Here is a 54636-nt window from a genome sequence, read left to right on the forward strand (position 1 = left end):
AACAGACGGAAACCCACAACACAACACAGAACACACCCCCACCCCCACCAACCCCTGGTTGGTGCCGGGGCCTGGGGTTCCGAGACCACCACACCACCCACAACCGGGTCGGTGCTGGTACCAGGGTTTCGGCGGCCATAGCGCGAGGGAAACGCCCGGACACATTCCGAACCCGGAAGCTAAGACTCGCAGCGCCGATGGTACTGCAGGGGCGACCCTGTGGGAGAGTAGGACACCGCCGGACATTCTTTCGAAGAGAGCCGCCCAATGTTGGGCGGCTCTCTTTGGTTTAAGCGCGGCGTAGGGTGTCAATCCCGCGATCATCCTGGGCATCCGCCCGTACGCTGAAAGCATGCCGAACCGCCTGAAGGACGCGCTGAGTCCGTACCTCCGCGCCCACGCGGACAATCCCGTGGACTGGTTCCCCTGGGGGGAGGCGGCGTTCGCGGAGGCCCGCCGACGAGACGTGCCCGTGCTCGTGTCGATCGGCTACGCCACGTGCCACTGGTGCCACGTCATGGCACGTGAGAGCTTCGGCGATCCGGCGATCGCGCGCCTCATGAACGAGCGCTTCGTCGCCGTCAAGGTCGACCGCGAGGAGCACCCTGAGGTGGATGCGAGCTACCTCGCTGCGGCATCCGCGTTCACGCGCGAGCTCGGGTGGCCGCTCACGGTGTTCGCCACGCCCCTTGGCCGCGCGTTCTACGCCGGCACCTACTTCCCGCCCCGTGCCGTCCACGGGATGCCGGCCTTCGCCGAGGTGCTCGCCGCGGTGGACGAGGCGTGGCGAGAGCGGCGCAACGAACTCGACGAGACGGCGAACGCCGTCGCGGCGGCGCTCGACGCGGCATCCGAGGCCGACGCCGCCGGCGACCTGCCCGATCGCGCCCGCCTCGAGTCCGCCGCCGCCGTGCTCGCGGCCGACGAGGACCGACTGCACGGTGGATTCGGTCGCGCGCCCAAGTTCCCGGTCGCACCGGTGCTGGAGTTCCTGGCCGTGTCGGGACCCGACGGGCGGGCCCTCGCGGCCCGGACGCTCAAGCTCATGGGAGCCTCCCCGCTCCGCGATCCCGTCGAGGGCGGCTTCTTCCGGTACGCGACCCGCGCCGACTGGAGCGCGCCGCACTACGAGCGCATGCTCACCGACAACGCGCTGCTCCTCGGCGTCGCGGCGGAGCTCGGTCGCGGCGACGCGGCGCCTGGATTCGTGGGGTCGCTCGCCGCCGGCATCATCGAGTTCCTCACCACTCGTATGCAGCTCGCGTCGGGCGGGTTCGCGAGCGCCCAGGACTCCGAGAGCATCATCGACGGCGAGCGCAGCGAGGGCGGCTACTACCGCCGGGATGCCGCGGGCCGAGCCGGTCTCGAACCACCCGCCCTCGACACGAAGGTCCTGACCGGCTGGAATGGGCTCGCGATCGCCGCGCTCGCCCGCGCGGGCTTCGTGTTCGGCCGTCCCGACGCGCTGGCGGCGGCGCGACGGGCAGCGGACTACCTGCTCGACCACCATCGGCGCGAGGACGGCTCGCTCGTGCGCGCATCGCTCGACGGCACGCTGTCGCCCGCGACCGCGACGCTCGAGGACTCGGGCATGCTCGCGGGCGGCCTGCTCGAGCTGACCGCAGCCACGGGCGACGTCCGGTACGCGAGCGCGGCCCGCGAACTGATCGAACGGGCGGCGGCCGCGGCGCCGGCAGGTGCGGCGGTTCCCTTCGCCGCACCTGCGGGCGGCGACCCGGTGCTCGTCGCACGCGGTCTGGCGCTGCCGCCGGATCCGGCCGAGGGGGCGGCGCCGTCGGGCATCACGGCGTGCGCCGATGCCGCATGGCGGCTGTACGCGCTCGGTGCGGGGGACCGGTACCTCGAGCTCGCCGAGCGCGCGATGCGGTCCGTCGCCGGCACGGCCGTCGAGCGGCCCATCGCGTTCGGCGGGGCGCTCGCCGTCATGGCACGTCTCGCGGCGCCCCTCGTGCAGCTCGTCACCGTCGTTCCCGACGACCGCGCCGAGGAGGGCGTCGAGCCGTCGGAGGCGCTGCTCGACGCGACGCGTCGGCACGAGGCATCCGTCGCCACCATCGTCACCGAGTCGCAGGCGCGGGAACTCGCCGCGGCGGGGTTCGAGTTGTTCCAGGGACGAACCGCGTCGGACCGACGGCCGACCGCCTACCGGTGCCGCGCGTTCGTGTGCGCACTTCCCGTGCACGGCGCCGACGACCTCGCCGAACCGTGAGCTCGCCGCCGATCCGTACGATGGTCGCATGAGCGAACGCCGTGCAAGCGACATGAACGTGATCGTCGGTGCGCTGGTGGTCGACGCCGTGCTCGTCGTCGTGTTCGCGATCGTGGGACGGGCGAGCCATGCCGAGGGGCTGACGCTCGCCGGGGTCTGGGGCACGGCCTGGCCGTTCCTCGCCGGGCTCGCGGCCGGCTGGGTCGCGGCGCGGGCGTGGCGGCATCCACTCTCCGCCTGGCCCACCGGTGTCGTGATCTGGGCGGCCGTGCTCGCGTTCGGGATGCTGCTTCGCCTGCTGAGCGGGCAGGGCACCGCGCTCGCGTTCGTCGTGGTGGCGGCCCTGACGCTCGCGCTGTTCCTCGTCGGCTGGCGGGCCGGGGCGTGGCTCGTGACGCGTCGGCGCGGAACGCCACGTCAGCGCGTCACGACGCCGACGGGATCCGGTCGAGCAACGACCACACCGCCGAGCTGAGGTCGGGATGGTCGAGCGCGATCTCGCGCAGCAGTCCGTACTCGAAGCGCGCGGCGTCGCCACGGCGCGCCGTCGGGTGGTAGGCCCTGGCCCGCGCGATACTCCAGCGCTCGGAGTGCAGGCGCTCCTCGCGGAGGGTGGCGACGACCTGTTCGTCGACCGAGGGCAACTCGGGAAGGAAGACCCACGGGTCCTCACCGAGTCGGCAGCGCAGCTCGATGAGCGCGGCGAGCTCGTCGCGTGCGTCCTGTCGCAGGCGCTCGAGCGTCGGTGCGTCGGCCATCCGCGACCTCCCCTCGCTGTTCCTCGATCCTAAATCAACGCTACGTGGACCGTATGACGACGGGGTTACGCTCCGTGGCGGGAAGTAGACGGAAGATGACGCGCATGTGACGATGCGACGGCCAGTCCGCCGGGACGGAACTGCTTGACTGGACCGAATTCGGCGAGAGGAGCGGATGTGTCGGAAGAGGTGCTCATCCTGCACGGGTGGCAGAACCGCCGGCCGGAGGGCCACTGGCAGCGCTGGCTGGCGGACCGGCTCGAGGCGCAGGGATGGCGGGTGCGCTACCCGCAACTGCCCGAGCCCGATGCCCCGGTGCTCGACGACTGGCTCGCGGCGCTCGACGCCGAACTGTCCGGCACCGAGCCCGCCCGGCTCACGGTCGTCGCCCACAGCCTCGGCAGCATGCTCTGGATGGCGTACGCCGCCCGTCGCGCGGAGGCGGGCGCCGACGGTGTCGTGGCGCGCCGCATCGTGCTGGTCTCACCGGCCGCGCCCGACGTGTTGCGCGGCATCCCCGAGATCGCCGAGTTCGCGCCGGTGCAGGACGGCGACGCGGCACGGCGCGCGCTCACGGCGTCGGCCGTCGAACGTCCCGTGATCGTCGCGAGCGATGCGGACCCGTACTGCCCCGAGGGCACCGACGTTCGCTACGCGATCCCCCTCGGCGTCGACTTCGTGCAGGTGCCGGGCGGCGGTCACCTCACACCCGACGACGGGTACGGCCCGTTCCCGCTCGTGTACGACGTCGTCACGAGGTAGCCGCCGCAGCGGCCGGCGCGACGGTGCGGCCGGCGCCCCTGCGGTTGAATGGTCCGGTGGACGACGTACCAGACCCGGCCGCGGAGCGCCGGCCGAGCCCCGAACTGCTCACGCGCCTGCGCGCCGACCTCGAGGCGGCGCGGTACACGGTCGACGCGCTCGAGGCGCTCTGGGGCGCGGATGCCGCGGCCGCGCTGCATCGCGGCGAACGCGTGCCGGCGCGCCGCGTGCTCGACGCCCGACGCGCGGGCCACGGGACATCCGCGGGCCTGGCGACGCTCGCGGAGCTGTTCGTGCTCGGACTGCCGGTGCCCGTCGAGGACGCCGCGGCCGCGCTGCCGTCGCTCGGCCTCGCGGGTGCGGCCGAACTGGGCCTCGTGGCGGACGATGCGGGCGGACCCTTCGTGCGCGCCGGACTCGACCTGCGGCCGTACGCCTTCGCCGACGCCCACGGCGAGGGGCACTGGTGGATCGTCTCCGACCTCGGCGAACTCGCCCTCGGCGGCCCGCTCGGCGAACAGCACGTGCTCGGCGTCGGGGGCGCGTCGATGACCCTGTCGGGGCTCATGCTGCCGACTCCGGCGGGGCGCGTGCTCGATCTCGGCACGGGCTGCGGCATCCAGGCGATGCACGCGTCGCGCTTCGCGACGCGCGTGGTCGCCACCGACATCTCGGCCCGGGCGCTCGGGCTCGCTCGCGTCAACGTCGGGCTCAACGGCATCGAGGGCGTCGAGTTCCGGCTCGGCAGCCTCTTCGAGCCGGTCGTGGGCGAGCGGTTCGATCGCATCGTGTCGAATCCGCCGTTCGTGATCACGCCGCGCGTGGCGGGCGTGCCCGAGTACGAGTACCGAGACGGCGGCCTCGTCGGCGACGCGATCGTCGAGCAGGTGATGCGCGGTGCCGCCGGTCACCTGACCGGGGGCGGCGTGGCGCAGCTCCTCGGCAACTGGGAGGTCCGCGACGACGGCGACGCGTTCGAGCGGCTGCGCGACTGGGCCGGCGAACTCGAGTACTGGATCGTCGAACGCGAGGTGCAGCGCGTCACCGAGTACGCCGAGACGTGGATCCGCGACGGCGGCACGCGGCCGGGAACCGCCGAGTTCGATCGGCTCTACGACGCCTGGCTCGACGACTTCGAGCGTCGCGGGGTGCGCGAGATCGGGTTCGGGTACGTGCTGCTGCGACGTCCGGATGCCGCGAGCCCGCCTCTGCCGGCGGCCGCCCGCGGTGGCCGCCCCGCACGCCTGGCCCGGATCGAGCGGTTGCACGGGCCGCTCGGCGCGAGCCCCGGCGGCCTCGGCGTGCACCTCGCCGAGTGCCTCGCCGCGCACGACCGGCAGTCGTCGCTCGACGACCGCGCCCTGTCGGACGCCCGGCTCACGGTCGCCGGCGACGTCACCGAGGAACGCCACCACTGGCCGGGCGACGAACATCCGACGGCGATGCTCCTGCGGCAGGGCGGGGGGTTCGGGCGGGTGGTCGAGCTCGACACGGGGCTGGCCGCGTTGGTCGGCGCGTGCGACGGCGAACTCAGCGTGGGCGCCGTCATCGCGGCCATCGCCCAACTCCTCGAGGTCGACGAGACGGCGCTGGCGGCCGACCTGCTTCCCGCGGTGCGCGCCCTCATCGACGACGGGATGCTGCTCCTGCCCGCCGAGTGAGGGACACGCCGACCGCCGAACGGCGGCTCGGGGCATCCGCCGCTCAGACGGTGCCGGCAGGCGGCCAGGCGCCGATGATGAGTGCCATGACCACCGCGGTCACGAGCTCGTGCCCGATGTTCACGATCGTGAGCCCGGCCGGCCGGCCCTCGAACGCGTCGTGCGTGATGAATCGCGCCGCGGTGAAGCCGGCCCACAGCATGACGCCCGTGAGGAGCGCGAGGAGCAGGTAGCTGCCGCCGAACGCCAGCCAAGTCACCTGCGTCGCGAGCGCGAGCACCCACGCCGAGATGAAGCTCACGATGACGGTCGTCACGATCGGCGCCACCGCGCTGCGATCGCCGACGTCGACGCGGGCGACCCGCATCCAATAGTTTCCGAACACCCGCGGCGTGTACCAGATCGATCCGATGATCATGGTCGAGACCGTGGCGATCGCCACGGCCCAGTAGTTCACGTCGATGAGCATGCCGGTGCCTCCCCCTCGCGGACCTGCCGCGCATGCCCGGAGTCTAGCGTCGAGCCCTCCTCGAGGCCGGGAGCGCCACGACTCGGCGATCACCGAGCCTGCGGCGGTAGTCTCGTGGTCGCACACCCCGAAAGCGAGCCCATGCCCGAAAGTCCGCTCTCCGACTCACCGTACGAGGTGCTGGGCGTCCGCGCCGACGCGGATGCCGCAGCGCTCCGCCTCGCGTACCGCCGGGCGCTGCGCAACGCCCACCCCGACACCGGCGGCGATCCGGCCGCATTCCACGCCGTCCAGCGGGCGTGGGAACTCGTCGGCACGCCCGAGGCGAGGGCGGCGTTCGACCGAGGGGCTGCCGGCGCGACCCCATCGCCGACACGGGAGGCCTGGGCCCCGGCGGCACCGCGACGCCCACGCGACTCGCGGCCGCTCGCTCGCTCCTACGGGCATCCGGGCGGGTTGACGCGGCAACTGTACCTCGACCGCATCCGCGAGTGGGTGGGCCGCGGCGTGACCGTGCCCGACCCCTACGATCCCGCGCTCGTGCGCAGCGCGCCCCGCGACATCCGCCACATCCTCGCCGATGCGCTCGCCGAGGAGGCGACCGCGCGGTCGCTCTCGACGCTCGGCATCGCCTACACCGTGTGGCACGACGTGGCGACGGATGTCGCGGGCCCTGGCCTGCCGCCCAAGCTCGACCATCTCGTGCTCGGCCCCACAGGACTGTTCGCCATCCAGTCCGAGGACTGGGGCGCGCCGGTCGCGCTCAAGCGCGGGGAGCTCGTCGGCGATGCGATCGGCGGTGAACGACCGTTCCGCGCCCTCGCCGCGCGGGCCAAGGCCATCGGCCGGGCCGCCCGCGTGAAGCCGACGGCGCTCGTCATCGTCGTGCCCGACGACCACGCGGCCGAGCCGCTCTCGCTCGGCGGCAGCATCCGCGGCGCCGTCGTGGCCCTCGTGCGCAGCTCACGACTTGCGAGCGCCGTGCGTGAGGGGATCCCGGGATCGGCGCACCTCGGCGGGACCGAGGTCATGGAGGTGCGTTCGCGCCTGCAGGCGGTGGTCCGGTTCGCGTAGCCGCGGCATCCGGGTGTTGGATGGAGGGGTGCCTGAGCTGGATCGTGACGCCCATATCGCCGACTTCGCCGACTTCATCCGGGAATCGCCCTCGTCGTACCACGCCGCCGCCACGGTCGCCGCGCGCCTCGAGGCCGACGGGTTCGAGCGGCTCGACGAGCGCGACGAATGGCCGACGACCGGCGGCAGGCGCGTCGTCGTGCGCGACGGCGCCGTCATCGCGTGGGTGCAGCCCGATGCCGCGACCGCCACGACGCCGTTCCGGATCCTCGGCGCGCACACCGACTCGCCGTCGTTCAAGCTGAAGCCCGGACCGTCGCCGACCGCCGAGGGCCTCCTGCAGGCGGGCGTGGAGGTGTACGGGGGGCCGCTCCTGAACTCGTGGCTCGACCGCGAGCTCGAACTCGCGGGGCGTCTCGTCACGCACGACGGCTCGGAGCACCTCGTGCGCTCGGGGCCGTTCCTGCGCATCCCCCAGTTGGCGATCCACCTCGACCGCGACGTGAGCAAGGGGCTCACGCTCGACAAGCAGCGCCACCTGCAGCCCGTGTGGGGTGCGGCGGCCGCGGGCGACCTGCTCGCGCACCTCGCCGGCGTCGCGGGCGTCGAGCTCGGCGACATCGGCGGACACGACCTGCTCGTCGCCGACACGCAGGCCCCCGAGCGGTTCGGACTCGACGACGCGTTCTTCGCCGCGGGCCGCATGGACAACCTCACGTCTGTGTTCGCCGGCCTCGTCGGACTGCTCGCCGCCCCCGCCGACACCGCGCATGTCAGCGTGCTCGCGGCGTTCGACCACGAGGAGCTCGGGTCGGAGTCGCGTTCGGGCGCGAGCGGGCCGTTCCTCGAGGACGTGCTCGTGCGCATCGGCGCGGGCCTGGGCGCCGACGCGACCGCACGCCGCCGCGCGTTCGCCGACTCGTGGCTGCTCTCCTCCGACGCGGGCCACGCGGTGCACCCAAACTATCCCGAGCGGCACGACCCCGGCAACCGCCCGCGGCTCGGCGGCGGACCGCTCCTGAAGCTCAACGCGAACCAGCGCTACGCGAGCGACGCCGTGGGTGCCGCGTTGTGGAGCCGGGTCTGCCGCCAGGCCGGTGTCGAGACGCAGCCGTTCGTGTCGAACAACTCGATCCCGTGCGGGTCGACCATCGGGCCGCTCAGCGCCACTCGACTCGGCATCCGCACGGTCGACGTCGGCACGCCGCTGCTGTCGATGCACTCGGCGCGGGAACTCGCGCACGTCGACGACCTCGTCGCGCTCGCCGCGGCGGTCACGGCGTTCTTCGCACCGGCGGACTGACGGCTCCAGCGCGGGACGCTGGCCGGATCTCGCGGCACGACGGCTCGATTTCACGGGACGCCGTCGACCCCTGGATGCGAGGGTGACCGTATGAGCGACACCATCACGCACGCGGCATCCGACCTCTTCGAATCCGTCGCCACGCAGGCCGACGCCATCGCCCACTTCCGCGGCCGACTCGCCGTCGAGGCCGATGTCTCGGATGTCGCGGCCGCGCTGGCCGAACCCGAGCCGGGTTTCGTGCTGGTCGACACGCGCAGCGACGAGTCGTGGGCGCAGGGCCACGTGCCGGGGGCGATGCACCTTCCCCGACGTCGGATCGCGTCCGAGGCCGCCGAGCGGATTCCGGCCGGCACCCCGGTCGTCGTCTACTGCTGGGGGCCGGGTTGCAACGGCGCCACGCGCGCCGCCCTCGAGTTCGCCCTGCTCGGGTACCCGGTCAAGGAGATGATCGGCGGATTCGAGTACTGGGTGCGCGAGGGCTTCGCGTTCGACGGCGCCGACGGGCTCACGCAGCCGGCACCGGATGCGCTCACGAACGTCGCGCCGAGCGGGCCGGCCGGGGAGGCCGTCGTGAACCACGACATCACCTGCGCCTGCTGAGCCACGGTCTGGGTGGGCGCCGGCTTCGTGTCAGCGCAGCGGACCCCGGCGCTGCTCCAGCCAGAGCGTGTGCTCTCGCAGGCCGTTGCGCACCGCGGCCTTGATGATGAGGTAGCCGATCCACAGGCTGAGTGCGAGGATCGCGATGTACACGACGAAGCCGACGATGAGCCCGATGAGGCCCGCGGTGCCGATGAGGTCGTTGACGACGTTGGGGTCGGGGGTGTCCATCAGCACAGACTGGCAGACGCCGCGGGCGCCGCGCGAGGGTCCCGAACGGGGGACACGGTCGACCCCAGGGCCGACCACGCCGTTCAGCACTCGATGACGTTGACCGCGAGGCCGCCCTCGCTCGTCTCCTTGTACTTCGTCATCATGTCGAGGCCCGTCTGCCGCATGGTCTCGATCACCGTGTCGAGCGAGACGAGGTGCGTGCCGTCGCCATGCAGGGCCAGGCGTGCCGCCGACACCGCGGTCGACGACGCGATGGCATTGCGCTCGATGCACGGCACCTGCACGAGTCCCGCGACGGGGTCGCAGGTGAGGCCCAGGTGGTGCTCCATGGCGATCTCGGCGGCGTTCTCGATCTGCCGCGGCGTGCCACCGAGCACGGCGCACAGCGCACCCGCGGCCATCGCGCAGGCCGACCCGACCTCCGCCTGGCAGCCGCCCTCCGCGCCCGAGATCGAGGCGTTCTTCTTCACGAGGGACGCGATCGCGGCGGCGGTGAGCAGGTACCGGCGGATGCCCTCCCGATCGGCGCCGGGTACGAACCTCAGGTAGTAGTGGCCGACGGCCGGGATGATGCCCGCGGCGCCGTTCGTGGGCGCGGTCACGACGCGCCCGCCCGCCGCGTTCTCCTCGTTGACGGCGAGCGCGAACGCGTGCAGCCACTCGGTCGACGTGTCGCGGAGGCCGGCGGTGTGCGCAGCGTCGCGGTCGTACTCCTCGAGTCGGCGGCGCACCTCGGGTGCGCGACGCTTGACGCCGAGGCCGCCGGGCAGGGTACCCTCCGTCGCGAGACCGTGCTCGACGCATTCGGCCATGGCCGCCCAGATCGCGTCGAGTCCCGCGTCGATGCCCTCCTCGCCGTGCACCGCGACCTCGTTGGAGCGCGCGATGTCGCAGAACGACACGCCGTGCTCCTCGCAGAGGGCGAGCAGTTCGTCGGCGGTGTCGTAGGGGAGCGGATGCCGCAGGGCCTCCGCCTCCTGCGCCGCATCGCCCTCGCGCCGGATGAACCCGCCGCCGACGGAGTAGTAGGTCTCCTCGGCGAGCGGCAGGGCGTCGTCGTCGCCCCACGCCTGCAGGGTCATCGCGTTCGGGTGGCCGGGCAGGCGCGTGCGCGGCTCGAGCGTGAGGTCGGACTGCGTCATGGTGATCGGATGCCGCGCCGCGATGTGCACGGTGCCGCCCTCGGAGCCGAGCCGAGACCACGCGCCGCGCACCTGGTCGGGGTCGCAGTCGTCGGGCTTCAGGCCCGCGAGACCCGCGACCACGGCGTCGGGCGTGCCGTGGCCGAGACCGGTCGCGCCGAGCGAGCCGTACAGTGAGCAGGTGATGCGGGTGACCCGGTCGATGGCGCCCCCGCGTGCGAGTTGCTCGGCGAAGGCGCGAGCGGCCCGCATCGGGCCGACCGTATGGGAACTCGAGGGCCCGATCCCGATCGAGAACAGATCGAGGGCTGAGACGAACGCTGTCACGGGTTCAAGGCTACGCCGGAGCCCGCGCACGGATCCGGCGCTCGGTCGCAGGATCTGTGCGCCATACCCGCCGACGACGCACGGGACGGCAGGAACCGCGGTTCGCCGGGCGTAGGCTGAGAGATCCCATGAACGACGCCGCTCCCTCCTCCGCCCCATCCGCCCGGTCCGCTCCGACCTCGTCCGTGCTGCCCGACCTCGGCCCCGTGCTGTCGCACGAATGGGCCGACGAGGCCGACGTGATCGGCCGTGCCTTCGCGGCCGGCCCCTACGGCCACCTGCCGAAGAGCGCCGAACGACTCGCCTTCGAGCGCGACACCGCCGGGCGGGCGGACTCCGGCGCCGTGCTCGTCGCCCGGCGCGACGACCGCGTCGTCGGCACCGCGAGCGTGTTGCGGGCCGCGACGCCCTACGCGCGGGTGGCGAGGCCCGGCGAGGCGGAGGTCCGGCTCATCGCGGTCGATCCGGCCGTGCAGGGCGCCCGCCTCGGCGAGGCGCTCACGCGCGCGAGCCTCGAGACCGCGCTCGCCTGGGGCGTCGACGCGCTGGTGCTCGACACGGGCGCGCGCAACCTTCGGGCGCAGGCGCTGTACGAGCGCCTCGGATTCGAGCGGGTGCCCGAGCGAGACCACGACGACGACACGCTCGTGTACCGATACCCGGTGCAGTCGCGAGCCGACGTGCGCGTGCGGCTGATGCGCCCCGACGAGGCCGCCGAGGTCTCGGCGCTCGCGGTGGCCGCGTACGCGGGCGACTTCGAGTTGAATCCCGGCTATCGCGCCGAGATCGCCGCCGTGGCCGGGCGCGCACGCGATCACCAGGTCTGGGTGGCGACGGATGCCTCGAGCGGCATGCTTCTCGGAACCGTTTCCACCCCCGTGGCCGGACGTGCCATCTCGCCCCTCGCGCGCGCTGGCGAGCTCGACTTCCGCTTCCTCGGCGTCGCGGCGGCGGCGCGCCGTCGCGGGATCGGCGCCGCCCTCGTGGAGCATGTGCTGCGGCTCGCCCGGATCCGCGGGGTCGCGCGGGTCGTGCTCAACACCGGGCCCGACATGCTCGCCGCGCAGCGGCTGTACGACCGGCTCGGCTTCGCGCGCCTGCACGACCGGGAATACCTGTTCGAGCGGCCCGACGGCACGAGTTTCCTGATGATGGCGTACGGACGCGACATCACCGAGGCGTCGGCCCGCTCGGCAGCCTGACGTTGACGGGCGCCCGCGTTCCCCCGGCGGAGGAGCGTCGGAGGGCGAGTCAATCCTCGGCGGGCAGGAGCCATGCCCGCTCGGGCGCGAACGAGACACCCACGATGGTGCCGACCGGGGCGATCTCGGTGAACGTCGGGTCCGAGACGACGGCGACGATGTTGCCGACCTCGGTCTCGATCTCGTACTCCACGCTCTCGCCGTAGAACACGGCGGAGAGGACTCGTCCGTGGTTCCCGGCGATCCGTTCCTCGGTGTCGCCGAACGGCCGCACGCGTATGGATTCGGGCCGCACGAGCAGCACGCAGTCACTGCCCGCGACCGCCTTCGGGTGTGCGTCGACGGTGATCCGAGTCCCGAGCACCCTGGCGCTGGCGCGGCCCGTCGAGGCATCCGCCCGCACGTCGTCGACATCCAGGAAGTTCGCTCGCCCGATGAAGTCGGCGACGAACACCGATGCGGGGTGGCGGTAGATGGTGTCGGGCGCGCCGACCTGTTCGATCCTTCCACTGCGCATCACGACGATGCGGTCGGACAGGCTCATCGCCTCATCCTGGTCGTGGGTCACGTACACGCTCGAAATGCCGAGACGGCGCTGCAGACGCCGGATCTCCAGCCTCATCTGCGCGCGAAGCTTGGCGTCGAGGTTGCTCAACGGCTCGTCGAAGAGCAGCACCTTCGGCTTGACGACCATGGCGCGGGCGAGCGCGACTCGCTGTTGCTGCCCGCCGGAGAGCTGGTTCGGTGCCCGGTTCGCCAGGTTGGTCAGGCTCATCGAGGCGAGCGCGAACCCGACCTCCTCCTTCAACTGCTTCGCCGGCAGGCCCTTGAGCTTCAGACCGTACGCGACGTTCTCGAACACGGTCATGTGCGGGAAGAGCGCATACGACTGGAAGACCATGCCCATCGGCCGGCGATCCGGAGTCAGGCTGACCATGTCCTCGTCGTCGAGCGAGACGGAGCCGGCGGTCGGCGACTCGAACCCGGCGATCATGCGGAGGGTCGTCGTCTTCCCGCAGCCCGACGGCCCGAGGAACGTCACGAACTCGCCGGGCTCGACGGTGAGGGTGAAGTCGTCCACCGCGACGACCCTGGAGCCCCCACTCCCGAAGGCCTTCTGGATGCCGCTGAGAACGAGTCGGCCCACGGTGTCGCCGACGTCACGGGCGGGCGTGTCATGCATGGTGATCGTCATCGGGGGTCTTCTCTCTGTCGGATGTTGCGTGCTGTCGTGGAAGGCGGCTGCATGGGCTCGCGTCAGGTCGCCATCGCGTCGGCGGGCCGCCCGACCGGCCGCTCGCGAATGAGGAGGTTGAGGATGCCGATCACGCCCATGACGATCACGATGAGGATCGTGCAGTACGCGAAGGCGTTGCCGAACCGCCCGGCGTCGACTTCGGAGAGGATCTGCGACGTCATGATCTTCGTCTGGGGCGTGGTCAGGAAGACGATTGGCGACAGCGTCGTCATCGAGCGCGCGAACGCGTAGGTGAGCCCCGCGAACAGCGCCGGCCGCACGAGCGGGAGCGTGATCTTGCGGAACGTCGTGAGCCCCGAGGCGCCGAGCGAGGCGGATGCCTCGTCGATGGACATGTCGATCTGCTGCAGGGCGGCGACGCCCGCCCGCTGCCCCGACGGACTCGACCTGATCACGTACACCATGACGATCGCGACCGCGCCTCCGAACGCGGCGCCGCCGCCGGCCAACGCGGGGATCAGGACGACGTCGCCGAAGCCGCGCGGCGTGTTGAACGTGAGGGCGTAGCCGATGCCGAGGACCGTGCCCGGCACCGCCAGGCCGAGCATGCCGAGGAAATCCATCAGGGATCGGCCGCGGCGGAGCTTGCGCACGACCAGCCAGGCGACGGCCAGGCCCAGCACGCCGGCGAGCGGAGTGGCGATCAGGGCGAGTGTCGTCGTCGTCACCATCGCGTCCGAGCCGATGCCGCTGAGGACGTAGGCGTAGTGATCGAGCGTCAGCGTGTCGTTCACCCCCAGGATCGAGACGAACCCGCCGACGACGACCGTCGCGTAGATGAGGACGATGAGGCCCGCGAACAGGGCGACCGGTGCGAGCAGCATCGTGCGGGCGACCGGGGACGTGATCAGGTCGGGTCGCCCCGATGGCTTCCCGGTGACCGCGACGACGCTCCGGCGACCCGCCCAGTAGCGCTGGATGAGGAAGACGAGCACCGCGGGCAGCAGCAGCACGACCGAGTAGGCGGCGCCCGCGGCCACGTCGTACTCGCCGGTGATCGCGATGTACGCGCGTGAGGACAGCACGGTGAAGTCGCCGCCGATGACGAGCGGATTCGCGAGATCCGCGATGGTCTCGACGAAGAGCAGGAGGAACGAACTCGCGAAGCCCGGCACGAGCATCGGGATGGTGACGCTCCGGAACACCTGCCACTTGGAGGCGCCCAGTCCCGAGGCCGCCTCATCGAGCGACGGGTCGAGGCTGCGCATCATGCCGAGGAGGTTCATGTACGCCGCCGGGAAGAACGAGAGCGTCAGGACGACGGTCAGACCGGGCAGGCCGTAGATGTTCGGCGTGATGCCGAGCAGGTCGCGCGTGACCAGGCCGCTGCGCCCGAAGAGGGTGATGACCGCCGTGGCCAGCGCGAACGGAGGCGAGACGATCGGAAGCAGGGCGATGAGGTGCAGGATGCGCTTGCCGCGGAACTCCATCCGGACCTGCACATAGGCCAGGAGGAAGCCGATCGCCGTTCCGAGGGCGCCGACGATCGTGCCGAGGATCACCGTGTTCAGGATGATCTGGCGGTTGACGGAGGAACTGAAGATGGAGGCGAAGACGGCGAGGCCTTCGCTCGATGCCGACGTCGAGAGGATGGTCAGCACGGGGATCACGATCAGCAGCGAGAGGATCGCGACGACGACCACGGCGACGACCCTCGTCGCGGTGTCGTGTCGCAGCTCGCGCGGCCTGCTCGTTCTGAGTGGGGGATTCGGCGCCGCCGGCGCCGCCACGGTTTCGATACTCAACGGGGACTCCTTCGTCTCGTCATGCGGGGCCGCGCGGCCCCGCATGACGAAAGCTCGAGCGAATGGGGTCGGCTATTCCTTGGGCGCCGCGGCGATCTCCGCGTCGAAGCGAGCGGTGAGCGCCGGCTTGGCAGCGGATGCCGCGGCGAAGTCGTAGTCCACGAGCTCGACGTCGTCGAGCTCGACCATGCGCGGGTCGACGACGGCGTCGGGGTTTGTCAGGATCTGGAAGGATCCGACCGTCGGCCCGATGTTCTGCGCATCCGCGGTGAGCGCCCAGTCGATGTACGCCTGCGCGGCCGCCGTGTTCTTCGAGCCCGCGACGAGGGCGATCCCGCCCACCTCGTACCCGGTGCCTTCCGAGGGGAATGAGACGACCAGGTCGGTCATCCCCTCCTCCTGGTACTTGACGCAGTCATGGGAGAAGACGAGACCCACCGCCACCTCGCCACGACCCGCGATCTGGCCGGGTGCCGTGCCGCTCTTCGAGTACTGGAGCACGTTGTTGTGCATCTGCTTCATGTAGGCGAGTCCCTGCTCTTCGCCGCCGAGGCGGGTGACCTGCGTCCACAGCGTCGTGAAGGCGGTGCCCGACGTCGACGGGTGGGCGGTCGACACCTGGCCCTTCAGTCGGGGGTCGAGCAGGTCGTCCCAACTCGTCGGCACGTCGACACCGAGCTCGTCGAGGACGGCCTGGTTCGAGCAGAAGCCCAGCGCGCCGACGTACACGCCGGTCCAGTAGCCGTCGGCATCCCGATATTCCGACGGAATGACGTCGGCGTTCGGGGATTCGTACGGCTCGAGGAGGCCGGCGTCCCGGGCAGCTCCGAACCCGTCGACGGGACCGCCGTGCCAGACATCGAACTCGGGCGCGGCCTTGGCGGCGTCCATGCGCGCAACGGCCTCACCCGAGGAGAGTCGCACGAAGTCGGCGTCGACCCCGGTCTCCTCGGTGAAGGCGGCGACCATGGCCTGGCACCAGTCCTCCATCGCACCACAGGCGATCGTGATGCTCCCGCCGAGTGGCGCGTCCTGGTCGACCGCAGCGGCGCCGTCGGAGCTCGGGGTGACGGCGCAGCCGCCGAGCAGGAGCGCAAGTGCCGACAGTGCGGCAGCTGGGGCAGCGATTCTTCCCATGTCGTGATCCTCTGTTTCGTGAAATCGGGGGGGGAACAGCGCCGGACGACATCATCGAGCGCCACTCATCACGGTAGGTCGCGGCGGGAATCGGGTGCGTCACGAATGGGCACGCTCGGTCACAGTCTCGTGACCGAAGTCGGGTGCCGGGTCAGCTTCGCCGGTCGTCGGGGCGCTGCATCATCCGGTATCCCCGGCCGCGAACGGTCGCGATGTAGCTCGCATCCGTCGGAGCATCCTCCAACTTCGCGCGGAGGCGGTAGATCGCGGTCTTCACCATCTCGCGGCCGCCGAGGAGCGAGTCGGTACCCCAGACCGCCTGCAACAGGTACGACCAACCGAGCACTTCGTCGGGGTGGCTGGCGAGCGTGGCGAGGAGCCTGAACTCGCTCTGCGACAGCGGAATCCGTTGGCCGTGGCGCGTCGCCGTCGACGAACGGTGGTCGATGACGAGGTCGCCTACCACGGTCCGCGACCCGTCGCCCCGGTCCCGGTATCTGCGCACGATCCCCTGCGCCCGCAGTGCGAGTTCGCGTGGGTGGAACGGCTTCACGACGTAGTCGTCGGCTCCCGCCTCGAGTCCCGCGACCCGATCGGCCGCCTCTCCTTTCGCGGTCAGCAGGAGGATCGGCACGTCGGAGTCGAGTCGGATCCGGCGGCACAGGGTCAGGCCGCTCGAGCGCGGCAGCATGACGTCGAGGATGACGATGTCGAAGGCATGCTGTCGCGTGAGCTGCCACGCGGTCTCGGCGTCGAGGGCCTGCACCGTGTCGAACCCCTGCGTCTCGAGCGCGAACGACACGATGTCGACCATCTGCCGCTCGTCGTCGACGACGAGCGCCTTAGGGCGCGGCGTTTCGCTGACCATCGTCGTTCACCGGTTCGATCCGTGCGGGCAGCGTCATGATGATCGTGGTGCCGCGGTCGGGCATCGTGTCGACGTAGAGCCGGCCGCCGTGCATCTGCGCGATCTGGCGGGTGATCACGAGCCCGATGCCCGTGCCGTCGCGCAGCGGGTGACCGCTCGCGAATCGCTCGAACAGTTGACTGCGCTCCACGTCGCCCATGCCGGAGCCGTCGTCCGAGACGGAGACGGTCACCTCGCCCGGCCCGTTCACGATCCGCACCGTCACCGTCGACGCCTCGGGGCTCGCCTTCACGGCATTGTTCACGAGGTTGATGATGGCTTGCCTGATGAGTCTGGCGTCGACCCAGGCGCGCGGCGGGGCACCGGGACAGTCGAGGGCGATCGCGACGCGGTGCAGCGTCCGAAGCTCCTCGACCGTGCTCTTCGCCAAGGCGCGCAGATCGACCCGGTTGAGGTGGAGGTCGAACATGCCCGAGTCGATCCGGGCTTGCGTCAACAGGTCCTCGGCCAACTCCACGAGGCTGGCGGAGTTCTCGCCGATCGTCCGCATGAACTTCTCCTGGGTTGCATTGAGTCGTCCGGGAGTGCCTTCGAGCAGCAGGTCGCTCGCACCTTTGATGAGGCTGAGGGGGGTACGGATCTCGTGGCTCAGCACGGCCATCCGCTCACTCGTCTGTCCCGCGACCTCTCCGATCCGGCCGAGGTCGATCCGAAGGCGCCGCCACTCGGAGTACGCAGTGAGCGCCAGTGCCACGGAGACGAGGAACACGAAGACGGCGAGGATCCACGACGCCGCCCACGACCGTGCCAGCAGTGCGAGGAAGAGACCGATCCACCCGGCGAGGCAGGCGACCGCGAGACCGCCGGGGAGGCCGGGGATGCCGGCCAGGCGCCGGACCAGGGCGGAGCGCACGAGCGGCGCCCGCGTCGAGTCGACGTGGCTCGCCATGGTACGCAACTTCCTCGATGCGGTGACTGCGGTCGCCCCCATGATAGATCCTCGACAACCGGCGCGATCGCGATGCGCTGCAGGGCGACGAAGGTCGGTCCGGCGCCGCCGGAGTCAGCGGAGCGTCTTGCGCGAGGTGATCTGGCCCGTGTCGAAGCCGAGCAGGTGCAGGCCGCCGTGGAAGCGCGCGTGCTCGACCTTGATGCACCGGTCCATGACCACCGTGAGGCCCTGCTCCTCGCCGTAGCGCGCGGCCTCCTCGTTCCAGATGCCGAGCTGCACCCAGACGGTCTTCGCACCGATGGCGAGCGCTTCGTCGATCACGCTCGGGATGTCGCTCGCGCGGCGGAACACGTCGACGATGTCGGGCACCTCGGGCAGGTCGGCGAGGCTCTTGTAGGCCGGCTGGCCGAGGATCTCGGTGGCGTTCGGGTTCACGAAGTAGAGCCGGTAGTCGCTCGACTGCTGGAGGTAGGTGCCCACGAAGTAGCTCGACCGCGCCGGGTTCGGCGAGGCGCCCACGATCGCGATCGACTTCGCGGCGTTCAGGATGCGCAGACGCTGCTTGGCGTCGGGTCCGACCCAGGTGCGCTGCGACCTCATGAGCTTCGCGAGCGGGGAGCTCGCCGGCAGCTCGCAGGAGAGGCCGTTGACGAGCCGAACGGTCTCGAGGCTGTCGTCTGCAGCGGATGCCGCGGCATTCGTCGTCACGTCGACCGGAGTGGTCGTGGCATCCGTCGTCGTCATCGTGAGCCTCCTGTCGCGGCCGTGAGGGCCTGGTCGAGATCGTCGATGATGTCTTCAACGTCTTCGATGCCCACGCTAATCCTCACCACGCCCGGCAGGACGCCCGCGTCGACGAGCTGCTGGTCGGTGAGCTGCGCATGGGTGGTCGAGGCCGGGTGGATGATCAGGGTCTTCGCATCGCCGATGTTGGCGAGATGGCTGGCGAGGTTCACCGACTCGATCAGCTTCTGGCCGACCTCGCGGCCGCCCTTCACCTCGAAGCTGAACACCGAGCCGGGACCCTTCGGCAGGTATTTCTGCGCGCGGTCGTGGTGCGGGTGGTTCGCAAGGCCCGCCCACCAGACGTGCTCGATACGCGGGTCGGCCTCGAGCCACTCGGCCACGGCGCGGGCGTTGTCGACGTGCGCCTGGATGCGGTACGGCAGCGTCTCGACGCCCTGCGCGAGGAGGAACGCCGAGTGCGGCGCGAGCGCCGGCCCGATGTCGCGCAACTGCTCGGCGCGCAGGCGGGTGAGGAACGCGTACTCGCCGAAGTTGCCCGACCACTGCAGGCCGCCGTAGCTCGGCACGGGCTGGCTGAACAGGGGGAACTTCTCGGAGTGCCAGTCGAACCGGCCCGACTCCACGACGACGCCGCCGAGCGTGGTGCCGTGTCCGCCGAGGAACTTCGTGGCCGAGTGCGTGACGATGTCGGCGCCCCACTCGATCGGGCGGTTGAGATAGGGAGTGGGAATCGTCGAGTCGACGATGAACGGGATGCCGTGCGCGCGCGCGACGTCGGCGAGGCCCTCGAGATCGGCGATCTCGCCCGACGGGTTCGCGACGGTCTCGACGAAGAGCGCCTTGGTCTTGTCGGTGATCGCGGCGGCGTAGTCGGCGGGATCGGCCGAGCGCACGAACGTGGTCTCGACGCCGAAACGGCGGAGCGTGACATCCAGCTGCGTGATCGAACCGCCGTAGAGGTTCGCCGAGGCGACGATGTGGTCGCCCGTGCCGGCGAGGCTCGCGAACGTGATGTACTGCGCGCTCAGTCCGCTCGCCGTGGCGACCGCGCCGAGGCCGCCCTCGAGGCTCGCCACGCGCTCCTCGAAGCTCGCGACCGTCGGGTTGGCGAGGCGGGAGTAGATGTTGCCGTACTTCTGCAGGGCGAACCGGGCGGCGGCGTCCGCGGTGTCGTCGAAGACGAACGCCGTCGACTGGTAGATGGGCAGCGCCCTTGACCCCGTCACCTGATCGGGGATGTTGCCCGCGTGGATGGCGCGGGTCTTGAAGCCGAATTCGCGGTCTGCCATGCGCTCACGCTACTGCGTGCGGTGGCGGCATCCGCTCGAGGTCGTAACGCGGGGCAACGGATGCCTCGTGGCGGGCGGGCCTCAGGCGCCGACGACGACATCGGTCGTGACGACGCGGGCGAAGCCGCCGCCCTGGAGGTTCACCGCGGTCGCTCGCGCGAGTTCGGCGGCCGTCAGGCGGACGCCGCCGGGGCCTTCGAGGTCGAACGTGTGCGTCGCGTCGATCGGCAGGGTCACGTCGTAGCCGAGGTTTCCCGCCATGCGGGTGGTGGTCTCGACGCACATGTTCGTCTGGATGCCGCAGATCACGAGCTGGCGGATGCCGCGCTCGGTGAGCCACGCGTGCAGGTCGGGCTCGCCGTAGAACGCCGAGTTCACGTGCTTCGTCACGAACAGGTCGTGCGGGGCATCCGCCACCACGTCCTTCAGCGCGTTGCCGGGGGAGCCGGGAGCGAGCGGCGACCCGGCGGAGCGCGAGTCGTGGCGCACGAGCACGATCGGCCGCGAGGCATCCGCCCACGCCTGCACCAGGCGGCCGATGTTCGCCTCGGCGTCGGGGTTGTCCCGCTCGCCCCAGTACGCATCGTCGAAGCCCTGCTGCACGTCGATCACGATGAGGGCGGCGGTGTCGTCGAAGGCGTCGGTCATGACTCCATCGTGCCGCCCTCGGGTGCCGGATGCGCCGGCATCCCGACGATCTGGCGCATTGTGTGCGAAACCCGGCAGGCGTGCCGCGTTTCGGCGCACGGTACGTGCAGGCGCGGGTGCCCGCGGCCGGTACGGTGAGCCGATGATCCTCGAACACGCGATCCTGCCCGTCATCCCCGGCCGCGAGGCCGAATTCGAGGCCGCGTTCGCCGAGGCCGCACCGATCATCTCGTCGATGCCGGGGTTCGTCGACCTGCGCCTCTCGCGGTCGATGGAGACGCCGAACGCGTACCTGCTGCTCGTGCACTGGGAGAGCGTGGAGGCGCACGAGCAGGGGTTCCGGGGCTCGCCGGAGTACGCGCGCTGGCGGGACCTGCTGCACGGGTTCTACGAGCCGTTCCCGGTCGTCGAGCACTTCGGCGACGTCCTCAGCGTGCCTGCCTGACGTGCGCCGGTGGCGCGCCACGCGCTCGACCCTCTGGTCGAGGTGATGCCTTCTGCACCGTTCGCCGCTGCCGGCGGTGCATTCGGCATCGACTCGTAGATGCGACATCCCGAATGTGTAAAGAATGCTTGACATGGTGTCGCGAATGCTTGACACTAAATGTCAAGCATTCTTGACATCCGGGAGGAAACAGTGTCATACGAGGAGAAGGGCACGTGGGTCTTCCTCGTGGTCGCGATCACGGGCTACGGCGTCTACCTCGCCCTCGTGCTGCCGCAACTCGCGGCCGGCACCGCGATCGACGCCGTCGACTACGCCGTGCCGATGCTCTGGACCATCGGCGGCGCGATCGTCGCCGCGATCATCGGGCGCATCGTGCTCGAGATCGTGAGCCCGAGCGAGACCCGGACGCCCGACGTGCGCGACCGGGAGATCGATCGGCTCGGCGAGCGCGTCGGCAATTCGTTCGTCGTGATCGGCGCGCTCGCGGCGCTCGTGCTCGCGATGTTCCAGGTGCACTGGTTCTGGATCGGGAACGCGGTGTACCTCTGCTTCGTGCTCTCGGCGGTCCTGCTCAGCATCACGAAGCTCGTCGCGTACCGGAAGGGCGTGCCGACGTGGTGAAGCCCACGCGCGTCACGAACGACATCCGGTCGCTCCGGTTCCGGCACGGCGAGATGACGCAGGCCGACCTGGCCAAGCGTCTCGGCGTCACTCGCCAGACCGTCATCGCCATCGAGCAGGGCCGCTATTCACCGTCGCTCGAAGTGGCCTTCCAGATCGCGCGGGTGTTCGGGGTCCCGCTCGACGACGTCTTCCAGTACCCCGACCCCACCTCAGACCAGCAGGGAGCAGCATCATGAGAGTCGCCGCCTACGAACGATACGGTCCGCCCGAGGTGGTCGGCGTCGTCGACCGGCCCGTGCCCCAGCCCGGCGCGGGGGAAGTGCGCGTGCGGGTGCACGCCGCCTCGATCGGCGCGGCCGACAGCGCGGCCCGCTCGGGCACGCCGTGGTTCGCACGCCTCGCGTTCGGGCTGCGGGCGCCGAAACGATCGGTGATGGGCTCCGACTTCGCGGGCATCGTCGATGCCATCGGGCCGGGGGTCACGCGGTTCGCCGTCGGCGACCGAATCTTCGGCGCGACCGGCATCGACGCGGGCGGGCATGCCGAGTTGCTCATCACACCCGAGTCGGGGGCGATCGTGTCGCTTCCGACCGCGGTGGACATGACGGATGCCGCGGCCATCTGCGACGGCGGCCTGACCGCGCTGCCCTTCCTCCGCGACGGAGCGCACGTGCGCCCGGGCATGCGCGTGCTCGTCAACGGCGCCTCGGGAAGCGTCGGCGCCGCGGCCGTGCAACTCGCCAAGCACCTGGGCGCCGAGGTCACGGCCGTCTGCGGTCCGAGCCACGTCGAGCTCGTGCGCGCACTGGGCGCCGACCGGGGGATCGACTACACCCGGGAGGACTTCACGGCCGCACGCGACGCCTACGACGTGATCTTCGACGCCGTGGGCAAGAGCTCGTTCCGACGCAGTCGGCGCGCGCTCTCGTCGGGAGGCACCTACCTCACGACGGTGCCGTCGTGGGCGATCATGCTCCAGCAGCTCACCTCGAGGGTGGGCAGCCGCAGGGCGGTCATCATGTTCACGGGCCTCCGCAAGGACGCCGACAAGGTCCCCGACCTCGAGGAGCTCGCCGCGCTCGCGGCATCCGGAGCGTTCCGGCCGCCGATCGATCGCGAGGTGCCGCTCGACGACATCGCCGAAGGGCACCGCATCGTCGACACCGGTCACAAGGCCGGCAGTGTGGTCGTGCGGCCCGTCGCCGCCGACGCGCGGAAGGCGGCGTCATGAGGTCGATCGTGCAGCACCGCTACGGCGGGCCCGAGGTGCTCGCGCTCGCCGAGGTGGAGGCGCCGGTGCCGGCCGGCGACGAGGTGCTCATCCGGGTGCGCGCCGTCGGCGTGAGCGCGGGCGACGCCCTGATCATGCGGGGCGAGCCCCGCGCCGTCCGCCTCGCGTTCGGGCTCCGGCGACCGAAGCAACCGACCATCGGGCGGGATGTCGCGGGCGAGGTCGCCGCCGTCGGGGAGAGGGTGACCCGGTTCCGCGTCGGCGACCCCGTGTACGCCGAGTCCGACCAGGGCGGGTACGCCGAGCTCGTCGCCGTGCACGAGGACTTCGTGGCGGTGCGACCCGCCACCGTCGATGCCGTGCACGCGGCGGCCGTGCCGGTGTCGGGAACCACGGCACTGCAGGGCCTGCGGTCGGCCGGGGTGACGCCGGGGCAGCGCGTGCTCGTGAACGGCGCCTCGGGCGGCGTCGGCGGGTTCGCCGTGCAGCTCGCGAAGGCCATGGGTGCCGAGGTCACAGGCGTCTGCCGCGGCTCGAAGGCCGAGCACGTGCGTGCCATCGGCGCCGACCACGTGATCGACCACACGGCTGAGGACTTCACGGCGGGCGGGCCGCGTTACGACGTGATCTTCGACCTCGTCGCCGATCACCCGCTCGGCCGGCTGCGCCGGGCGCTGACGCCGCGCGGCACGCTCGTGCTGTCGTCGGGGAGGGGTGGCAAGGTGCTCGGCCCGATCGGGCGCATGATCCGCGCCGCGGCGATCTCCCCGTTCGTGTCGCAGCGACTCATCGCTCTCGCGGCGAAGCGCAACGGCAACGACCTCGCCGAGCTCGCGCGCCGCATCGACGCGGGCGAGGTGCGCCCCGTCGTCGACGAGGCGTTCCCGCTCGAGCGCGCCGCCGACGCGCTCGCCCGGTTCGAGTCGGGCATCGTGCGCGGCAAGCTCGTGCTCGAGGTGTGGGATCGGGGGGCTCGGCGCCGTGCATCAGGATGAGGCGCCGGGCTTCAGGATGATCTGCGCCGCTGGTAGATTGCGCCCATGTCGCTGAATCTCATTCAGGACGTGCTCGCCGCAACACCCGACAAGCCTGCGCTCGTCTTCGACGGGACATCCACCTCGTATCGCGAACTGGCGGAGGCGGTCGACGGGTCGGCGCGCAGGCTGCTGTCGCTCGGCGTGTCGCCCGGTGATCGGGTGGCGATCTTCATGCGCAACCGCCCGGAAGTGGTGGAGCTCTACCTCGCGTGCTTCCGCATCGGTGCGATCGCCGTGCCCCTGAATCACCGGTTCCAGACCGATGAGGTCGTCTTCGCGGTCGACCACTGCACGGCGAAGCTGCTGATCGTCGACGGCCCGTTGCTGCCGGTCGTGCAGGGTGTCGACCAGGTGTCGCCGAGCCTCGCCGGCGTCTGCGTGTACGGCGGCGCACCCGCGGGCGCAGCGAACAGCTGGGCCGACGTCGACGACGCGACCACGTCGACCGACTCCACCGACTCCACCGACTCCACCGTCTGGCCGTCGGTCGACGACGACGCCCCCGCGATGATCCTCTACACGTCGGGAAGCACCGGCAAGCCGAAGGGCGTCACCCACACCCACCGATCGATCCTCGCCGGGGCGACGAGCCGGGTGGCGACCCAACGGCTGACTGCCGACGACGTCTCGCTCGCCGCCACCGCGGTCTGCCACGTCGGCGCCGCATTCGGCGTCGTCTTCCCGAACCTGCTGGTCGGCGGCACGGTCGTGATCCTCGCCGAGAGCGAACCCGACCTGTTCCTCGACGCGTTGCAGGCACACCGCCCGACCCGCGCCGTGCTGCTTCCGACCCAGTTGCTCGACGCGGTCGTGGACCCTCGTGCGAAGGATGTCGATTTCGGATGCCTCCGCGAGATCCAGTGCGGCGGCGACCAGATCTCACCCGACCTGTACGCCGAGTTCGCGAAGGTCGCCGAGCTCGAGTTGAACCAGATCTACGGCATGACCGAGTGCGAGGGGTGCTGCATGAACCCGCCCTTCGGACTGATCAAGCGCGGGTCGGTCGGCCTGCCGCGCGAGGGCGTGGAGCTGCGGATCGTCGTCGCGGGCGAGCAGGCCACCGGCGCGGATGTCGCCGCGGGCGAGACCGGCGAGATCTGGGTTCGCGGGGACTCGGTGATGACCGGGTACTGGGATGATCCCGAGCACACCGACGCGACCTTCGTCGACGGCTGGCTGCGCACGGGCGACCTCGGGCGCCGCGACCCCGACGACTACCTGTTCTTCCAGGGGCGCATCAAGGAGATCATCATCAAGGGCGGCTCGAATATCGCGCCCGGCGAGGTCGAGGACGTGCTGGACGCGCATCCCGATGTCGAACTCAGCGGCGTCGTCGGCACGCCCGACGCGCGGCTCGGCGCGCTCGTGCACGCCTTCGTGGAACTCAGGCACGGGCTCGCCGCGCCGCCGACCGCGCAGGATCTCCAGGCGTTCGCCGCTCAGCGGCTGGCGGCGTACAAGGTGCCCGATCGGTGGACGTTCGTGACCGACCTGCCGAGGAACCAGGTCGGCAAGATCGACCGGCATGCGCTGCACGTGCGGGCGATCGAACTCGACACCGCGTCGTCGGGGTCTCAGGCGAGCAGCACGGCGCCATAGGCGAGCGCCGCGACGAGGGCCCACGACGTGAGGCCGACCACGAGCGCGCGCCACCCGGTGCGTGCGAGCTCGGCGAACCGGATCGAGGCGCCGAGCGCGAACAGCGCGGTCGCGAGCAGCGCCGTCTGCGCGAGGTCGGCGCCCAGCAGTACCGGCTCGGGCAGGGGCACGAACGTGTTCAGCAGCACGGCCGCGAGGAATCCCGCGACGAAGAGCGGCACGATCGCGGGGCGCGGCCCGGTCGGCTCGATCGCCCGACGGCGCTCGACCGCGGCCGTGATCGCCACCATCGGTGCCAGCATGAGCACACGGGTGAGCTTCACCACGACCGCGACCGCGAGCGCCGCCGAGCCCGCGAGTTGCGCGGTCGCCACGACCTGTCCCACATCGTGCACGCCCGCACCGACCCAGTGCCCGAATCCCGTCGCCGAGAGGTCGAGCGGATGCCACAGCGCGGGCAGCACGGCGATGGCGAGCGTGCCGCACAGCGTCACGAGCGCGACGGGCACCGCCTGCTCCTCGTCGCGGGCCCGCACGGTGGCCGCCATCGCGCCGATCGCGGAGGCGCCGCAGATCGAGAACCCGCTCGCGACGAGCACGGGCTGGTGTCCGGGAAGCCCGAGCGCCCGCCCGAGCCCGATCGTGCCCACGAACGTCAGCACCACCACCGCGATCGTGGCGAGGATCGACACCCAGCCGAGCGCGGCGATGTCGACCAGGCTGAGCTTCAGGCCGAGCAGCACGATGCCGACGCGCAGCAGTCGCCGCGCCGCGACGCGGAGCCCGGGCGCGAGCCCACCCGAGAGCGCCGGCCGCAGCGCGGGCACCTGCCCCACCACGATGCCGAGCGCGACCGCCGCCGTGAGGATGGGCACCGCCGGCACGGCCAGGTGCACGAGCCACGCGACGAGTGCGGCGGATGCCGCGACCACGAGTCCCGGCATCCATTCGCGCACCACCTCACGCTAGCCGACGGCTGCCACGCCCCCGCGCGGCCGTGGGCTCACGCGTCGGCGGGCGCGGCGTGGCGGTCGATGAACGCGAGCACCGCGGTATCCGCCGGATGGATGAGGTGACCGCCAGGGACCTGCACGGTCTCGGACGTCGGCAAGAGATCGGCGAGCAGCGCGGCGGATCTGCGCAGCGGGTCGGGCGAGTCGGTCGCCGCGACCACGAGGATCGGCATGGCGAGGGCCGCGAGTTCGGCCGCACCGAACTCCCGTGGTCGGGCGCTCAGGTCCAGGCCCTCGCCGTGGAGCTCGGCGCGCGTGCCGTCGTTCGTTCCGGCGAAGGTCTCGCGCAGCGCGGCCGGCAGCGCGTCCCACGTCGCGTCGCCGAGCGCGTCGCGGATGATGAACTCCGCGACCGTCGAGGGGTCGCGCGACTCGGCATCCAGCACCCGGCGGCGCAGGCCGTCGGCCCAGGTGCGGCTCGCCTCGTCGAGCGTGAACACGGCGGGTTCGAGCAGCACGAGCGCCCGCACCGAGCGGGGCGATCGCAGGGCGAGCTCGAGCGCGATGAGGCCGCCGGTGCTGCGGCCGATGACGATCGCGGGCACGGCATCGAGCGCGTCGAGCAGGGCGAGGGCGTCGTCGACGTGGTCGTCGAGGCCGACGGGCGCGACCGAACCGTCGAGCCGGCTGCGGAGGAAGCCGCGCCGGTCGTAGGTGATGCAGCGGCCGTGGCGGGCGAGTTCCGTCGCCGCGTCCGCCCACATGGCGGCGGAGCTCGGTGTGCCGTGGAGACCGAGGATGGGAATCCCCTCGCCCCCGACCTCGACGTGCAGCTCGACCCCGTTCACGGTGACGTGAGGCACGTGGTCAGGATACGCCCGGTCGGGCGGTCACGTCACCCAGCTCGGCGTCCAGAAGTGCAGCTGCCGGAACTCGGGAGTCACGGGGATCGCCGTCCAGATCGGGTAGTAGAACGCGGAGACGAGCAGCACGAAGCCGAGGAAGATCGCAACGACGGCGATGCCGCGCAGCCGTCGCCACCTCGGGTCGTCGCGCCGGCCGAGGATGAGCACGATGACCGCGGTCAGCGCGAGCATCGTGTACGGCTGGAAGGCGATCGAGTAGAACTGGAACACCGTGCGATCCAGGTACAGGAGCCACGGCAGGTAACCGGCGGCGAGGCCGAGCAGGATCGCCCCCGTCTGCCATTCCCGGTAGCGCACCAGCCGGTACACGAGGTAGAGGGATGCCGCGGCCGCCGCCCACCAGATGAGCGGGTTGCCGATGCCGATGATCGATGCCCAGCACGTGTCGGCGCCGCATCCGCCCGATCCGTCCTCGGTCGCCGCGAAGTACATGTTCGTCGGCTTGAACATGATGAGCCACCAGAGCGGGCTCGACTGCGACGGGTGCTCGCCGTGCACGCCGACGTGGTAGGTGTACGCCGACTCGTGGTAGTGCCAGAGGCTCTGCAGTGCGAGCGGCACCCAGGAGAACCATCCGGTCGCCGCGTTGCCCGGCTCGTCGGCCCAGTGCCGGTAGTAGCCGCCGTCGGTGACGAGCCAGCCGGTCCACGAGGCGAGGTAGACGTACAACGCGACAGGCACGAGCAGCAGGAACGTCACGGGGCCCTGCTTGAGCACGGCGGCCGTGAGCCAGAACGGCACACCGGCCCGGCGCCTCGCGAGGGCGTCGACGACCACGAGGTAGAGGCCGAACGCCGCGACGAACCAGACGCCCGACCACTTCACGGCGCAGGCCGCACCGAACGCGATGCCGGCGGCGATGACCCACGGACGGGTCCAGATGGCGGGCCCGTAGTGCGGATCGCGGCCGGCCGCGCGGGCATCGCCGAGCCGCTCCTCGAGCAGTCGCTTCGCGTGCGCCCGATCGAGGAGCACGAACCAGAACCCGAGCAGCGCGAAGAACATGAGCCAGTTGTCGAGGAGCGCGACGCGCGACATCACGATGGCGTTGCCGTCGATCGCGAACAGGAACGCGGCGATCACCGCGACGATCGTCGACGGCCAGAGCCGCCGGGCGACCATGGCGAGCACGAACACGGCGACGGTGCCGGCGAGCGCCGTGGACGCGCGCCACCAGAACGCGCTGTCGGCGCCGAACGCCGCCATACCGAGCGCGATCATCCACTTGCCGAGCGGCGGATGCACCACATACGCGGGGTCGTCGCTGAAGAGGTCGGTGTCGCCGCGCGCGAAGTCCTCGTCGGCGCCGTCGGGCCAGTCGGACTCGTACCCGTTGTGCAGGAGCGTCCATGCGTCCTTGACGTAGTACGTCTCGTCGAAGACGATCGCCTGCGGGTGGCCGAGGTTCCAGAAGCGCAGCACCGCGGCGAACAGGGTGACGAGGATCGGCCCGCCCCAGTACCAGAGCGCGCGACGGCGCGGGGTGGCGAGCACCCGCCCCCACCAGTCGTCGAGACGCGTGCCGCGGCGTTCGAGGGCCTGAGGGGCGTGGTCGCCGGGTCCGGTGGTCTCGTCGCCGGGTTCGGTGGCGTCGTCGTCGATGGATGCCGCGGCCTCACGCGATGCGCGCACGTCGGCGGCCCCGGTCTCAGCACCCATGCGCCCCAGCGTAATCGGGCGAGCCGGTCGTGATGACGGTGGGGGCGCGGTACGTTCGGCACCATGACCACGATCGAGCTCACGAGATTCCGCGTGCAACCCCAGCAAGAAGATGCGCTCATCGCCGCGAGGCCCGGAATGCTCTCCGACTTCGCCGCCGACCGCGAGGGCTTCGTCGACGCGCGGCTGGTGCGGCTGCCCGACGGCGAGTGGCTCGACGTGGTCACGTGGGAGCGGCCCGAGCACCTCGCCGCCTCCCGCGAGAAGGGCGCGAACCTGCCGGGAATCGCCGCGTTCTTCGCCGCCATCGACGTGCTCGTCGCGGCCGAGGAGGGAACGCTCGCCGACTCGCCCTGAGCCGCGCGCCTGCGACACTGGGGGCATGATCATCCTCGCGGCCACGCCCATCGGCAACCTCGGCGACGCGTCGGCCCGGCTGCGGGAGGCGCTCGAGCAGGCGTCGGTCGTGGCATCCGAGGACACCCGCGTGACGCAGCGCCTGCTCGCCGGGCTCGGCATCGCGAACCGCCCCCGGCTCATCGCCCTGCACGAGCACAACGAGCGGCAGAAGGCAGCCGAACTCGTCGAGCTCGCGCGCGACCGCGACCTGCTCGTGCTGAGCGACGCGGGCATGCCGACCGTGTCGGATCCGGGCTTCCCGCTCGTCCAGGCAGCCGTGGCGGCGGGCGTCGAGGTCACGGCCATTCCAGGCCCCTCGGCGGTGGTGACGGCGCTGGCGGTGTCGGGGCTGCCCACCGACCGGTTCGCGTTCGAGGGCTTCCTCCCGCGCAAGGCGGGGGAGCGTACGCGACGGCTCGCCGAACTCGCCGGCGACCGGCGCACGCTCGTGTTCTTCGAGAGTCCGTCGCGGCTCGCGGCGAGCCTCACGGCCCTCGCCGAGGCGTTCGGGTCCGAGCGGCCGGCGGCGGTGTGCCGGGAACTCACGAAGCTCCACGAGGAGGTGCGCCGCGGCGGCCTCGCCGAGCTCGCCGCCTGGGCGGAGGGCGGCGTGCGCGGTGAGATCTGCGTCGTCGTGGGTGGGGCGCCGGAGCAGCAGGCGGATGCCGCGTCTTCGCTCGAGCGCGTGCTCGAGCTCGCGGCATCCGGAACCCGCCTGAAGGACGCGGTCGCGCTGGTGGCCGCCGAGAGCGGTCTCGGCAAGCGGGAACTCTACGAGGCCGCGCTCGCCGCCCGGCGGTCAGGCTGACGTGCGACTCGGGTCGATCTATGGGGCGGGCGGGTTCACCCCCGCCCACTCCCCGAGCGCAGGACCACCCCAGCGAACTCATCGACGGTATACTCAGAGTATGACTACGACCATCAAGGTGAGCGACGAGCTCCGCGACCGCCTCAAGGAGCAGGCGGCCCGCGACGGGCTCACTCTCGGCGCGCACCTTGCTCACCTCGCGGACGCCGAAGATCGCAGGTGGCGGCTGAGTCTGTTGAAGGCAGCGATCGCCGAATCCACGCCCGCGGATGCCGAATCGCATGCGGCGGAGTCCGCCGAGTGGGAGCGAACCGAACTGACTGACGCCGACTCGTGACGGGGCCAGGACTCGCTCCTGGCGTGATTGCCTGGGCTGCACTCGAGCCGGTGCGCGGTCGGGAGCAGGGCGGCCATCGCCCGGTTCTGGTCATCGCATCCGCCGGATACTTGGACGCCGTCACCACCCTCGTCATCGCGTTGCCGATCACGACGACCGACCGCGGATGGCCCAACCACATCCGCGTCGACGGGCCCAGCGGACTCGACCGGCCGTCCTGGATCATGACCGAGCAGCCGCGTACTCTCTCCCGCGACCGCCTCACGCGGGTGACCGGTCAGGTATCGACGGATTGTCTGGCGTCGGTCCGATCGTGGCTTGGTGACTTCCTCGACCTCTGACCGCGGCTCGGGCGGCGAGTCGCGCTCAGCCATGACGCTGCATGCGTCGTGCCGGAACTCCGGGCGGACCGCTTCGGGGATTGACCTCGCTCAACGTTCGGGGATGGCAGGGAACGGAGCATCCCGTGTCCGCGGTGCGTGCGACGATCCGCATGACGGGCGATCGGCGGGAGGACGGATGCGCGGCGAGGCGACCGTGTTGCACGCGGATCTCGACGCGTTCTACGCCTCAGTCGAGCAGCGTGACGCGCCCGAGCTGCGCGGCCGACCGGTCATCGTCGGTGGCGGTGTCGTGCTGGCAGCGAGCTACGAGGCGAAGGCCCGCGGGGTGCGGACCGCGATGGGCGGCCGGCAGGCGCGCGACCTGTGCCCCGATGCCGTGGTGGTCCCACCGCGGATGGAGGCGTATTCGGCGGCCAGTCGAGCCGTGTTCGCGATCTTCCGCGAAACCACGCCGCTCGTGGAGGGGCTCTCGATCGACGAGGCCTTTCTGGAGGTCGGGGGTCTCCGGCGCATCGCGGGCACGCCCGAGCAGATCGCGGTGCGATTGCGGGAGCGGGTTCGTGCGGAGGTCGGGTTGGCCATCTCGGTCGGGATCGCGCGGACCAAGTTCCTCGCCAAGGTCGCGAGCGCGGTCAGCAAGCCCGATGGGCTGCTGGTGGTCGAGCCCGAGTGGGAGGAGGCGTTCCTGCTGCCGCTGCCGGTGGAACGCTTGTGGGGGGTCGGGACCGTGACCGCCGAGAAGCTGCACCGGCTCGGCATCCGCACCGTCGGGCAACTCGCCGAGCTCGAGGCCGATGCCACCGAGCGGCTGCTGGGCAGGGCGACCGGCGCGCACCTGCACGCGCTGGCCCGGTTACGGGACCCGCGCCCGGTCGACACCACGCGCCGCCGCGGCTCCATCGGGTCGCAGCGCGCGCTCGGCAGCCGCCCGCGCGCGGCCGACGAACTCGACCTCATCCTCACCCAGATCGTCGATCGGCTCGCCCGCCGCCTCCGCGATGGCGATCGGGTGTGCCGCACGGTCGTGCTGCGTCTTCGCTACGGCGACTTCGCGAAGGCCACCCGATCGCGGACCCTCCGCTCCGCGTCCGACCGCACCGCCGTGCTCCTCGCCGTCGCGCGAGGGCTGCTCGCCGGCGCGCAGTCCGAGATCGCCGAGCGCGGCATCACCCTGATCGGCGTCTCGCTGTCGCAGCTGGCGCGCGTCGACAGCCTCCAGCCGGAGCTGCCGATCGACTGGGACGACGGGGTGCGGCTCGACACGGTGCTCGACGCGGTACGCGATCGTTTCGGCGCGACGTCGGTCGCGCGAGCTGCGCAACTCGGTCGCGATCCGGGGTGGACGCCGCCGCTGCTGCCCGAACACGAGTGAACCCGGACGAACGGCGGCGTCGTCAGCGCAGCGGCTCCGCCGCGCACTGACATGCGTCTCGCAATGCGCCCGCAAATCGGTCTGAATCGCCCTGGGTCTGATGGAGACTCGCGTGCAGCAGCCCCTTCGTTCTCCTCCTGCTTGTCGCGAGTCGGCTGCGTCGCGTGCGGGCCGATTCAGCCGCCAACGGAAGAGGGGGGTCCGGCGCTCGACATCTACCGCCAGTTCCGCGGCCTCATCGTCTCAGGTCAACTCGGCGCCGGCGAACGACTGCCGACCGTGCGGCAGACCGCGAGCGACGTCGGCGTGGCACCCGGCACCGCGGCGAAGGCATACAAGATGCTCGAGCGAGACAAGCTCGTCGTCACCCGCACCGCCGCCGGCACCCGGGTCGCCGAGTCGGCGGCGGTACTCCCTCGGTCGGTCGTACGGCGCATCCGCGAACTCGTCGCCGAGGCAGAGTCGGCCGGCGCTGACACAAACGACGTCATCGACGTGCTGCGAGTCGTCTAACAAGGCGGGCTCGGTACACGCGCCCAGCCGGAACTCGAGTGACCGAGCCAACCACCAAAGAATCTTCCGGCGTCCGCGACACACGACCACGTGGGCTCAGATGGAACGTCGATGGGACTCCACCACTCGCGCGGTGGCTACCGTCTCAGACTGCGGCAACTCTCCGCGCCCGTTACTGATGCCAGAGTCGAGCCACCACTGGCCCGAAAGCCGGTCCGTCGCCGGGTCCGCAAGCCGATCCCTCAGCGAATCAGCGCCGGGAGAGTGATGCCTACGATGTTCCCCCGCCAAGGCCGCCGTTGCGTATGGTGATCCGCGCGTTGAAGGTGGTCTCAATCGGGACCTTCCCAGCCCGGACATTTCCCCCGGCCTGTCCAGCGTCGGAATCCGGGATCGTGTGGTGCGTCTCGTCGAAGCCGAGCGCGCGCAGGCGGTCACGCACGGTGTGCTCGATGAGGACCGCGATGTAGTCGCGGACCCGGCTGCCCTCCAGCTGGGATCGCTCCTCTTCCACCAGTGTTCGGATCTTATCTGCAGACGCGGTGGGGAAGCGCCCAAGGAGGCGGTCGACCAGCGCCGCAAGCTGCTGTGATTCGGAGACGCTCATGGAGCAAAGAATGCCTCCGTCGAGTGGACAGGGAGCGAACACCCTCTCGCGGACGAACAATCCCTCATCGGGATCGCATTCTGATTCGACTTCAGGGGAGTAGATCGAGCATCTGCGGCCTCGCTTTCATTGCGTGGATCACCAGTTCGTTCCCGCTGTCGAAGACCAGCACGACCGTCTCGAGCAACCCACCTCGGGTGTCGAATCCGAGTCGAAGTTGGCGACCGGGCGAGTCGTCGTCGAGGTCTTCGATCCAGATCGGCCATGAGGCCGCCTGCGTCGCGTCCTCGGGGCTGATGCCGTGCTTGAGTGCTGAATCGTGGACGTTCACGCGGCGTACGCGGCCAGTGCGTCCCGGATGAGCTCCGACCGCGTCTTGTGCTCGCGTGCGGCTCGCGCATCCAGCGCCGCGAGTTCGTCGCTGGTCAAACGCAGCGCAACGACCTGGGACGGCTCAGCACCACGCCCTGGCCGGCCACGTCCGCGCTTCTTCAGCGCGTCGATGTCATAGCCGGCCTCGGCTTCCGCAACCCATTCGGAGATCTGCTCCTCGGTGACCTGCACACCTTTGATCGTTTCGCGCTTGCTCATGGCAATAGTGTAATACGTAAATGTCTGCGCCAACAGCGGCCGATCGCCCAGTGAGGGATCGGCCAGTGACAAGAACGGACCCGTCCGGATTTGGACGGGTCCGTGCGAGCGTTCGCGAGCGGGACTATGCCCATTCCACCGGTACTTTCACGCTCGTCCCGCGGAAGGGTACGAACGCAATGACAATGTCTTCGAACTCGACCCGATCCATGACGATGATCGCGCCGGCAGCAAGTTCGGCGGAGCGATATGGTTCGCCGAACTCTCCCTCGGCCCAGGGCAGTGAGAATACGACGTCCCGCACCGCCTTCTGAGCGTTTCGATACTCGGTGAGTAGTCCTCGTGGGCCTGTCGCGAGGTCGACTTCAATTCGCGCAGCATCGCGCTTCTTGAAGACCTCGGGCACGGTGCTGAGCATGTTCCTCATGCCCTCGTCCCACTCGCTTTGAGCGAGGTTCGCGAGAGACCTCAAAAAGGCTTCAACTTCCGGTGTTCTTATCCCGTACGGCACGGCGCAATTGTAATGACCGTCCCACGCAGCCCCAGGTGCCACGGTTTGTTCGATTGACGATCCCACGAGGGACGCGCCAAGGCATCCCGCCTCTCTGTTGGCCAGGGCCCGCCGCCGAATCTTCCATAGCCGCAGTCTGCCGCACGCAACAGGCATATGCGGCCATGTTGACAGGTGCCGGCTGTCCCGCAGGGATCCGCCTTCGCGGCGCCGGTCAATGCACCCTGAACGCTAGCTGGGCCACCCGTGATCCCGCCGCAGGCGGTGGAGGAGATCGGCCTCATCGCTGCTTACGTCGAGTTCCTCCATCTCGACGACAGATCCGTCGGTACCGAAGGTGTGGCGGAGGACACGAATTCCGTACTCGTACTGCGATGTTTCGGCGAGAGCACCGTCAGGGCGAAACTCCCTGACGGTCCCGTGTAGCGCGCCCTGAATGAACTGCGACTCACCCTTGAGGACCCCTGACGGATACCAGTCGCGAGCCGGTCCTTCCTGGAGGCCGTCCTTAAAGGTGATTTCAGATTTCCCGAGGACTGACTCTTCGACTGCTGTGCCAGTGAACGGCACGCCGTCCAGCGTGCACACCAGGTCAGAGTCGTAGTCCAGCTCTGAGTCCTTGACGGGACCGCTTTCGTTCACGGGATCAACGGTAGTGCGCGACCGACCTGAGAGACCGCCTGAGTCGCCGCATCCTCAGCCCGAGAGCCAGGCCCTCACGGGAGATCTCGAACAGGATGCTGGCTCACGCCGCGCATGTCGGGTCTCGGTTCAAGCAGATTTCGTATGACCCGCCCGCAGAATTGCCCGGTGAAGGGACCTTGATCGCTCCGGTCCGAACCGCGCCGCCGCGACGGCCGCCTCTGTCGTTTCTCCACAGAGAGGGGGACAATGGGCAGAAATGACGGTGGGGGAGGCGCGACATGGCGCACGCAGTGAGGTACTCCGCATTCGGTGGCCCCGACGTGCTGGAGGTCGTCGAGGTGCCGACGCCCGAGCCGGGCGAGGGCGAAGTGCTCGTCGAGGTGTTCGCGACGGGGCTGAACCCGGTCGAGAGCTCGATCCGGCGGGGGGAACATCCCGAGCGATGGCCCGTGGAGCTGCCGGCCGCGCAGGGACGCGACCTCGCCGGCGTGGTCATCGCGACCGGACCGGGCGCGTCGCGGTTCGGCCGGGGCGACGAGGTCATGGGCTTCGTCGACCACGGCGCGCAGGCGACGCACGTTGTCGTGCCCGAGGCGAACCTCATGCCCCGCCCGCCTGCCCTCTCGTGGGAGGTGGCGGGGTCGCTGTACACCGCGGGCACCATGGCGTGGGACGCCGTCGAGGGTCTCGGGCTGGGCCCCAACGACACGGTGGTCATCACTGCGGCCGCAGGCGGGGTCGGATGCCTCGCCGCGCAGTTCGCCCGGCTGCGGGGTGCCACCGTCATCGGCACGAGCGCCGAGCCACGGTTCGACTTCCTGCGCCAGTTCGGCGTGATCCCGACAGGTTACGGCCCGGGGCTCGCGGATCGCGTGCGCGCGATCACGTCGGAGCCGGTCAGCGCATTCATCGACTTCCTCGGCGGTCAGGCAGGCGAGGCGAAGGCTCTCGGGGTGCCCGCGTCACGGATCCTCACGGTGCTCGACTGGGACGCTGTCCACGAGCACGGCATCGTGCGCATCGCCCCCGGCGACGTGGTGGCACTCGGCCGCGTCGCAGCGCTCGCGGCCGCGCGGCGCATCCGCCTGCCGATCGCCGACATCTTCTCGCTCGACTCGGTCGCCGACGCGTACCGGGCGCTCGACAAGCGGGAGGCGCCGGGCAAGATCGTGCTCGGCCTGCGCGTGGTCGAATATCCGGGGCAGCGGGTGCGTGAACCCGAGCTCAAGGAGCAGGACGTCACGCTGGGCGTGCTCACCCCGCACGCGCACATGGACGTCGAGGAGGCGATCCCGCCGGCCATCGCCGACGGCAGCGTGCGGCGGCGCCACCGTGAAGAGCACGAGCGCGAGGAGCACGAGCGCGAGGAGCACGAGCGCGAGGAGCACGAGCGCGGAGTAACGCGGCGGTAGCGGCATCCGTGCGCCCATAGGATTGAGCGCATGGCCGACGCCTCCTCGTTCTACATCACCACGCCCATTTTCTACGTGAACGACGTGCCCCACATCGGGCACGCGTACACGGAGGTGGCCGCCGACGTGCTCGCGCGCTGGCACCGCCAGGCGGGCCAGGACACGTGGATGCTGACCGGCACCGACGAGCACGGGCAGAAGATCCTGCGCACGGCGACTGCGAACGGAGTGACGCCGCAGGAATGGGCCGACAAGCTCGTCGCCGACGCGTGGCAGCCGCTGCTCGCGACGATCGACGTGGCGAACGACGACTTCATCCGCACGACGGAGGAGCGCCACGAACGCAACGTGCAGCGATTCCTGCAGAAGCTGTACGACGACGGCCACATCTACACCGGCGAGTACGAGGGCTACTACTGCGTCGGCTGCGAGGAGTACAAGCAGCAGTCCGAACTCGTCGAGGGCACGGGGGAATACGAGGGGCAGCTCGTCTGCGCGATCCACTCCAAGCCCGTGGAACTGCTGCAGGAGAAGAACTACTTCTTCCGCATGTCCGCCTTCGCCGAGCAGTTGCTCGCCCTCTATGAGGAGCGCCCCGACTTCGTGCAGCCCGAGTCGGCGCGCAACGAGGTCGCGTCGTTCGTGCGGCAGGGACTCGCCGACCTCTCGATCTCGCGGTCGACGTTCGACTGGGGCGTGAAGGTGCCGTGGGACGAGTCGCACGTCGTGTACGTGTGGTTCGACGCGCTGCTCAACTACATCACCGCGGTCGGCTACGGGCAGGACGACGAGGAGTTCGCCCGCCGTTGGCCTGCGCAGCACATCGTCGGCAAGGACATCCTGCGGTTCCACGCCGTCATCTGGCCCGCCATGCTGATGGCGGCCGGCCTCGAGGTGCCGCGGGGCGTGTTCGGCCACGGATGGCTCCTCGTCGGCGGCGAGAAGATGTCGAAGTCGAAGCTCACGGGCATCGCCCCCGAGCAGATCACCGAGACGTTCGGCTCCGACGCGTTCCGCTACTACTTCCTCTCGGCGATCCACTTCGGGCAGGACGGCTCGTTCTCGTGGGAGGACCTCTCGGCGCGCTACCAGGCCGAACTCGCGAACGGCTTCGGCAACCTCGCATCGCGCGTCATCGCCATGATCAACCGCTACTGCGACGGCGTCGTGCCGGCCGCCGCCGAACTCTCGGCCGCCGACCACGAGATCGCTGCCATCGAGCAGCGGGCGACGGATGCCGCGTGGTCGGCCGTCGGGCGGCTGGCGATCCACGAGGCCATCTCGTCGACGTGGGAGCTCGTCGACGCGCTCAACGGGTACCTCACGGTCGAGGAGCCGTGGACGCTCGCGAAGGACCCGCACCAGCGCGCCCGCCTCGAGACCGTGCTCGCCACCGCGTACCACGGCCTCGGCACGCTCGCGGTGCTGCTCTCGCCGGTGCTGCCCAAGGCGACCGCGAAACTCTGGACGGCGCTCGGTGCGCCCGGCACCGTGCAGGAGCAGCGCATCGACCGTGCGAACGAGTGGAGCGTCGGCGAGCGGGTGTCCGCGCTCGAGGCGCTCTTCCCGCGCGTCGAGGTCGCGGAGTGACGGCTGCCTCGCCCGAACACCTGCGCACGCGCGGCGATGCCGGGCGTGCCGCCGAGTACCCGCCGCTGCCCGAGCCGCTCGCCGTCGGCGTGTACGACAACCACACGCACCTCGAGATCGCCGACGGCGCCCTGCCGATCGACGTGCACGAGCACCTCGAGCGGGCGGCATCCGTCGGCGTCCTCGGTGCGGTGCAGGTAGGCACGGATGTCGCGACGAGCCGCTGGTCGGCCGACGTCGCCGAACGCGAGCCGCGGCTGCTCGCCGCCGTGGCGCTGCATCCCAACGAGGCGCCCGAGCTCGAGGCATCCGGGACCCTCGACGATGCCCTCGCCGTGATCGACGAACTCGCCGCGAGGCCGCGCGTGCGCGCCATCGGCGAGACCGGACTCGACTTCTATCGCACGGCCGACGAGGGGCGCGGCGCCCAGTTCCGCTCGTTCGAGGCGCACCTCGACATCGCGAAGCGACACGGGCTGGCGCTGCAGATCCACGACCGCGACGCGCACGACGAGGTCGTCGAGACGTTGCGGCGCGTGGGCGCGCCCGAGCGCACGGTGTTCCACTGCTTCTCGGGCGGCGAGGAACTCGCTCGGCTCGCGACCTCCGAGGGCTGGTACCTCTCGTTCGCCGGCAACGTCACGTTCAAGAACGCCGAGAACCTGCGCGACGCCCTCAGGGTCGCGCCGCGCGACCGCATCCTCGTCGAGACGGATGCCCCGTACCTCACGCCCGTGCCGCTGCGCGGGCGCCCGAACGCGCCATACCTGGTGCCGCACACCGTGCGATTCATGGCCGGGGTGCTCGGCGCCGACCTCGACGAGTTCTGCGAACAGGTCGCGTCGAACACCGTCGCCGTGTACGGGCCGTGGCATGATGACCCCGTGCGGGGGGCAGCGGGGTGAATGCGCATCGGCATGCGGCCGACGGCGTCGACAGCGCGCCGCGCCTGCTCGGACCCGCCGAGATCCGCGATCTCGCCGAGCTCCTGGGCGTCACGCCGACGAAGAAGCTCGGGCAGAACTTCGTGCACGACGCCAACACGGTGCGGCGCATCGTGCAGGCCGCGGGCGTGCGGGCCGGCGAGACCGTGCTCGAGATCGGCCCCGGGCTGGGGTCGCTGACCCTCGGGCTGCTCGAGGCCGGGGCATCCGTCATCGCCGTCGAGATCGACCGACGGCTCGCCGAGCAGCTGCCGCATACCGTGCGCATCATGCAGCCCGGCACGCAGCTCACGGTCGTGCACGCCGACGCGCTACGGGTCACGGAACTGCCGGGCGAGCCGTCGCGGCTCGTCGCGAACCTGCCGTACAACGTCTCGGTGCCCGTGCTGCTGCACCTGCTCGAGCACTTCCCGTCGCTGACCTCGGGCATCGTCATGGTGCAGGCCGAGGTCGGACACCGGCTCGCCGCCGAGCCCGGCTCGAAGGTGTACGGCGCGCCGAGCGTGAAGGCCGCCTGGTACGGCACGTGGCGCACCGCCGGACAGGTCTCCCGCATGGTGTTCTGGCCGGTGCCGAACGTCGACTCGGTGCTCGTCGGGTTCGAGCGCGGCGTCGAGCCCGGCACCGAGGCCGAACGGCGCGCGACGTTCGCGATCGTCGACGCAGCCTTCCAGCAGCGCCGCAAGATGCTGCGCCAGTCGCTGTCGGCCGTGCTCGGCGGATCGGCTGCCGCGGCGTCGGCGGTGCTCGAGCGGGCCGGCGTCGATCCGCAGTCGCGCGGCGAACAGCTGAAGGTGCGCGACTTCCTCGCGATCGCGCGGGCGGCCGGCGCCCCCGTCGACGCCTGAGCGCGCCGCCGCGGGCACCCTTCCGCGTCGCGGACGCGCACACTACCGTGGTCGCATGGGCACACCGGTGGGGGGCAGCGCCGACGGCGTCGGCGACGAGACCGTGGTCGGAGCGACCGGACGCGAGCGGTCCGAGTGGTTCGCACTCCTCGACGACGCCGGCGCGGTCGACTGGCGGCACAAGGACATCGCCGCGTGGCTCTCGGGCGAGCAGGGCGTCGACGCGTGGTGGGCGCAGCACCTCACCGTCGCCTACGAGCAGGCCCGCGGCATCCGCGAGCCCGGCCAGCGGCAGGACGGCACGTTCGAGGCCAGCGTCAGCCGCACGGTGGCGCTCGACCCGGCCGACGCGTTGCAGTCGCTGGCCGCGGTCGTCACGGCCGAGCTCGAGGTCGAGCCGCTCGCCCTCAACCTCACGGCGAAGCATCCGACCGCCCGCTTCCCGCTCGACAGCGGCGAGTTCGTGCTCGCGAGTGCGAGCCCGCTCGGCGATGGGCGCTCGTCGATCGGGTTGACGTGGGGCAAGATGACCGACGGAACGCGACTGGCCGACGTCAAGACCGAGCTGCGTGCGTGGCTGCAGGCGGTCGGCGGCCCCTGAGCTTGTCGAAGGGTACCCGGGGGCGCCGGGTGTCGTGGGATAGCGTGGCAGCATGACGATCGCGGCGACCGACGAGGCAGTGCACGTCCGGGCGCCCGGCAAGATCAACCTCTTCATGCGGGTCGGCGACGTGCAGTCCGACGGGTACCACGACGTCGCCACGGCCTACCAGGCGGTGTCGCTCTACGAGGAGGTGCGCGCGTGGCCCGACGACGAGTTCAGCGTCGGCTTCTCGGGCAGCGTCGACACCTCCGGACTGCCGACGGATGCCTCGAACCTCGCGATCCGCGCGGCGAAGCTGCTCGCCCGCACGGTGGGCGTGCCCGGTGGGGTGCGCCTCGAGATCGAGAAGCACGTTCCGATCGCGGGCGGCATGGGCGGGGGCTCCGCGGATGCCGCGGCCACCCTCGTCGCGTGCGACGCGATGTGGGGAACGGTGCTCTCGAAGGAGGAGCTCCACGCGCTCGCGGCCAAGCTCGGCGCCGACGTGCCGTTCGCGCTCTCGGGCGGGACCGCCATCGGCACCGGCCGCGGCGACCGGCTGAGCCCGGCGCTCGCGACCGGATCGTTCCACTGGGTGCTCGCGCTCGCCGAGTTCGGGCTGTCGACGCCCGCGGTGTACGGCGAGCTCGACCGGCAGCGCGCCGAGAACACGCGACCGATCGCCGTCGACGCGCCGCCCGTGGTCGCGGCCTCGGTGTTGCAGGCGCTCCGGGCGGGGGATCCGCGCCGCCTCGCCGATGCGCTGCACAACGACCTGCAGCCCGCCGCGATCGCCCTCGCGCCCGGGCTCGGCGGCATCCTCGAGCTCGGCGAGGCGCACGGCGCGCTCGCCGGGATCGTCTCGGGCTCGGGACCCACGGTGGCGTTCCTCGCCGAGGACGCGAGTTCGGCGATCGACCTGCAGGTGGCGCTGTCGGCGGCGCGACTCAACGCCGTTCACGTGCACGGTCCGGTGCACGGCGCCCGGATCACGTACGCCTGAGGGGGCTGTGCGCTGCGCGCCGCGCGCCTGCGCGGTCCTCGCGTGTTCGCGAAGCCGGCGCGCCTGCGCGGTCTTCGGATGTTCTCGGGCCGCCCCGCCGTCCGCCTGATCCACGAGTTGATGGGAAATGCACCGCGGGGCGAGGCATCCGGTGCACATGGCCTCAACTCGCGAACGGCCGGCCGCGCCCTGTGGAGAGCCTGACGCACGTCCGCCCCCGTCCGATGCACCCTGATCCGGTGTCCAGATCGCACGAGCTGCCGTGGAGCCTCCGCACCGTGAAGTCGTTCACCCGCCGCGAGGCGAACAAGCGCGGGGTGCGTTGGCGACGGCTCGCGGCCGACGACCTCGAGCATCCGTTCCACGGCATCCTTCGCCCCGCCGGATCCGATCCATCCGTGCGCGCGCTCGCGGAGGCGTACGCCAAGCGGATGCCGCAGCGTCAGGTGTTCAGCCACGAGACGGCGGCCGCCATCTGGGGTGTGCCGTTGCCGGCATCCGCGGAGACGACCTCGATTCCGCCCGCTCCGGCGGCCGACGATTCGTCGGCGGTCGAGCCGGGAGAGTCGGGCTCGGCGCTGCCGACCACCGAGCCGCCGTCCTCCGGCGAGGCCGTCGCGTCCGCGCCGCCGCTCCACGTCTCTGTGCCGCGGGGCTCGGCACCACCGGCGGCTCGCGGAGTCGTGGGCCACGTGCTGAATTTCGAGCGCCTCACGGTGAACGTGCACACCGGGTTGCGGGTCGTCGATCCCGCGAGCGCGTGGGTGCAGTGCGCGACCCGGCTGTCGCTCGACGACCTCGTCGCCGCCGCCGATTTCCTCCTCACCGGCACGCAGCCCTTCGACGGACGCGCGCCGCGCTGCACGCGCGATGATCTCGTGGCGGCCATCGAGCGGCACGCCGGATGCCGCGGGGCCGGCCGGTTGCGTCAGGCGCTCGAGCTGGCGAGATCGGGTCCGCTGTCGCGGCGGGAGTCGCTGCTGCGGCTCGACCTGCTGCGCGGCGGCCTTCCGGAGCCCGAGTGCAACCACCGGGTGCTTGGCGCCGACGGATCGCTCGTCGCGATGATCGATCTGGCGTATCCCGAGTTCCGGGTGGGGCTGGAGTACCAGAGCGACCTGCATCGCCCCGCGGCGGCGTTCCGCCGAGACATCGGTCGCCTCGAGCGCCTCGCCGACGTGGACTGGATGATCGTCCAGGTGACGTCGGACGATGTGAGTGCCGATGGAGCGGTGCGCAACTCGGAGGCGCTGCGCGAGCGTGTGGCGGCTCGCCTTCGTGCTCGCGGCTGGCGGCCGGAACACGAGTTGATGGCATCCGCACCGGATGAGGCGGCGGGCGGTGCAGATGGCATCGACTCGAGCAGACGGCCGGCTTCGCACAGCTGACGCGGCTCTGCGCGGCTTCGAGCGGTCGGCCGGCCATGCCCGGCAGCCGGGCACAGCGGCTCGCGGCTCGCGGGGCTGGCGGCCGGAACACGAGTTGATGGCATCCGCACCGGATGAGGCGGCGGGCGGTGCAGATGGCATCGACTCGAGCGACGGGGTGGAGCGGAGAAGGGGCGGGGCCACGCCGAACGCCGCGCGCGGGCGCGGCCGGGTGGCTGCTCCGGCATGAGACGCGCGCTCCGCAGCGTCGGCGCGCAGGCGCGGCGGCTAGGCTCGGTGGGACATGGCACACCTCCTCGGCGCCGAGCGCCTGCACCTCGAGTTCCCGACGCGCACCGTCTTCGACGAGGTCACCCTCGGCATCGACGAGGGCGACCGCATCGGCGTCGTCGGCCGCAACGGCGACGGCAAGTCCACGCTGCTGAAGCTTCTGGCGGGCCGACTCGAGCCCGACGGCGGGCGGGTCACGCGCCGTCGCGGCATCCGGATCGGCATGCTCGACCAGGCCGACGTCGTCGATCCCGGCAAGACGGTCGCCGAGTCGGTCGTCGGCGGCATCGAGGAGCACGTGTGGGCGGGCGATGCGAAGGTGCGCGACGTCATCGCCGGGCTGCTCGCGGATGTCCCGTGGCACGGGCAGATCGCCAGCCTCTCGGGCGGGCAGCGCCGCCGGGTGGGGCTCGCGGCGCTCCTCGTGGGCGACTGGGACGTGGTGTTCCTCGACGAGCCCACCAACCACCTCGACATCGAGGGCATCGCCTGGCTCGCCCGGCACCTGACGTCGCGGTGGACCGCGGATGCCGGTGCGCTCGTCGTCGTGACGCACGACCGGTGGTTCCTCGACGAGGTCTGCACCGACACGTGGGAGGTCCACGACGGCATCGTCGAGCCGTTCGAGGGCGGCTACGCGGCGTACGTGCTGCAGCGGGTCGAACGCGACCGCATGGCGGCGGCATCCGAGGCGAAACGCCAGAACCTCATGCGCAAGGAGCTCGCGTGGCTCCGCCGCGGGGCCCCTGCACGCACCAGCAAGCCGAAGTTCCGCATCGAGGCGGCGAACCAGCTCATCGAGAACGAGCCGCCCCTGCGCAATCCCGTCGAGCTCAACCGGCTCGCGGTATCGCGGCTCGGCAAGGACGTCGTCGACCTGCTCGACGTCTCGGTGACGTACCCGGTGGCGGATGCCGCTCCCGGCGCCCCGGCCGAGCGCACGGTGCTCCACGACATCGAGTGGCGCATCGCGCCGGGGGAGCGCACCGGCATCCTGGGCGTGAACGGCGCCGGCAAGTCGACGCTGCTGAAGCTCGTGACGGGCGAGGTGGCGCCGACGACCGGGCGGGTCAAGCGCGGCAAGACCGTCAAGATCGCGGTCCTCAGCCAGGAGCTCGCCGAGCTCGCCGAGTGGGCCGACGAGCGCGTGAGCGCGGTCGTCGCCGAGCAGCGCACCGCCTACAGGGTCGGGGAGGGTTCGAAGGCGGTCGAGCTCACGCCCGGCCAGTTGCTCGAGCGGCTGGGATTCACGAACGCCCAGCTCTCGACTCCCGTGAAGAACCTCTCGGGCGGGCAGAAGCGGCGGCTGCAGCTCCTGCTCATCCTGCTGCAGGAGCCCAACGTGCTCATCCTCGACGAGCCCACCAACGACCTCGACACCGACATGCTCGCCGCGATCGAGGACCTCCTCGACTCGTGGCCCGGCACCCTGCTCGTGGTGAGCCACGACCGGTACCTCATCGAACGTGTCACCGATCGGCAGTTCGCGATCCTCGACGGCCACCTGCGCGACCTGCCTCGCGGCGTCGACCAGTACCTCGAGCTGCGTCGGCAGGCGTTCGCCGAGCCGGTCGAAGCGCCCGGCTCAGTGGCGTCGAGTCTCCCTTCGACAGGCTCAGGGAGCGCGGCGTCGGCGGCGCTCACCGGCGCCGAGCGTCGCGCCGCCGAGAAGGAGCTCTCGTCGATCGACCGGCGGCTCGAGAAGCTCGCCGCCGAGATCGCGCGCCTGCACGAACGGCTCGCCGTGCACGACCAGGGCGACTACGTGGGGCTCGGCGTGCTGGGCGACGAGCTGCAGCAGCTCGAGGCATCCGTCGCCGATCTCGAGACCCGGTGGCTCGAGGTCTCCGAGGCGATCGAAGGCTAGACGCCGGCGGGGATGCGGGGGAATACCACGCGCCTGCTCCGGCACTCGTCCTCAACACGCCGCGTGCGAGCCGGGCGGTCCACATGCCAGGGTGGACGGATGTCGTGCCCGACGCCGCGCCGCCATGATGCACTCTATGACCCGACTCCGTGCCGACGAAGCTGCGCACCTGCCGATCACGACCGACCGCGAAGTGGAGGAGCGCGTCGCCCTCCTGCTCCGGAATGCCATTCGCCGTCAGTGGTGGACCCTCTACCTCGATGACGACGACGTGCAACTACCGCTCCTCATGCCCATGGCCGGGTATCCGGAGCGCCCCGACCTCCCGAGTGGCGAAGGCGGCACGGCGGCTCAACTGATCGCCGACCGCCTCTCGGGCATCATGCGCCAGGTCGGCGCGGCGAAGGTCGTCTTCGTGTGGGAGCGTCCCGGCGGCCCCGAGACGACACCTTACGATCGCGAGTGGGCGCGCGCGCTGGCCGAGGCATGCCGCACCGAAGGCGTCGTCGTGCGGGCGCGGCTCATCCTCCACGACGGCGGCGTGCGCTGGTTCGCGCCCGACGATTACGCCTGACCCGAGGATCGCCCGGCTGCCCGCAGCGCCCGTCCGATCGAGAAGTCGCGGATGCACAGTTCGACTCGCCATCCGCACCTTCTCGGCGTACCGCACCAGTCGGCTCGAGCCGCTCGAGTGCGTCAGTCGAACCCGAGGCTGAGCTTGCGCAGCAGTCCCGCCAGCCGCTGCTGATCCGCGGCGGGCAGTTCCGCGAGGAGCTCCGCCTCGGCGTCGACGAGCCGCGTGATCGCGGCATCCACGCGCGTGAGGCCGGCCGGCGTCATCTCGACGAGGATGCCGCGGCCGTCGTGCGGGTCGGTCTGCCGAGTGACCAGACCTCGTTCGACGAGGCGGTCGATGCGGTTCGTCATCGTGCCGCTCGAGACGAGGGTCTGCTGCAGCAGTTGCTTCGGCGACAGCCGATACGGTGCACCGGCGCGGCGCAGTGCGGAGAGCACGTCGAACTCGCTCGACTCGAGCTCCGAACGCGTGAACGCCTGCCGCCGCGCGCGATCGAGGTGCTTCGACAGGCGGGCGACCCGCGACAGCACCTGCAGGGGAGCGAAGTCGAGGTCGGGTCGCTCGCGCTCCCAGTCGCGCACGATCCGGTCGACCTCGTCAGCTTCCGTCATTCCGCCATTATCCCGGCCGGGGCGGGCGATCGCGGCCTCCGCGAGGTCGCGCCCCCTCACGGTGACGTCGCGAGCGATTCGCCCGTCTCGAGCAGCGTCTTCATCGAGCTCAGCACGTACATCCAGCCGGTGCCGGCGACACCCTCGGCGGTCCTCGGCGACTCCTCGAGCCGGTCGTGGGTCAGCGTCACCAGGCAGGTCCCGTCGTCGCGGGGCGAGATCTCCCAGGTGACCCGGCTCGCCGGCTCCGCGGCGAGCTCCTCGTCGTAGCCCGACCGCCATTCGTGCACCAATCGCCGTGGCGGGTCGAACTCGAGCACGGCCTCGGTGCCCCAGTCGGAGCCGTCGGGCCCGCGATTGACGCGCTCATGCGCCGTGGTGTCGATGCGGGCTCCGTAGAAGTACCTCGCGGTGTGCTCGGGGCGCGTGATGGCCTCCCAGACCTCCTCCGCGCTCGCGCGGATGAACACGTGGTAGACCTGCGTCGTCGTCATCTCGGATCCTCCAGTTCTCGTTTGAGGTCGGCGAGCGCCGAGGCGGGTCCGACCCGGTACTTGTCGATCCATCGGTCGTGGATGAGCCGGATGGGCATGACGTTCAGGTAGTGCAGCTTCTCCCGGCCCGATCGGCGCGTGCTGATCAGCCCGGCATCTTCGAGCACCCGCAGATGCTTCATCACTCCGAACCGTGTCATGTCGGCAAGACCCTCGAGGTCGGCCAGTCGGGCGCCGTCGTGCTCGAACAGGTGGTCGAGCAGGCGGCGCCTGGTGGGATCGGCCAGCGCCTTGAACACGTCATCGTCGTCATCCATCTCGACCCAGAATAGGTGACCAAAAGGTCACATGACAAGCGGCGGATGCCACGGGCACCCCCGCGCGCCATGGCAGACTGGTTGGCGCGCAGGGCGCCCGCCCGCGCGGTCCGCCATGGTGTAACGGCAGCACGACAGCCTTTGGAGCTGTGAGGACCAGGTTCGAATCCTGGTGGCGGAGCATGGACCAGCAACTCGCGATCATCGTCCTCGCCGCAGGCCAGGGCACCCGCATGAAATCCGCCACCCCCAAGCTCCTGCACCCCCTCGCCGGGTCGCCGATCGTCTCGCACGTGCTCCGCACGGCGCAGGCGCTCGACGCCGCGCACGTGATCGCGGTCGTCCGCCACGAGCGCGACCGGGTCGCCGCCGAGGTCGAGGCCACGCTCCCCGGCTGCGTCGTCGTCGACCAGGACGAGATCCCCGGCACCGGCCGGGCGGTCGAGCAGGCGCTCGCCGCGCTCCCCGCCGACTTCGAGGGCGAGGTGCTCGTGCTGAACGGCGACGTGCCGCTCCTCGATGCCGGAACGCTCGCCGCCTTCCTCGAGCAGCACCGCGGCCACGCCGCGCAGGCATCCGTGCTCTCGGCCGTCTACGACGACCCGAGCGGCTACGGGCGCATCGTGCGCGACGAGCGCGGCGCGTTCCACCGCATCGTCGAGCAGAAGGACGCGACCGACGACGAGCGCGGCATCGCCGAGATCAACGCGGGCATCTACGCCTTCGGCGCCGGTGCGCTGCGCGACCAGCTCGCCAACCTCACGACCGACAACGCGCAGGGCGAGAAGTACCTGACCGACGTCATCCAGCACCTGCGCGAGGCGGGCAGCGAGGTCGAGGCGGTGCCCGTGTCGCAGCCGTGGCTGGTGGCGGGCATCAACGACCGCGCACAGCTGTCGGAGACCGCCGCGCGACTCAATGCGCTCATCGTGCGCGGCTGGCAGCTGAACGGCGTCACCATCGAGGACCCGGCGACCACCTGGATCGACCTCGACGTGAAGATCGATCCCGACGTGACCATCAGGCCGGGCACGCAGCTGAAGGGCGCCACGGTCATCGCGACCGGCGCCGTCGTCGGCCCCGACACGACCCTCGTCGACTGCGAGGTCGGCGAGAACGCCGAGGTGAAGCGAACGGATGCCACGTTGTCGGTCGTCGGGGCCGGGGCATCCGTCGGTCCCTTCGCCTACCTGCGGCCGGGCACCGTGCTCGGCGCCGACGGCAAGATCGGCACCTTCGTCGAGACGAAGAACGCGAAGATCGGCGCGGGCAGCAAGGTCCCGCACCTCACCTACGTCGGCGACGCGACGATCGGGGAGCACTCGAACATCGGCGCCGGGTCGATCTTCGCGAACTACGACGGCGTGCGGAAGCACCACTCCGACGTCGGCTCGCACGTGAAGACGGGCGCGCACGGGGTATTCGTCGCGCCCGTTAGGATTGGGGACGGGGCCTACACGGGCGCCGGCACCGTCGTCCGCAACGACATCCCCGCGGGCGCGCTCGGCGTGAACGTGGCCCCTCAACGCAACATCGAGGGATGGGTCCGGAAGCACCGGCCCGGCACCGCGGCGGCCCAGGCCGCCGAGGCCGCCGAAGCGGCAACCGGCCCCGTCGAAGACTGACGCACCGGTCGAGGCTGGTGGAGAGGACAGGCCGCCAGATGGCTGGAATCGAGACCACCGGATCGAAGCGCCTCGTGCTCGTGAGCGGTCGGGCCCACCCCGAGCTCGCCGAGCAGATCGCGGTGGAACTCGGCACCGAGCTGATGCCCACCGACGCGCGAACGTTCGCGAACGGCGAACTCTACGCCCGCTACGACGAGAGCGTGCGTGGCACCGACGCGTTCGTGATCCAGTCGCATGCCGCCCCCATCAACGAGTGGCTCATGGAGCAGCTCATCATGGTCGATGCGCTGAAGCGTGCGTCCGCGAAGCGCATCACCGTGGTCTCGCCGTTCTACCCGTACGCCCGCCAGGACAAGAAGGGTCGTGGCCGCGAGCCGATCTCGGCGCGCCTCGTCGCCGACCTCTACAAGGCCGCAGGCGCCGACCGCATCATGTCGATCGACCTGCATGCCGCACAGATCCAGGGCTTCTTCGACGGTCCCGTCGACCACCTGTTCGCCATGCCCGTGCTGCTCGAGCACTTCCGGAAGCTCCTCGACCCGCAGACCCTCACCGTGGTCTCGCCCGACATGGGGCGGGTGCGCGTCGCTGACATCTGGAGCGACAAGCTCGGCGCGCCGCTCGCGATCATCCACAAGCGTCGCGACCCGCTGGTGCCGAACCAGGTGTCGGTGCACGAGATCGTCGGCACGGTCGAGGGGCGCGTCTGCCTCCTGGTCGACGACCTCATCGACACCGGCCGCACGATCGTGAGGGCCGCCGAGGCGCTCAAGGCCAACGGAGCGATCGGCGTCGTCGTCGCGGCCACCCATGCGGTCTTCTCCACCCCGGCGGTCGACATCCTGCAGGACGAGTCGATCGACCGCGTCGTCGTCACCGACACCCTGCCCGTCCCCGAGTCCAAGCGCTGGGATCGCCTCACCGTGCTGCCCATCGCCCCGCTCCTCGCGCGCGCGATCCGCGAGGTCTTCGAGGACGGCTCGGTCACGAGCATGTTCGACGGCGCGGCCTGAGGCGAACCATGTCGATCACGACACCGCGTCCCTGGCTCTCGAGCTACGCCGAGGGCGTTCCGCACGACATCGAACCCGCGCAGGGCTCGCTCTACGACCTCCTGCGCGGCTCCGTCGAGCAGTACGGCCAGAACCCCGCGCTCGAGTTCTTCGGCGCCACCACCACCTACGCCGAGCTCGGCGCCCAGGTCGACCGTGCCGCCGAGGGGCTTCGCCTCCTCGGCGTGCAGAAGGGCGACCCCGTCGCCATCGTGCTGCCGAACTGCCCGCAGCACGTCGTCGCGTTCTACGCGGTGCTGCGGCTCGGCGCGATCGTCGTCGAGCACAACCCGCTCTACACCCCACGCGAGTTGCGCCACCAGTTCGAGGATCACGGCGCCCGCGTCGTGATCGCGTGGGACAAGGTGGTCGAGTCGATCCAGGCCTTCCCGGCCGACATCGCGGTCCGGCACATCGTGTCGGTCGACCTGACCCGGGCCATGCCGCTCGTCACGCGTGCCCTGCTCCGGCTTCCCGTGGCGAAGGCGCGCGAGTCGAGGACCGCGCTCACCACGAAGGTGCGCGGCGCCATGCCGTGGCAGCGGCTCGTGGCATCCGACCCCATCGACGCCCACATCGTGGCACCCACGCCCGACGACATCGCCGTCATCCAGTACACGAGCGGCACCACCGGCAGCCCCAAGGGCGCCGTGCTGACGCACGCCAACCTCGGCGTGAACGCCGCGCAGGCGCGCGCCTGGGTACCCCAGGTCGAGCGCGGGACCTCGGTCGTCTACGCCGTGCTGCCGATGTTCCACGCCTACGGGCTGACGCTCTGCCTCACGTTCGCGATGAGCATGGGATCGCGGCTCGTGCTCTTCCCGAAGTTCGATCCCGACCTCGTGCTGAAGGCCGTCAAGCAGCACCCGCCGACGTTCCTGCCGGCGGTGCCGCCCATCTACGACCGGCTCACGAAGTCCGCCGCCGCGGCCGGAGTCTCGCTGCGCGGCATCGAGATCGCCATCTCGGGCGCCATGCCCCTCTCGGCCGACGTGGTCGATCCCTGGGAGGCGGCGACGGGCGGCTACCTCGTCGAGGGCTACGGGCTCTCGGAGTGCTCCCCGGTGCTGATGGCCAATCCGGTGGCGCCCAACCGCAAGGCCGGAACCGTGGGCCTGCCGCTGCCGTCGACCGAGGCACGCGTCGTCGACCCCGATGAGCCGACCGTCGACCGCGAACCCGGCGCCGAGGGCGAACTCGTGGTGCGGGGCCCGCAGGTGTTCTCCGGGTACTGGCGCAAGCCCGAGGAGACGGACGCCGTGTTCGTCGACGATCCGGCGGGCGGCGCGCCGTGGTTCCGCACGGGCGACATCGTCTCGATCGACGACGAGGGCTTCGTGCGGGTCGTCGACCGCATCAAGGAACTCATCATCACGGGCGGGTTCAACGTCGCACCGAGCGAGGTCGAAGAGGCGATTCGCCACCATCCAGACGTGGAGGACTGCGCCGTCGTGGGCCTGCCCGACGAGCGGTCGGGTGAGGAGGTCGTCGCCGTCGTCGTGCTGCGGCAGGGCGCGACCCTCGACGAGGCGTCGATCCGCGAACTCGCCCGCAACGAACTGACGCCCTACAAGGTGCCCCGTCGCATCGTGCAGGCCGACGACCTCCCGCGTTCGCTGATCGGCAAGGTGCTGCGCCGCCAGGTGCGCAACGACCTCCTCGCCGGGTGACCGGGAGCGCCGTGTCGTTCCTCTCCGCCGACTCCACGCGAGCGCTCGAGCACCTCGCCGCGCTCGAGGCCGGCGGGCCGGGTGGGGCGGATGTCGCGCCGCTGGAGCGGCTCCGGGGCATCCGCTCGCTCGTGGTCGCCCTCGAGGCCGACCCGGCCGCGCTGCGGGCCGTGCGCGAGGCGCTCGACGCGGGCGCGACGTGGGACGAGGTGGCGGATGCCGCGGGCCTCAGCCCATCGGCCGCGAAGTACCGCTGGGCGGGCGACGACGAGGCCATCGCGGGCCGCCAGGAGGCGAGCCGGAAGCGCAAGCGCGATCGCCCGTCGACCGTGCCCACCGACCTGCCGGGCCTGTCGGTCTCGGAGGCGGCGAAACGCCTCGGCGTCACGCCGCAGGCGATCTACCAGCGCGTCACCCGCGGCATCCTGCGGGCCGAGACCGTGCGACTGCCCGACGGGCGCACGTACAAGCGCGTGTTCCCCGACGAGGGCCCGGCGGTCGACGAGGGCTGAGGCTCGGTGCGCGCCTCGGCGCCACGACCCGACGAGGCGCGGCCCGATCAGGCGTCGCGCTCGTCGTCGCCGATGAAGCGCGGCGCACCGGGCAGGAGCCCGAGCTCGGCGATGAGCGTCTCGCCGCCGTTCTCGGCGACCGCGAAGCACTGCCACCCCGGGCCGCCCCGGCCGAACAGGTCGAACGCGACGCGCGCCCCCGCGGCATCCGTGTCGAAGGCGGCGACCGACACCGCGCACGCGCGCTGCGCCGCCGACCGCGCCACCCCGTACATCGAGAGCACGAGCGGAAGCACGAGCGCCCCGAGCGCGACGAGCACGGTGATGCGAAGAGCCCGGCGGCGGCGATCGCCGAACACCGGTCCGTCGTCGCGAGGCTCGCCGTCGAGCTCTGGCGGCCTGTCGCTCATGACGCCGCCTCCACGAACACGGAGGCGATGCCGCCGACGCTCGCGGCGAGCGTCGCCACCGTGACGCCCACGAGGGCACCCACCGGCGGCGTGATCACGAGCCGCTCACCCGACAGCTGTCGCCGGCGGACGGTGCCGATCGCGACGGCCGCACCGGATGCCGCGAACAGCAGCACCCCGACGGCCACGAGCCACGGCTCGCCGGCCACGAACCCCGCGCGGATCGACAGCAGCGCGTTCACCGCGATCGCGAGCGCCGTGCGCGTCCACGCGAGCGCAGTTCGCTCGGGCTGGAGACCCGGATCACCCGTGGCCGGGATCACATGGGGTCGCACGATGCCCGCCCTGGATCCACCCGATGCCGGGTCATGCGACGAGGAGCAGCACCACGAGCACCGCGCTGGTCAGGAGGCTCACGGCCGCGAGGCCCGGCAGCACCCAGCTGAACGGGAGCGGCCTGCCCTGCCGGATGGCGATCTCGTTGGCGCGCCATCTCGTGTAGGAGACGACGCTCAACACCCCGGCGACCACGCCGAGTCCGACCGAGAGCACCGTGACGACGAGCCTCGGGTCGAGCTCGGTCGCGAACTGGTGCAGCAGCACGCCGCCCGCGAGGAGCGCGAGCGCCGTGCGGATCCACGCGAGGAACGTGCGCTCGTTCGCAAGGGTGAAGCGGTAGTCGGGCTCGGTACCCTCGTTGCGCCACGCCGGTTCCGGCATCCGTCCGCCCCTTCCTCGTTCGCTGTCGCTCGTGCAGGTCCGCCCGTCAGTGCGACGAGGGCGTCGTCTCGATCTCGCTGCGGTCGCCCGACCAGAGCGTGTGGAAGACGCCCTCGCGGTCGACGCGCCGGTACGTGTGCGCCCCGAAGTAGTCGCGCTGGCCCTGGATGAGGGCGGCCGGGAGCCGCTCGGCGCGGAGTCCGTCGTAGTAGGCGAGCGACGACGAGAACGCGGGCGTCGGGATGCCGGCCTGCGCGGCGATCGCGACCACGCGGCGCCAGCTCTCCTGCGCGCCCGCGACGGCGTCGCGGAAGTACGGGGCGACGACGAGCGCGACGAGGGCGGGGTCGGCGGCGTACGCCTCGGCGATCCGGTTGAGGAAGCGCGCGCGGATGATGCATCCGGCCCGCCAGATCTTCGCGACGTCGCCCTTGTGCACGTTCCAGCCGAACTGCTCGGCGCCGGCCACGATCTCGTCGAAGCCCTGCGAGTAGGCGATGATCTTCGAGGCGTAGAGCGCCCGGCGCACGTCCTCGATGAACGCGTCGGGGTCGTCGACCGTCCACTCGCCCGAGGGGCCCGGCAGGTCGGCCGCCGCCACGCGCTGCCCGCGCTTGGACGAGAGGCTCCTGGCGAAGACCGCCTCGGCGATGCCCGAGGTCGGAACGCCGAGGTCGAGGGCGTTCTGCACCGTCCAGGCGCCCGTGCCCTTGGCGCCCGCCTCGTCGAGGATGACGTCGACGAGCGGACGGCCGGTCGCGGCATCCGTCTGGCGCAGCACCTCGGCGGTGATCTCGATGAGGTAGCTCTCGAGTTCGCCCGTGTTCCATTCGGCGAAGACGTCGGCGATCTCGGCCGGGCTCTTGCCGGTGCCCTGGCGGATGAGGTCGTACGCCTCGGCGATCAGCTGCATGTCGGCGTACTCGATGCCGTTGTGCACCATCTTCACGAAGTGGCCGGCGCCATCGGTGCCGACGTGCGTCACGCACGGCTCGCCGTCGGGGGCGACCGCCGCGATGGTCTGCAGGATGGGGCCGAGCGTGTCGTACGACTCGGCGGTGCCGCCCGGCATCAGCGAGGGCCCGTTGAGCGCGCCCTCCTCGCCGCCCGACACGCCCATGCCGACGAAGTGGATGCCCGTGGGCTTGATCTCGGCCTCACGGCGGATGGTGTCGTGGAAGTTCGCGTTGCCGCCGTCGACGATGATGTCGCCCGGCTCGAAGCGCGAGACCAGCTCGGAGATGACCGCGTCGGTTCCCTTCCCGGCCTGCACCATGATGATCGCCGTGCGCGGCTTCGCGAGCGACGCGACGAACGCGTCGTAATCCTCAGACGCCACGAAACCGGCTTCGGGGTGCTCGGACACGAGGGTCTGCGTGCGCTCGGGCGAGCGGTTGAACACGGCCACGGTGTTGCCCTCGCGGCTCGCGAGGTTGCGGGCGAGGTTCGAGCCCATGACCGCGAGTCCGACGACGCCGATGTTTGCAGTTCCGTTTTCAGGCACGAAAGCTCTCCTCGTGAGTTCTGGGGGTCGCACCAAGCGTACTGTGAGCGCGACTCACCGTTGCCTCCCGTTGCAGTGAGGGACCGCCGGCTCGGTGCGGCCACGTCGGTTGGACTAGCCTGCAACGCATGACCGCTGCCGCCGAACCGCCCCGCATCGTCGTCATGGGCCCGAGCGGCGCAGGGAAGTCGGTCGTGGGCGTCGCGCTCGCCGAGCGGCTCTC

At 71.0% G+C, this 54636-nt stretch carries 61 protein-coding genes, 1 tRNA gene and 1 rRNA gene (1 of these 63 only partly in view); 36 read left to right on the top strand and 27 right to left on the bottom strand.

Annotation, left to right across the window (positions count from 1 at the left end; genetic code table 11):
• Nucleotides 1–127 precede the first annotated feature (127 nt).
• From rrf to EZM51_RS08070, 3 genes are all read left to right on the top strand, one after another.
• Nucleotides 128–244 (top strand): 5S ribosomal RNA (gene rrf, locus EZM51_RS08060).
• Between the two features lie 108 nt (nucleotides 245–352).
• A complete protein-coding gene (locus tag EZM51_RS08065) occupies nucleotides 353–2230 on the top strand; it encodes a DUF255 domain-containing protein (RefSeq protein ID WP_136707763.1) in 1878 nt (625 codons plus the stop codon).
• Between the two features lie 28 nt (nucleotides 2231–2258).
• Nucleotides 2259–2705, top strand: a complete 447-nt coding sequence (locus EZM51_RS08070) for a DUF3054 domain-containing protein (protein WP_136707764.1) — start codon at nucleotides 2259–2261, stop codon at nucleotides 2703–2705.
• Here the strand turns inward: EZM51_RS08070 and EZM51_RS08075 are convergent.
• The gene (locus EZM51_RS08075) at nucleotides 2656–2988 is read right to left on the bottom strand and encodes a hypothetical protein (protein WP_136707765.1); all 333 of its coding nucleotides are present in this window, start codon (nucleotides 2986–2988) and stop codon (nucleotides 2656–2658) included. The two genes, EZM51_RS08070 and EZM51_RS08075, sit on opposite strands and share 50 nt — an antisense overlap.
• 177 nt (nucleotides 2989–3165) lie before the next feature.
• Here EZM51_RS08075 and EZM51_RS08080 point away from each other — a divergent pair, with 177 nt between their 5' ends.
• Nucleotides 3166–3750 (top strand): alpha/beta hydrolase, encoded by a 585-nt coding sequence (locus tag EZM51_RS08080; RefSeq protein WP_136707766.1) that lies wholly within the window; start codon nucleotides 3166–3168, stop codon nucleotides 3748–3750.
• A gap of 56 nt (nucleotides 3751–3806) precedes the next feature.
• Nucleotides 3807–5411, top strand: a complete 1605-nt coding sequence (locus EZM51_RS08085) for a methyltransferase (RefSeq protein ID WP_136707767.1) — start codon at nucleotides 3807–3809, stop codon at nucleotides 5409–5411.
• A gap of 43 nt (nucleotides 5412–5454) precedes the next feature.
• On the opposite strand, the gene EZM51_RS08090 is transcribed toward EZM51_RS08085, so the two are convergent.
• On the bottom strand, nucleotides 5455–5880 hold the full coding sequence (locus EZM51_RS08090; protein ID WP_136707768.1) for a DUF1761 domain-containing protein: 426 nt from the start codon (nucleotides 5878–5880) through the stop codon (nucleotides 5455–5457).
• A gap of 141 nt (nucleotides 5881–6021) precedes the next feature.
• Here EZM51_RS08090 and EZM51_RS08095 point away from each other — a divergent pair, with 141 nt between their 5' ends.
• The 3 genes from EZM51_RS08095 (at nucleotide 6022) to EZM51_RS08105 (ending at nucleotide 8860) form a co-directional block, all read left to right on the top strand.
• Entirely contained in the window at nucleotides 6022–6954 is a 933-nt protein-coding gene (locus EZM51_RS08095) for a DnaJ domain-containing protein (protein WP_136707769.1), read from the top strand.
• Nucleotides 6955–6991: 37 nt separating this feature from the next.
• Nucleotides 6992–8257: a M18 family aminopeptidase gene (locus EZM51_RS08100; protein ID WP_136708068.1), complete on the top strand. Its 1266-nt coding sequence runs from the start codon at nucleotides 6992–6994 to the stop codon at nucleotides 8255–8257.
• A 90-nt stretch (nucleotides 8258–8347) separates the two neighbouring features.
• Nucleotides 8348–8860 (top strand): rhodanese-like domain-containing protein, encoded by a 513-nt coding sequence (locus EZM51_RS08105; RefSeq protein ID WP_136707770.1) that lies wholly within the window; start codon nucleotides 8348–8350, stop codon nucleotides 8858–8860.
• Nucleotides 8861–8890: 30 nt separating this feature from the next.
• On the opposite strand, the gene EZM51_RS08110 is transcribed toward EZM51_RS08105, so the two are convergent.
• A complete protein-coding gene (locus EZM51_RS08110; RefSeq protein ID WP_136707771.1) occupies nucleotides 8891–9091 on the bottom strand; it encodes a hypothetical protein in 201 nt (66 codons plus the stop codon).
• 83 nt (nucleotides 9092–9174) lie between these two features.
• Entirely contained in the window at nucleotides 9175–10563 is a 1389-nt protein-coding gene (locus EZM51_RS08115; protein WP_136707772.1) for an L-serine ammonia-lyase, read from the bottom strand.
• A 128-nt stretch (nucleotides 10564–10691) separates the two neighbouring features.
• On the opposite strand from EZM51_RS08115, the gene EZM51_RS08120 reads away from it, so the two are divergent.
• Nucleotides 10692–11765: a GNAT family N-acetyltransferase gene (locus tag EZM51_RS08120; RefSeq protein WP_136707773.1), complete on the top strand. Its 1074-nt coding sequence runs from the start codon at nucleotides 10692–10694 to the stop codon at nucleotides 11763–11765.
• Between the two features lie 49 nt (nucleotides 11766–11814).
• On the opposite strand, the gene EZM51_RS08125 is transcribed toward EZM51_RS08120, so the two are convergent.
• The 8 genes from EZM51_RS08125 to EZM51_RS08160 all read right to left on the bottom strand — a co-directional run bounded on the left by EZM51_RS08125 (nucleotide 11815) and on the right by EZM51_RS08160 (nucleotide 20409).
• Complete coding sequence (locus tag EZM51_RS08125; RefSeq protein WP_211195857.1) at nucleotides 11815–12960, bottom strand: ABC transporter ATP-binding protein; 1146 nt, start codon at nucleotides 12958–12960, stop codon at nucleotides 11815–11817.
• A 62-nt stretch (nucleotides 12961–13022) separates the two neighbouring features.
• Complete coding sequence (locus tag EZM51_RS08130; protein ID WP_248305535.1) at nucleotides 13023–14768, bottom strand: iron ABC transporter permease; 1746 nt, start codon at nucleotides 14766–14768, stop codon at nucleotides 13023–13025.
• A 72-nt stretch (nucleotides 14769–14840) separates the two neighbouring features.
• Nucleotides 14841–15905 carry an ABC transporter substrate-binding protein gene (locus EZM51_RS08135; protein ID WP_136707775.1) on the bottom strand — a complete coding sequence of 355 codons (1065 nt, stop codon included), beginning with the start codon at nucleotides 15903–15905 and terminating at the stop codon, nucleotides 14841–14843.
• Nucleotides 15906–16056: 151 nt separating this feature from the next.
• Complete coding sequence (locus EZM51_RS08140) at nucleotides 16057–16773, bottom strand: response regulator transcription factor (RefSeq protein ID WP_136707776.1); 717 nt, start codon at nucleotides 16771–16773, stop codon at nucleotides 16057–16059.
• A complete protein-coding gene (locus EZM51_RS08145; protein ID WP_169053838.1) occupies nucleotides 16748–17722 on the bottom strand; it encodes a HAMP domain-containing sensor histidine kinase in 975 nt (324 codons plus the stop codon). The genes EZM51_RS08140 and EZM51_RS08145 overlap by 26 nt, the downstream gene beginning before the upstream one ends.
• 114 nt (nucleotides 17723–17836) lie before the next feature.
• Nucleotides 17837–18325, bottom strand: coding sequence for a CoA-binding protein (locus tag EZM51_RS08150; protein WP_248305565.1), 489 nt, complete (start codon nucleotides 18323–18325; stop codon nucleotides 17837–17839).
• A 140-nt stretch (nucleotides 18326–18465) separates the two neighbouring features.
• On the bottom strand, nucleotides 18466–19761 hold the full coding sequence (locus tag EZM51_RS08155) for an O-acetylhomoserine aminocarboxypropyltransferase/cysteine synthase family protein (RefSeq protein ID WP_136707779.1): 1296 nt from the start codon (nucleotides 19759–19761) through the stop codon (nucleotides 18466–18468).
• A gap of 81 nt (nucleotides 19762–19842) precedes the next feature.
• Nucleotides 19843–20409: a cysteine hydrolase family protein gene (locus EZM51_RS08160; RefSeq protein WP_136707780.1), complete on the bottom strand. Its 567-nt coding sequence runs from the start codon at nucleotides 20407–20409 to the stop codon at nucleotides 19843–19845.
• Nucleotides 20410–20551: 142 nt separating this feature from the next.
• Between EZM51_RS08160 and EZM51_RS08165 the strand changes: the two genes are divergently transcribed.
• From EZM51_RS08165 to EZM51_RS08190, 6 genes are all read left to right on the top strand, one after another.
• Nucleotides 20552–20854 (top strand): antibiotic biosynthesis monooxygenase, encoded by a 303-nt coding sequence (locus EZM51_RS08165; protein WP_136707781.1) that lies wholly within the window; start codon nucleotides 20552–20554, stop codon nucleotides 20852–20854.
• 159 nt (nucleotides 20855–21013) lie between these two features.
• Nucleotides 21014–21478, top strand: a complete 465-nt coding sequence (locus tag EZM51_RS08170; protein WP_248305536.1) for a hypothetical protein — start codon at nucleotides 21014–21016, stop codon at nucleotides 21476–21478.
• Nucleotides 21472–21717 (top strand): helix-turn-helix transcriptional regulator, encoded by a 246-nt coding sequence (locus EZM51_RS08175; RefSeq protein WP_136707782.1) that lies wholly within the window; start codon nucleotides 21472–21474, stop codon nucleotides 21715–21717. Before EZM51_RS08170 ends, EZM51_RS08175 begins: the two co-directional genes overlap by 7 nt.
• Complete coding sequence (locus EZM51_RS08180) at nucleotides 21714–22712, top strand: NAD(P)-dependent alcohol dehydrogenase (RefSeq protein ID WP_136707783.1); 999 nt, start codon at nucleotides 21714–21716, stop codon at nucleotides 22710–22712. Before EZM51_RS08175 ends, EZM51_RS08180 begins: the two co-directional genes overlap by 4 nt.
• A complete protein-coding gene (locus tag EZM51_RS08185; protein WP_136707784.1) occupies nucleotides 22709–23707 on the top strand; it encodes an NAD(P)-dependent alcohol dehydrogenase in 999 nt (332 codons plus the stop codon). Before EZM51_RS08180 ends, EZM51_RS08185 begins: the two co-directional genes overlap by 4 nt.
• Before the next feature lie 45 nt (nucleotides 23708–23752).
• Nucleotides 23753–25348, top strand: coding sequence for an AMP-binding protein (locus EZM51_RS08190; RefSeq protein ID WP_136707785.1), 1596 nt, complete (start codon nucleotides 23753–23755; stop codon nucleotides 25346–25348).
• On the opposite strand, the gene EZM51_RS08195 is transcribed toward EZM51_RS08190, so the two are convergent.
• Genes EZM51_RS08195 through EZM51_RS08205 form a run of 3 tightly spaced genes read right to left on the bottom strand, consistent with a single transcriptional unit; the run spans nucleotide 25324 to nucleotide 28886 of the window.
• Entirely contained in the window at nucleotides 25324–26292 is a 969-nt protein-coding gene (locus EZM51_RS08195) for a putative sulfate exporter family transporter (protein WP_136708071.1), read from the bottom strand. The genes EZM51_RS08190 and EZM51_RS08195 overlap by 25 nt on opposite strands.
• Nucleotides 26293–26351: 59 nt before the next feature.
• On the bottom strand, nucleotides 26352–27164 hold the full coding sequence (locus EZM51_RS08200) for an alpha/beta hydrolase (RefSeq protein WP_136707786.1): 813 nt from the start codon (nucleotides 27162–27164) through the stop codon (nucleotides 26352–26354).
• Nucleotides 27165–27191: 27 nt separating this feature from the next.
• The gene (locus EZM51_RS08205) at nucleotides 27192–28886 is read right to left on the bottom strand and encodes a phospholipid carrier-dependent glycosyltransferase (protein ID WP_136707787.1); all 1695 of its coding nucleotides are present in this window, start codon (nucleotides 28884–28886) and stop codon (nucleotides 27192–27194) included.
• A 63-nt stretch (nucleotides 28887–28949) separates the two neighbouring features.
• On the opposite strand from EZM51_RS08205, the gene EZM51_RS08210 reads away from it, so the two are divergent.
• The 6 genes from EZM51_RS08210 to EZM51_RS08235 all read left to right on the top strand — a co-directional run bounded on the left by EZM51_RS08210 (nucleotide 28950) and on the right by EZM51_RS08235 (nucleotide 32659).
• A complete protein-coding gene (locus tag EZM51_RS08210) occupies nucleotides 28950–29243 on the top strand; it encodes an antibiotic biosynthesis monooxygenase (protein ID WP_136707788.1) in 294 nt (97 codons plus the stop codon).
• 25 nt (nucleotides 29244–29268) lie between these two features.
• Nucleotides 29269–30093 (top strand): 16S rRNA (cytidine(1402)-2'-O)-methyltransferase, encoded by an 825-nt coding sequence (gene rsmI / locus EZM51_RS08215; RefSeq protein ID WP_136707789.1) that lies wholly within the window; start codon nucleotides 29269–29271, stop codon nucleotides 30091–30093.
• A gap of 100 nt (nucleotides 30094–30193) precedes the next feature.
• Nucleotides 30194–30430 carry a hypothetical protein gene (locus EZM51_RS08220; RefSeq protein ID WP_136707790.1) on the top strand — a complete coding sequence of 79 codons (237 nt, stop codon included), beginning with the start codon at nucleotides 30194–30196 and terminating at the stop codon, nucleotides 30428–30430.
• Between the two features lie 23 nt (nucleotides 30431–30453).
• The gene (locus tag EZM51_RS08225) at nucleotides 30454–30771 is read left to right on the top strand and encodes a type II toxin-antitoxin system PemK/MazF family toxin (protein WP_248305537.1); all 318 of its coding nucleotides are present in this window, start codon (nucleotides 30454–30456) and stop codon (nucleotides 30769–30771) included.
• Nucleotides 30772–30949: 178 nt separating this feature from the next.
• Entirely contained in the window at nucleotides 30950–32146 is a 1197-nt protein-coding gene (gene dinB, locus EZM51_RS08230) for a DNA polymerase IV (protein WP_136707792.1), read from the top strand.
• Between the two features lie 141 nt (nucleotides 32147–32287).
• Nucleotides 32288–32659, top strand: coding sequence for a GntR family transcriptional regulator (locus tag EZM51_RS08235; protein ID WP_248305538.1), 372 nt, complete (start codon nucleotides 32288–32290; stop codon nucleotides 32657–32659).
• Between the two features lie 271 nt (nucleotides 32660–32930).
• On the opposite strand, the gene EZM51_RS20830 is transcribed toward EZM51_RS08235, so the two are convergent.
• From EZM51_RS20830 to EZM51_RS08260, 5 genes are all read right to left on the bottom strand, one after another.
• On the bottom strand, nucleotides 32931–33266 hold the full coding sequence (locus tag EZM51_RS20830; RefSeq protein WP_211195858.1) for a hypothetical protein: 336 nt from the start codon (nucleotides 33264–33266) through the stop codon (nucleotides 32931–32933).
• Nucleotides 33267–33357: 91 nt separating this feature from the next.
• The gene (locus EZM51_RS08245; protein WP_136707794.1) at nucleotides 33358–33597 is read right to left on the bottom strand and encodes a toxin; all 240 of its coding nucleotides are present in this window, start codon (nucleotides 33595–33597) and stop codon (nucleotides 33358–33360) included.
• Entirely contained in the window at nucleotides 33594–33857 is a 264-nt protein-coding gene (locus tag EZM51_RS08250; RefSeq protein ID WP_136707795.1) for a ribbon-helix-helix protein, CopG family, read from the bottom strand. The genes EZM51_RS08245 and EZM51_RS08250 overlap by 4 nt, the downstream gene beginning before the upstream one ends.
• 124 nt (nucleotides 33858–33981) lie before the next feature.
• Entirely contained in the window at nucleotides 33982–34368 is a 387-nt protein-coding gene (locus EZM51_RS08255) for a hypothetical protein (protein ID WP_136707796.1), read from the bottom strand.
• Between the two features lie 231 nt (nucleotides 34369–34599).
• The gene (locus EZM51_RS08260; RefSeq protein ID WP_136707797.1) at nucleotides 34600–35010 is read right to left on the bottom strand and encodes a hypothetical protein; all 411 of its coding nucleotides are present in this window, start codon (nucleotides 35008–35010) and stop codon (nucleotides 34600–34602) included.
• Nucleotides 35011–35291: 281 nt separating this feature from the next.
• Here EZM51_RS08260 and EZM51_RS08265 point away from each other — a divergent pair, with 281 nt between their 5' ends.
• The 9 genes from EZM51_RS08265 to EZM51_RS08305 all read left to right on the top strand — a co-directional run bounded on the left by EZM51_RS08265 (nucleotide 35292) and on the right by EZM51_RS08305 (nucleotide 45492).
• Nucleotides 35292–36425: an NADP-dependent oxidoreductase gene (locus tag EZM51_RS08265; RefSeq protein ID WP_211195859.1), complete on the top strand. Its 1134-nt coding sequence runs from the start codon at nucleotides 35292–35294 to the stop codon at nucleotides 36423–36425.
• 30 nt (nucleotides 36426–36455) lie between these two features.
• On the top strand, nucleotides 36456–38015 hold the full coding sequence (gene metG, locus EZM51_RS08270) for a methionine--tRNA ligase (RefSeq protein ID WP_136707798.1): 1560 nt from the start codon (nucleotides 36456–36458) through the stop codon (nucleotides 38013–38015).
• Complete coding sequence (locus tag EZM51_RS08275; protein ID WP_136707799.1) at nucleotides 38012–38920, top strand: TatD family hydrolase; 909 nt, start codon at nucleotides 38012–38014, stop codon at nucleotides 38918–38920. Before metG ends, EZM51_RS08275 begins: the two co-directional genes overlap by 4 nt.
• Nucleotides 38917–39807, top strand: a complete 891-nt coding sequence (rsmA, locus tag EZM51_RS08280; protein ID WP_136707800.1) for a 16S rRNA (adenine(1518)-N(6)/adenine(1519)-N(6))-dimethyltransferase RsmA — start codon at nucleotides 38917–38919, stop codon at nucleotides 39805–39807. The genes EZM51_RS08275 and rsmA overlap by 4 nt, the downstream gene beginning before the upstream one ends.
• A gap of 55 nt (nucleotides 39808–39862) precedes the next feature.
• A complete protein-coding gene (locus EZM51_RS08285) occupies nucleotides 39863–40408 on the top strand; it encodes a hypothetical protein (RefSeq protein ID WP_136707801.1) in 546 nt (181 codons plus the stop codon).
• 52 nt (nucleotides 40409–40460) lie between these two features.
• Nucleotides 40461–41393 carry a 4-(cytidine 5'-diphospho)-2-C-methyl-D-erythritol kinase gene (locus tag EZM51_RS08290; protein ID WP_136707802.1) on the top strand — a complete coding sequence of 311 codons (933 nt, stop codon included), beginning with the start codon at nucleotides 40461–40463 and terminating at the stop codon, nucleotides 41391–41393.
• 239 nt (nucleotides 41394–41632) lie between these two features.
• Nucleotides 41633–42781: a hypothetical protein gene (locus EZM51_RS08295; protein WP_136707803.1), complete on the top strand. Its 1149-nt coding sequence runs from the start codon at nucleotides 41633–41635 to the stop codon at nucleotides 42779–42781.
• 283 nt (nucleotides 42782–43064) lie between these two features.
• A complete protein-coding gene (locus EZM51_RS08300; protein WP_136707804.1) occupies nucleotides 43065–44918 on the top strand; it encodes an ABC-F family ATP-binding cassette domain-containing protein in 1854 nt (617 codons plus the stop codon).
• A gap of 136 nt (nucleotides 44919–45054) precedes the next feature.
• The gene (locus tag EZM51_RS08305) at nucleotides 45055–45492 is read left to right on the top strand and encodes a hypothetical protein (protein ID WP_136707805.1); all 438 of its coding nucleotides are present in this window, start codon (nucleotides 45055–45057) and stop codon (nucleotides 45490–45492) included.
• A gap of 122 nt (nucleotides 45493–45614) precedes the next feature.
• On the opposite strand, the gene EZM51_RS08310 is transcribed toward EZM51_RS08305, so the two are convergent.
• The 3 genes from EZM51_RS08310 to EZM51_RS08320 are packed head-to-tail and all read right to left on the bottom strand — an operon-like array spanning nucleotide 45615 to nucleotide 46917.
• Nucleotides 45615–46106 (bottom strand): MarR family transcriptional regulator, encoded by a 492-nt coding sequence (locus EZM51_RS08310; RefSeq protein WP_136707806.1) that lies wholly within the window; start codon nucleotides 46104–46106, stop codon nucleotides 45615–45617.
• Between the two features lie 56 nt (nucleotides 46107–46162).
• Complete coding sequence (locus EZM51_RS08315; RefSeq protein WP_136707807.1) at nucleotides 46163–46600, bottom strand: SRPBCC domain-containing protein; 438 nt, start codon at nucleotides 46598–46600, stop codon at nucleotides 46163–46165.
• Nucleotides 46597–46917, bottom strand: coding sequence for a metalloregulator ArsR/SmtB family transcription factor (locus tag EZM51_RS08320; protein WP_136707808.1), 321 nt, complete (start codon nucleotides 46915–46917; stop codon nucleotides 46597–46599). Before EZM51_RS08320 ends, EZM51_RS08315 begins: the two co-directional genes overlap by 4 nt.
• 109 nt (nucleotides 46918–47026) lie before the next feature.
• On the opposite strand from EZM51_RS08320, the gene EZM51_RS08325 reads away from it, so the two are divergent.
• The 5 genes from EZM51_RS08325 to EZM51_RS08345 all read left to right on the top strand — a co-directional run bounded on the left by EZM51_RS08325 (nucleotide 47027) and on the right by EZM51_RS08345 (nucleotide 51779).
• Nucleotides 47027–47098 (top strand) — tRNA-Gln (locus EZM51_RS08325).
• A gap of 1 nt (nucleotide 47099) precedes the next feature.
• A complete protein-coding gene (gene glmU / locus EZM51_RS08330) occupies nucleotides 47100–48542 on the top strand; it encodes a bifunctional UDP-N-acetylglucosamine diphosphorylase/glucosamine-1-phosphate N-acetyltransferase GlmU (RefSeq protein WP_136707809.1) in 1443 nt (480 codons plus the stop codon).
• 38 nt (nucleotides 48543–48580) lie between these two features.
• Complete coding sequence (locus EZM51_RS08335) at nucleotides 48581–49558, top strand: ribose-phosphate diphosphokinase (protein WP_136707810.1); 978 nt, start codon at nucleotides 48581–48583, stop codon at nucleotides 49556–49558.
• Between the two features lie 8 nt (nucleotides 49559–49566).
• Nucleotides 49567–51267 (top strand): long-chain-fatty-acid--CoA ligase, encoded by a 1701-nt coding sequence (locus tag EZM51_RS08340; protein ID WP_136707811.1) that lies wholly within the window; start codon nucleotides 49567–49569, stop codon nucleotides 51265–51267.
• Entirely contained in the window at nucleotides 51264–51779 is a 516-nt protein-coding gene (locus EZM51_RS08345; RefSeq protein WP_136707812.1) for a hypothetical protein, read from the top strand. Before EZM51_RS08340 ends, EZM51_RS08345 begins: the two co-directional genes overlap by 4 nt.
• A 47-nt stretch (nucleotides 51780–51826) precedes the next feature.
• Here the strand turns inward: EZM51_RS08345 and EZM51_RS08350 are convergent, their stop codons facing one another.
• From EZM51_RS08350 to gndA, 4 genes are read right to left on the bottom strand one after another with little or no spacing between them, the layout of a single operon-like run.
• A complete protein-coding gene (locus EZM51_RS08350; protein ID WP_136707813.1) occupies nucleotides 51827–52189 on the bottom strand; it encodes a hypothetical protein in 363 nt (120 codons plus the stop codon).
• Complete coding sequence (locus tag EZM51_RS08355) at nucleotides 52186–52524, bottom strand: DUF202 domain-containing protein (protein WP_211195860.1); 339 nt, start codon at nucleotides 52522–52524, stop codon at nucleotides 52186–52188. Before EZM51_RS08355 ends, EZM51_RS08350 begins: the two co-directional genes overlap by 4 nt.
• A 31-nt stretch (nucleotides 52525–52555) precedes the next feature.
• Nucleotides 52556–52909, bottom strand: a complete 354-nt coding sequence (locus EZM51_RS08360) for a DUF202 domain-containing protein (RefSeq protein ID WP_136707814.1) — start codon at nucleotides 52907–52909, stop codon at nucleotides 52556–52558.
• A gap of 46 nt (nucleotides 52910–52955) precedes the next feature.
• Nucleotides 52956–54413, bottom strand: a complete 1458-nt coding sequence (gene gndA, locus EZM51_RS08365) for an NADP-dependent phosphogluconate dehydrogenase (RefSeq protein WP_136707815.1) — start codon at nucleotides 54411–54413, stop codon at nucleotides 52956–52958.
• A gap of 128 nt (nucleotides 54414–54541) precedes the next feature.
• Here gndA and EZM51_RS08370 point away from each other — a divergent pair, with 128 nt between their 5' ends.
• Nucleotides 54542–54636, top strand: partial view of a gluconokinase gene (locus EZM51_RS08370; RefSeq protein ID WP_248305539.1) — the 5' end (the start) only. 433 nt of this gene lie beyond the right edge of the window; 95 of the gene's 528 nt are visible here — the first part of the coding sequence; its start codon is at nucleotides 54542–54544; the stop codon falls past the right edge of the window.

It is taken from the genome of Agromyces sp. H66, from assembly GCF_004959775.1.
GTDB lineage: Bacteria > Actinomycetota > Actinomycetes > Actinomycetales > Microbacteriaceae > Agromyces.

Coding starts and splice junctions, on each gene's coding strand:
- EZM51_RS08135 (WP_136707775.1), bottom strand. CDS start 15,905: ATGGGAAGAATCGCTGCCCCAGCTGCCGCACTGTCGGCACTTGCGCTC.
- EZM51_RS08145 (WP_169053838.1), bottom strand. CDS start 17,722: ATGGCGAGCCACGTCGACTCGACGCGGGCGCCGCTCGTGCGCTCCGCC.
- EZM51_RS08140 (WP_136707776.1), bottom strand. CDS start 16,773: ATGGTCAGCGAAACGCCGCGCCCTAAGGCGCTCGTCGTCGACGACGAG.
- EZM51_RS08120 (WP_136707773.1), top strand. CDS start 10,692: ATGAACGACGCCGCTCCCTCCTCCGCCCCATCCGCCCGGTCCGCTCCG.
- EZM51_RS08190 (WP_136707785.1), top strand. CDS start 23,753: ATGTCGCTGAATCTCATTCAGGACGTGCTCGCCGCAACACCCGACAAG.
- EZM51_RS08265 (WP_211195859.1), top strand. CDS start 35,292: ATGGCGCACGCAGTGAGGTACTCCGCATTCGGTGGCCCCGACGTGCTG.
- dinB (WP_136707792.1), top strand. CDS start 30,950: ATGCGCGGCGAGGCGACCGTGTTGCACGCGGATCTCGACGCGTTCTAC.
- EZM51_RS08285 (WP_136707801.1), top strand. CDS start 39,863: ATGGGCACACCGGTGGGGGGCAGCGCCGACGGCGTCGGCGACGAGACC.
- EZM51_RS08205 (WP_136707787.1), bottom strand. CDS start 28,886: ATGGGTGCTGAGACCGGGGCCGCCGACGTGCGCGCATCGCGTGAGGCC.
- EZM51_RS20830 (WP_211195858.1), bottom strand. CDS start 33,266: ATGAGCGTCTCCGAATCACAGCAGCTTGCGGCGCTGGTCGACCGCCTC.
- EZM51_RS08095 (WP_136707769.1), top strand. CDS start 6,022: ATGCCCGAAAGTCCGCTCTCCGACTCACCGTACGAGGTGCTGGGCGTC.
- EZM51_RS08180 (WP_136707783.1), top strand. CDS start 21,714: ATGAGAGTCGCCGCCTACGAACGATACGGTCCGCCCGAGGTGGTCGGC.
- EZM51_RS08315 (WP_136707807.1), bottom strand. CDS start 46,600: ATGACGACGACGCAGGTCTACCACGTGTTCATCCGCGCGAGCGCGGAG.
- EZM51_RS08350 (WP_136707813.1), bottom strand. CDS start 52,189: ATGAGCGACAGGCCGCCAGAGCTCGACGGCGAGCCTCGCGACGACGGA.
- EZM51_RS08300 (WP_136707804.1), top strand. CDS start 43,065: ATGGCACACCTCCTCGGCGCCGAGCGCCTGCACCTCGAGTTCCCGACG.
- rsmI (WP_136707789.1), top strand. CDS start 29,269: ATGATCATCCTCGCGGCCACGCCCATCGGCAACCTCGGCGACGCGTCG.
- EZM51_RS08165 (WP_136707781.1), top strand. CDS start 20,552: ATGATCCTCGAACACGCGATCCTGCCCGTCATCCCCGGCCGCGAGGCC.
- EZM51_RS08110 (WP_136707771.1), bottom strand. CDS start 9,091: ATGGACACCCCCGACCCCAACGTCGTCAACGACCTCATCGGCACCGCG.
- EZM51_RS08290 (WP_136707802.1), top strand. CDS start 40,461: ATGACGATCGCGGCGACCGACGAGGCAGTGCACGTCCGGGCGCCCGGC.
- EZM51_RS08310 (WP_136707806.1), bottom strand. CDS start 46,106: ATGACGGAAGCTGACGAGGTCGACCGGATCGTGCGCGACTGGGAGCGC.
- EZM51_RS08090 (WP_136707768.1), bottom strand. CDS start 5,880: ATGCTCATCGACGTGAACTACTGGGCCGTGGCGATCGCCACGGTCTCG.
- EZM51_RS08125 (WP_211195857.1), bottom strand. CDS start 12,960: ATGACGATCACCATGCATGACACGCCCGCCCGTGACGTCGGCGACACC.
- EZM51_RS08075 (WP_136707765.1), bottom strand. CDS start 2,988: ATGGCCGACGCACCGACGCTCGAGCGCCTGCGACAGGACGCACGCGAC.
- EZM51_RS08210 (WP_136707788.1), top strand. CDS start 28,950: ATGACCACGATCGAGCTCACGAGATTCCGCGTGCAACCCCAGCAAGAA.
- EZM51_RS08195 (WP_136708071.1), bottom strand. CDS start 26,292: ATGCCGGGACTCGTGGTCGCGGCATCCGCCGCACTCGTCGCGTGGCTC.
- EZM51_RS08250 (WP_136707795.1), bottom strand. CDS start 33,857: ATGAGCAAGCGCGAAACGATCAAAGGTGTGCAGGTCACCGAGGAGCAG.
- EZM51_RS08150 (WP_248305565.1), bottom strand. CDS start 18,325: ATGAGGTCGCAGCGCACCTGGGTCGGACCCGACGCCAAGCAGCGTCTG.
- EZM51_RS08065 (WP_136707763.1), top strand. CDS start 353: ATGCCGAACCGCCTGAAGGACGCGCTGAGTCCGTACCTCCGCGCCCAC.
- EZM51_RS08185 (WP_136707784.1), top strand. CDS start 22,709: ATGAGGTCGATCGTGCAGCACCGCTACGGCGGGCCCGAGGTGCTCGCG.
- EZM51_RS08335 (WP_136707810.1), top strand. CDS start 48,581: ATGGCTGGAATCGAGACCACCGGATCGAAGCGCCTCGTGCTCGTGAGC.
- EZM51_RS08305 (WP_136707805.1), top strand. CDS start 45,055: ATGACCCGACTCCGTGCCGACGAAGCTGCGCACCTGCCGATCACGACC.
- EZM51_RS08070 (WP_136707764.1), top strand. CDS start 2,259: ATGAGCGAACGCCGTGCAAGCGACATGAACGTGATCGTCGGTGCGCTG.
- EZM51_RS08155 (WP_136707779.1), bottom strand. CDS start 19,761: ATGGCAGACCGCGAATTCGGCTTCAAGACCCGCGCCATCCACGCGGGC.
- EZM51_RS08360 (WP_136707814.1), bottom strand. CDS start 52,909: ATGCCGGAACCGGCGTGGCGCAACGAGGGTACCGAGCCCGACTACCGC.
- metG (WP_136707798.1), top strand. CDS start 36,456: ATGGCCGACGCCTCCTCGTTCTACATCACCACGCCCATTTTCTACGTG.
- EZM51_RS08320 (WP_136707808.1), bottom strand. CDS start 46,917: ATGGATGACGACGATGACGTGTTCAAGGCGCTGGCCGATCCCACCAGG.
- EZM51_RS08105 (WP_136707770.1), top strand. CDS start 8,348: ATGAGCGACACCATCACGCACGCGGCATCCGACCTCTTCGAATCCGTC.
- glmU (WP_136707809.1), top strand. CDS start 47,100: ATGGACCAGCAACTCGCGATCATCGTCCTCGCCGCAGGCCAGGGCACC.
- EZM51_RS08340 (WP_136707811.1), top strand. CDS start 49,567: ATGTCGATCACGACACCGCGTCCCTGGCTCTCGAGCTACGCCGAGGGC.
- EZM51_RS08160 (WP_136707780.1), bottom strand. CDS start 20,409: ATGACCGACGCCTTCGACGACACCGCCGCCCTCATCGTGATCGACGTG.
- EZM51_RS08170 (WP_248305536.1), top strand. CDS start 21,014: ATGTCAAGCATTCTTGACATCCGGGAGGAAACAGTGTCATACGAGGAG.
- EZM51_RS08220 (WP_136707790.1), top strand. CDS start 30,194: ATGACTACGACCATCAAGGTGAGCGACGAGCTCCGCGACCGCCTCAAG.